General features: G+C 56.8%; 45 protein-coding genes and 2 pseudogenes (1 of these 47 only partly in view). 30 read left to right on the top strand and 17 right to left on the bottom strand.

Features of this window, described 5'->3' with window-relative positions; genetic code table 11:
* Both Q3H59_RS18380 and Q3H59_RS18375 read left to right on the top strand, forming a co-directional pair.
* On the top strand, positions 1–2,711 hold the 3' portion of the coding sequence (locus Q3H59_RS18380; protein WP_309836238.1) for an autotransporter outer membrane beta-barrel domain-containing protein. The gene continues 3,361 nt to the left of window position 1, outside the view; only the last 2,711 of its 6,072 coding nucleotides appear in the window; the start codon falls outside the window, past its left edge; the stop codon is at positions 2,709–2,711.
* A gap of 376 nt (positions 2,712–3,087) precedes the next feature.
* Positions 3,088–4,632, top strand: a complete 1,545-nt coding sequence (locus tag Q3H59_RS18375) for a PAS domain-containing methyl-accepting chemotaxis protein (RefSeq protein ID WP_217550042.1) — start codon at positions 3,088–3,090, stop codon at positions 4,630–4,632.
* On the opposite strand, the gene Q3H59_RS18370 is transcribed toward Q3H59_RS18375, so the two are convergent.
* The gene (locus tag Q3H59_RS18370) at positions 4,629–5,579 is read right to left on the bottom strand and encodes an AraC family transcriptional regulator (RefSeq protein ID WP_309836235.1); all 951 of its coding nucleotides are present in this window, start codon (positions 5,577–5,579) and stop codon (positions 4,629–4,631) included. The two genes, Q3H59_RS18375 and Q3H59_RS18370, sit on opposite strands and share 4 nt — an antisense overlap.
* 104 nt (positions 5,580–5,683) lie before the next feature.
* Between Q3H59_RS18370 and Q3H59_RS18365 the strand changes: the two genes are divergently transcribed.
* The 4 genes from Q3H59_RS18365 to Q3H59_RS18350 all read left to right on the top strand — a co-directional run bounded on the left by Q3H59_RS18365 (position 5,684) and on the right by Q3H59_RS18350 (position 10,423).
* A complete protein-coding gene (locus tag Q3H59_RS18365) occupies positions 5,684–6,871 on the top strand; it encodes an MFS transporter (RefSeq protein ID WP_309836233.1) in 1,188 nt (395 codons plus the stop codon).
* Between the two features lie 312 nt (positions 6,872–7,183).
* Entirely contained in the window at positions 7,184–7,393 is a 210-nt protein-coding gene (locus tag Q3H59_RS18360) for a DUF1471 domain-containing protein (RefSeq protein ID WP_309836231.1), read from the top strand.
* Between the two features lie 214 nt (positions 7,394–7,607).
* A complete protein-coding gene (locus tag Q3H59_RS18355; RefSeq protein WP_309836228.1) occupies positions 7,608–8,660 on the top strand; it encodes a YncE family protein in 1,053 nt (350 codons plus the stop codon).
* 122 nt (positions 8,661–8,782) lie between these two features.
* Positions 8,783–10,423 (top strand): dihydroxyacetone kinase subunit DhaK, encoded by a 1,641-nt coding sequence (locus Q3H59_RS18350; protein WP_309836227.1) that lies wholly within the window; start codon positions 8,783–8,785, stop codon positions 10,421–10,423.
* Between the two features lie 145 nt (positions 10,424–10,568).
* Here the strand turns inward: Q3H59_RS18350 and sbmA are convergent, their stop codons facing one another.
* A complete protein-coding gene (gene sbmA, locus Q3H59_RS18345) occupies positions 10,569–11,804 on the bottom strand; it encodes a peptide antibiotic transporter SbmA (RefSeq protein WP_280172355.1) in 1,236 nt (411 codons plus the stop codon).
* A 296-nt stretch (positions 11,805–12,100) separates the two neighbouring features.
* On the opposite strand from sbmA, the gene Q3H59_RS18340 reads away from it, so the two are divergent.
* From Q3H59_RS18340 to Q3H59_RS18330, 3 genes are read left to right on the top strand one after another with little or no spacing between them, the layout of a single operon-like run.
* Positions 12,101–12,835 (top strand): gluconate 2-dehydrogenase subunit 3 family protein, encoded by a 735-nt coding sequence (locus Q3H59_RS18340; protein WP_101762365.1) that lies wholly within the window; start codon positions 12,101–12,103, stop codon positions 12,833–12,835.
* Between the two features lie 2 nt (positions 12,836–12,837).
* The gene (locus Q3H59_RS18335; RefSeq protein WP_192412642.1) at positions 12,838–14,622 is read left to right on the top strand and encodes a GMC family oxidoreductase; all 1,785 of its coding nucleotides are present in this window, start codon (positions 12,838–12,840) and stop codon (positions 14,620–14,622) included.
* An 11-nt stretch (positions 14,623–14,633) separates the two neighbouring features.
* Complete coding sequence (locus tag Q3H59_RS18330; protein ID WP_101762363.1) at positions 14,634–15,953, top strand: cytochrome c; 1,320 nt, start codon at positions 14,634–14,636, stop codon at positions 15,951–15,953.
* A 189-nt stretch (positions 15,954–16,142) separates the two neighbouring features.
* On the opposite strand, the gene Q3H59_RS18325 is transcribed toward Q3H59_RS18330, so the two are convergent.
* The 4 genes from Q3H59_RS18325 to Q3H59_RS18310 form a co-directional block, all read right to left on the bottom strand.
* A complete protein-coding gene (locus Q3H59_RS18325) occupies positions 16,143–17,570 on the bottom strand; it encodes an MFS transporter (RefSeq protein WP_309836221.1) in 1,428 nt (475 codons plus the stop codon).
* A 190-nt stretch (positions 17,571–17,760) separates the two neighbouring features.
* A complete protein-coding gene (gene abgT, locus Q3H59_RS18320) occupies positions 17,761–19,281 on the bottom strand; it encodes a p-aminobenzoyl-glutamate transporter (protein ID WP_101762360.1) in 1,521 nt (506 codons plus the stop codon).
* Between the two features lie 148 nt (positions 19,282–19,429).
* Entirely contained in the window at positions 19,430–20,875 is a 1,446-nt protein-coding gene (locus Q3H59_RS18315; protein ID WP_309836218.1) for a M20 family metallopeptidase, read from the bottom strand.
* Positions 20,872–22,185, bottom strand: a complete 1,314-nt coding sequence (locus Q3H59_RS18310; RefSeq protein ID WP_309836216.1) for an amidohydrolase — start codon at positions 22,183–22,185, stop codon at positions 20,872–20,874. The genes Q3H59_RS18315 and Q3H59_RS18310 overlap by 4 nt, the downstream gene beginning before the upstream one ends.
* Before the next feature lie 113 nt (positions 22,186–22,298).
* Here Q3H59_RS18310 and Q3H59_RS18305 point away from each other — a divergent pair, with 113 nt between their 5' ends.
* Together Q3H59_RS18305 and yjdN are read left to right on the top strand one after the other, a co-directional pair.
* Complete coding sequence (locus Q3H59_RS18305) at positions 22,299–23,201, top strand: LysR family transcriptional regulator (RefSeq protein WP_101762356.1); 903 nt, start codon at positions 22,299–22,301, stop codon at positions 23,199–23,201.
* A gap of 78 nt (positions 23,202–23,279) precedes the next feature.
* Positions 23,280–23,711 carry a VOC family metalloprotein YjdN gene (gene yjdN, locus Q3H59_RS18300; protein WP_280172360.1) on the top strand — a complete coding sequence of 144 codons (432 nt, stop codon included), beginning with the start codon at positions 23,280–23,282 and terminating at the stop codon, positions 23,709–23,711.
* 122 nt (positions 23,712–23,833) lie between these two features.
* Here the strand turns inward: yjdN and Q3H59_RS18295 are convergent, their stop codons facing one another.
* The 3 genes from Q3H59_RS18295 to Q3H59_RS18285 all read right to left on the bottom strand — a co-directional run bounded on the left by Q3H59_RS18295 (position 23,834) and on the right by Q3H59_RS18285 (position 27,103).
* Positions 23,834–24,700, bottom strand: coding sequence for a nucleoside-specific channel-forming protein Tsx (locus Q3H59_RS18295; RefSeq protein WP_101762354.1), 867 nt, complete (start codon positions 24,698–24,700; stop codon positions 23,834–23,836).
* A gap of 388 nt (positions 24,701–25,088) precedes the next feature.
* Positions 25,089–26,447: a HAMP domain-containing sensor histidine kinase gene (locus Q3H59_RS18290; protein WP_137384992.1), complete on the bottom strand. Its 1,359-nt coding sequence runs from the start codon at positions 26,445–26,447 to the stop codon at positions 25,089–25,091.
* A complete protein-coding gene (locus Q3H59_RS18285; RefSeq protein WP_008105599.1) occupies positions 26,444–27,103 on the bottom strand; it encodes a response regulator transcription factor in 660 nt (219 codons plus the stop codon). Before Q3H59_RS18285 ends, Q3H59_RS18290 begins: the two co-directional genes overlap by 4 nt.
* Positions 27,104–27,268: 165 nt before the next feature.
* Here Q3H59_RS18285 and Q3H59_RS18280 point away from each other — a divergent pair, with 165 nt between their 5' ends.
* The 3 genes from Q3H59_RS18280 to Q3H59_RS18270 all read left to right on the top strand — a co-directional run bounded on the left by Q3H59_RS18280 (position 27,269) and on the right by Q3H59_RS18270 (position 29,974).
* Positions 27,269–27,637, top strand: coding sequence for a helix-turn-helix domain-containing protein (locus Q3H59_RS18280; RefSeq protein ID WP_101762352.1), 369 nt, complete (start codon positions 27,269–27,271; stop codon positions 27,635–27,637).
* A gap of 122 nt (positions 27,638–27,759) precedes the next feature.
* Positions 27,760–28,650, top strand: a complete 891-nt coding sequence (locus Q3H59_RS18275) for a LysR family transcriptional regulator (RefSeq protein ID WP_309836209.1) — start codon at positions 27,760–27,762, stop codon at positions 28,648–28,650.
* A gap of 112 nt (positions 28,651–28,762) precedes the next feature.
* Positions 28,763–29,974, top strand: a complete 1,212-nt coding sequence (locus Q3H59_RS18270; RefSeq protein ID WP_277974416.1) for an MFS transporter — start codon at positions 28,763–28,765, stop codon at positions 29,972–29,974.
* Between the two features lie 81 nt (positions 29,975–30,055).
* Here Q3H59_RS18270 and Q3H59_RS18265 read toward each other — a convergent pair whose 3' ends face one another.
* Positions 30,056–32,446, bottom strand: a complete 2,391-nt coding sequence (locus Q3H59_RS18265; protein ID WP_309836207.1) for a glucose/quinate/shikimate family membrane-bound PQQ-dependent dehydrogenase — start codon at positions 32,444–32,446, stop codon at positions 30,056–30,058.
* Between the two features lie 284 nt (positions 32,447–32,730).
* Positions 32,731–33,330, bottom strand: coding sequence for a hypothetical protein (locus Q3H59_RS18260; RefSeq protein ID WP_309836205.1), 600 nt, complete (start codon positions 33,328–33,330; stop codon positions 32,731–32,733).
* 419 nt (positions 33,331–33,749) lie between these two features.
* Here Q3H59_RS18260 and Q3H59_RS18255 point away from each other — a divergent pair, with 419 nt between their 5' ends.
* On the top strand, positions 33,750–34,988 hold the full coding sequence (locus Q3H59_RS18255) for an MFS transporter (RefSeq protein ID WP_309836203.1): 1,239 nt from the start codon (positions 33,750–33,752) through the stop codon (positions 34,986–34,988).
* 64 nt (positions 34,989–35,052) lie between these two features.
* Here the strand turns inward: Q3H59_RS18255 and Q3H59_RS18250 are convergent, their stop codons facing one another.
* Complete coding sequence (locus Q3H59_RS18250; RefSeq protein WP_280172362.1) at positions 35,053–36,213, bottom strand: Gfo/Idh/MocA family protein; 1,161 nt, start codon at positions 36,211–36,213, stop codon at positions 35,053–35,055.
* 267 nt (positions 36,214–36,480) lie between these two features.
* On the opposite strand from Q3H59_RS18250, the gene Q3H59_RS18245 reads away from it, so the two are divergent.
* Both Q3H59_RS18245 and Q3H59_RS18240 read left to right on the top strand, forming a co-directional pair.
* The gene (locus Q3H59_RS18245) at positions 36,481–37,359 is read left to right on the top strand and encodes a BadF/BadG/BcrA/BcrD ATPase family protein (RefSeq protein ID WP_280172363.1); all 879 of its coding nucleotides are present in this window, start codon (positions 36,481–36,483) and stop codon (positions 37,357–37,359) included.
* Between the two features lie 18 nt (positions 37,360–37,377).
* The gene (locus Q3H59_RS18240) at positions 37,378–38,502 is read left to right on the top strand and encodes an ROK family transcriptional regulator (protein ID WP_280172364.1); all 1,125 of its coding nucleotides are present in this window, start codon (positions 37,378–37,380) and stop codon (positions 38,500–38,502) included.
* Positions 38,503–38,580: 78 nt separating this feature from the next.
* On the opposite strand, the gene Q3H59_RS18235 is transcribed toward Q3H59_RS18240, so the two are convergent.
* Together Q3H59_RS18235 and Q3H59_RS18230 are read right to left on the bottom strand one after the other, a co-directional pair.
* On the bottom strand, positions 38,581–39,672 hold the full coding sequence (locus Q3H59_RS18235; RefSeq protein WP_192412626.1) for an ABC transporter ATP-binding protein: 1,092 nt from the start codon (positions 39,670–39,672) through the stop codon (positions 38,581–38,583).
* Between the two features lie 13 nt (positions 39,673–39,685).
* Positions 39,686–40,285 (bottom strand): GNAT family N-acetyltransferase, encoded by a 600-nt coding sequence (locus Q3H59_RS18230; protein ID WP_192412624.1) that lies wholly within the window; start codon positions 40,283–40,285, stop codon positions 39,686–39,688.
* A gap of 528 nt (positions 40,286–40,813) precedes the next feature.
* Between Q3H59_RS18230 and Q3H59_RS18225 the strand changes: the two are divergent.
* The 4 genes and pseudogenes from Q3H59_RS18225 to Q3H59_RS18210 all read left to right on the top strand — a co-directional run bounded on the left by Q3H59_RS18225 (position 40,814) and on the right by Q3H59_RS18210 (position 45,313).
* Positions 40,814–42,158, top strand: a pseudogene (locus Q3H59_RS18225) (ABC transporter substrate-binding protein).
* Between the two features lie 59 nt (positions 42,159–42,217).
* Positions 42,218–43,090 (top strand): carbohydrate ABC transporter permease, encoded by an 873-nt coding sequence (locus tag Q3H59_RS18220; RefSeq protein ID WP_101762375.1) that lies wholly within the window; start codon positions 42,218–42,220, stop codon positions 43,088–43,090.
* A complete protein-coding gene (locus tag Q3H59_RS18215; protein WP_101762341.1) occupies positions 43,090–43,905 on the top strand; it encodes a carbohydrate ABC transporter permease in 816 nt (271 codons plus the stop codon). The genes Q3H59_RS18220 and Q3H59_RS18215 overlap by 1 nt, the downstream gene beginning before the upstream one ends.
* A gap of 79 nt (positions 43,906–43,984) precedes the next feature.
* Entirely contained in the window at positions 43,985–45,313 is a 1,329-nt protein-coding gene (locus Q3H59_RS18210) for a glycoside hydrolase family 28 protein (protein WP_309836197.1), read from the top strand.
* 14 nt (positions 45,314–45,327) lie between these two features.
* Here the strand turns inward: Q3H59_RS18210 and Q3H59_RS18205 are convergent.
* Positions 45,328–45,543: pseudogene (locus Q3H59_RS18205) on the bottom strand (isocitrate/isopropylmalate family dehydrogenase); the annotation flags it as partial.
* A 269-nt stretch (positions 45,544–45,812) separates the two neighbouring features.
* On the opposite strand from Q3H59_RS18205, the gene Q3H59_RS18200 reads away from it, so the two are divergent.
* Genes Q3H59_RS18200 through Q3H59_RS18190 form a run of 3 tightly spaced genes read left to right on the top strand, consistent with a single transcriptional unit; the run spans position 45,813 to position 49,103 of the window.
* The gene (locus Q3H59_RS18200) at positions 45,813–47,234 is read left to right on the top strand and encodes a sodium:solute symporter family protein (protein ID WP_101762339.1); all 1,422 of its coding nucleotides are present in this window, start codon (positions 45,813–45,815) and stop codon (positions 47,232–47,234) included.
* A gap of 1 nt (position 47,235) precedes the next feature.
* Positions 47,236–48,423 (top strand): exo-alpha-sialidase, encoded by a 1,188-nt coding sequence (locus Q3H59_RS18195; protein ID WP_309836195.1) that lies wholly within the window; start codon positions 47,236–47,238, stop codon positions 48,421–48,423.
* Positions 48,420–49,103: an SDR family NAD(P)-dependent oxidoreductase gene (locus tag Q3H59_RS18190; protein ID WP_192412616.1), complete on the top strand. Its 684-nt coding sequence runs from the start codon at positions 48,420–48,422 to the stop codon at positions 49,101–49,103. Before Q3H59_RS18195 ends, Q3H59_RS18190 begins: the two co-directional genes overlap by 4 nt.
* A 154-nt stretch (positions 49,104–49,257) precedes the next feature.
* Here the strand turns inward: Q3H59_RS18190 and Q3H59_RS18185 are convergent, their stop codons facing one another.
* The gene (locus Q3H59_RS18185) at positions 49,258–51,213 is read right to left on the bottom strand and encodes a sigma 54-interacting transcriptional regulator (RefSeq protein WP_309836192.1); all 1,956 of its coding nucleotides are present in this window, start codon (positions 51,211–51,213) and stop codon (positions 49,258–49,260) included.
* A 197-nt stretch (positions 51,214–51,410) separates the two neighbouring features.
* Between Q3H59_RS18185 and Q3H59_RS18180 the strand changes: the two genes are divergently transcribed.
* The 6 genes from Q3H59_RS18180 to Q3H59_RS18160 all read left to right on the top strand — a co-directional run bounded on the left by Q3H59_RS18180 (position 51,411) and on the right by Q3H59_RS18160 (position 56,624).
* Positions 51,411–52,430 carry a Gfo/Idh/MocA family oxidoreductase gene (locus Q3H59_RS18180; protein ID WP_309836190.1) on the top strand — a complete coding sequence of 340 codons (1,020 nt, stop codon included), beginning with the start codon at positions 51,411–51,413 and terminating at the stop codon, positions 52,428–52,430.
* On the top strand, positions 52,430–53,209 hold the full coding sequence (locus tag Q3H59_RS18175) for a TIM barrel protein (RefSeq protein ID WP_309836188.1): 780 nt from the start codon (positions 52,430–52,432) through the stop codon (positions 53,207–53,209). Before Q3H59_RS18180 ends, Q3H59_RS18175 begins: the two co-directional genes overlap by 1 nt.
* Before the next feature lie 85 nt (positions 53,210–53,294).
* Positions 53,295–54,209 carry a substrate-binding domain-containing protein gene (locus Q3H59_RS18170; protein WP_309836186.1) on the top strand — a complete coding sequence of 305 codons (915 nt, stop codon included), beginning with the start codon at positions 53,295–53,297 and terminating at the stop codon, positions 54,207–54,209.
* A gap of 197 nt (positions 54,210–54,406) precedes the next feature.
* Positions 54,407–55,315, top strand: a complete 909-nt coding sequence (locus tag Q3H59_RS18165) for a glycosyltransferase family 8 protein (RefSeq protein ID WP_309836184.1) — start codon at positions 54,407–54,409, stop codon at positions 55,313–55,315.
* A complete protein-coding gene (locus Q3H59_RS24755) occupies positions 55,293–55,376 on the top strand; it encodes a hypothetical protein (protein WP_405042239.1) in 84 nt (27 codons plus the stop codon). Before Q3H59_RS18165 ends, Q3H59_RS24755 begins: the two co-directional genes overlap by 23 nt.
* Complete coding sequence (locus Q3H59_RS18160; protein ID WP_309836182.1) at positions 55,377–56,624, top strand: O-antigen ligase family protein; 1,248 nt, start codon at positions 55,377–55,379, stop codon at positions 56,622–56,624.
* A gap of 44 nt (positions 56,625–56,668) precedes the next feature.
* Here Q3H59_RS18160 and Q3H59_RS18155 read toward each other — a convergent pair whose 3' ends face one another.
* Positions 56,669–57,595 carry a glycosyltransferase family 2 protein gene (locus Q3H59_RS18155; RefSeq protein ID WP_158527642.1) on the bottom strand — a complete coding sequence of 309 codons (927 nt, stop codon included), beginning with the start codon at positions 57,593–57,595 and terminating at the stop codon, positions 56,669–56,671.
* Positions 57,596–57,671: the final 76 nt, after the last annotated feature.

The raw sequence follows: 57,671 nt of genomic DNA, 5'->3' as shown, positions 1-57,671 counted from the left end.
CGCGCGCCGGCAGCACGCTGACCAACAACGGCGTGGTCAACGTAGCCAACGGCACCGGGCTGGATGTCTCCGGCAGCGGCAGCACGCTGGCGAAAGGCGGCACCATCAATGTCGATAACGGTATCGCGGGCGTGCGCATCAGCGACGGCGCGCAGCTGGCGCTTACCGGCAGCGACACGGTGATTACCACGCGCGGCAACGCGCACGGCATCCTGCTGGACAGCGGTGCGACCGCACTCAGCGCCAGCGACGCCACGGTGAACGTGCTGGGCAGCGGCAACGGCATCGAAAACCGCGCCGAACTGAGCAACGTTGGTCTGAGCAGTCTCACCATTAACGTCGGTGACGGCAACGGGATTCGCACCGCTGTGCCATTTGATCCGGCTTCGACGGTGACCACCAACGTCTCCGGCAGCGGCAGCGGCCTGAATATCGCCAATGCCGATGGTTCCACCACCCGCGGCGATCTGACGTTGGGGTCGGGCTATCAATTTAATGTTACCGGCGCAGGCGGCACCGGTATCCGCGCCAATACCACCGGCAATGTCACCACCGCTGCCAACGTCAATATCGACAATGCGGCGGGCGGATCGGCGCTGGTCTCCAGCACAGCGGGCACCATCGTCAATACCGGCAACTTCACCTCCAACAGCCTGACGGCGCCGGTGGTGGATCTGCGCGGCGGTAAAACCATCTTCGAGAACCTCGGCAACATCATCACCGCCAATCCACAAACCGTGGCGGTAGCGGGCAGCAACGCCGATGACGAAATTCTGCTGACCGAAGGCGCGGTGCAGGGCGATATCAATCCGGGCGGCGGATCGGATCGGTTCCGCTGGACGGGCGGAACACTCAACGGCAGCCTGACCATGGGCAACGACAACAACAACACCGCTGAAGTGAGCAATGTCGATCTCGGCACCACCTACCATCTCACCAGCGGTAATGGCACCGGCAACACCTTGACCTTCAATCAGATCGACGCGCGCGGCGGCAGCTTCAGCGCCGACGATCTCAGCAAAGGCGTTAATCTTGGCAGCGGCTGGAGCACCATCAACTTCGCCAATACCCAATGGACACTAACCGATAATCTGCAGCTGGCGCACAGCACCATCAATGTCGATGCGGATTCCACGCTGTATGCCGGCGATAACGTGCATCCGACGCTATCCGGCGGCACCGCCGATTCGCTGCTGGTGAACAACGCCGGTACGCTGGATCTCACCAACGGCGCGGGTTCACCGGGCAACACGCTGGATATTGCTGGCTCGCTGGCGTCGAGCGGCGGCCAGCTCAATCTGGTCACTAACCTCAACCAGGGTGGTGCGCTAAATAATCAGTTTACCGACCACATTAACGTCACCGGCAATGCCAGCGGTACCACGCTGGTGAATGTGAAACTGGCGGATGCCAGCACCGGCGCACTCACCGATCTCAATCAAAATGGAGGCGTAGAGGGCAACGAAGGGATCTCGCTGGCGCAGGTCGGCGGTAATGCCAGCGCTAACAGCTTCGCGTTGAAGGATGGCTATCTCGGTGCCGGGCCGTGGCAATATCGGCTCTACACCTTTGCACCGGGCAGCAGCGATCCCAGCCAGCGTTTAGTCAGCGGCAGCGGCAATAACTATTGGGATTACCGTCTGGCGAACTACTACGTGTGTGAGGATAGCGCTAACTGTCAGCCGACCTTCGTCACCGATGCCTTTGGCACGCCGCAAAGCTACGATTCGCGTCCGGCGGTGGTGCCGCAGGTGCCATCTTATGTGTCGGCACCGGTTGGCCTGGCCTATTACACCTCGGCGATTATCGACGATCTACATAAACGTCTTGGTGAACTGCGCCACGAGCAGACACGTCCGCAAGGCAACGGCGGCGAGATGTTCCTGCGCTATATCGGCTCAAACCTGAAGTACAAGAGCGATAAAAGTTTCCGCGACTTCGGTTATGACTTTGACCTCGATTACAGTGCAGTGCAGGTGGGCGGCAATCTGCTGCGACTCGATGGCGAGCAGGATAGCCTGCGCGGCGGTTTAGCCTATACGCGCGGTAATACGCGCATTCGTCCGCATGCGGCTGACGGTTACAGCAGCACCACTTTCGACAGCGACAGCCTGGCGTTTTACGGCACCTGGCAGCGTCAGAGCGGCTTCTATCTGGACGGTGTGTTGTCATTTGACTGGCATCGCGGCGAAACCGATATCGCCCGCACGCAAGAAGTAGCGAAGCTGAAAGGCCACGGCTGGACGGCATCGCTGGAGAGCGGCTATCCGTTTGCGTTGGGCGATGGCTACAAGCTTGAGCCGCAGGCGCAGCTAATGTACATGAAGCTGAATATGAATGATTTCACCGATAAAGACGGCAACAACGTGCGTTATGGCGACTATAACCAAACGATTGGTCGTCTCGGCGCGCGCCTCGATCGTACCTGGACCGACGACAGCAATCGTCAATACACCCCTTATCTGCGCGCAAACTACTACAAAGGTTGGCGCGGCAGCGCAGATACCTCGGTGTCATCGGTGGATAATCCGGCGTTTGGCGCCACCTTCAGCAGCGGAAAATTTGGTCAAATGTGGGAACTGGGCGCAGGCGGCACCGCAACCCTGCAGAAGGATGTTTCGTTGTATGCGGAAGCGGATTATCGCAAAGAGATCGCTGGCAATGGTGCTAAAGGGTGGCGGTATAACGTGGGGGTCCGCTGGCAATTCTGATTTCCCTGCGCCCTTTGCGCCGCAGGTGCGTTGGCTGCGCTTGCTCACCCCGGTCACAGAGTTCACTCTGCTCCCGGGGTTGAACGAGCTTGCCGCCTTCCTGCGACACAAATGGCTTTGGGAAATCCCATCTACCTGCGCCCTTTGCGCTGCATGCAGGTCTGCTGACTGGGTTTTTAATTAAAGATTGATTTGGTTTACTGTAAAACCCGGTTAATCGATGAGCTAAGTGAAAAAGTGTGAAAGCCGCTGCAAAGCGGCTTTTTTATTGGCCTGAATTTGAAACTGGTGCTAAAGCTCAAGCCGTACGATGCCGAAAAGATAAAAAAGTATTATCGATTGCTTCTTTTCACCTGCGTATTGCAAGGACACACACATGCGTAACAACCAGCCCGTCACTCAGCGTGAATTCGCTTTTGACGATGACGCCACATTGATGTCGACTACCGATCTCAACAGCTACATCACCTATGCCAACGATGCCTTTATTGAAGTCAGTGGCTTCAGTCCGGAAGAGGTGAATGGCCAGCCACACAACATGGTGCGCCACCCGGATATGCCGCCGGAAGCCTTTGCCGATATGTGGGCGACCCTCAAACAGGGCGAGCCGTGGACGGCGCTGGTGAAAAACCGGCGTAAAAATGGCGATCACTATTGGGTGCGCGCCAACGCCATTCCGGTGGTGCGTGAAGGCAAAGTGCAGGGTTTTATGTCGGTGCGCACCAAGCCGTCGGTGGAGGAGGTTCGCCAGACCGAAGCGCTGTACCGCGACTTCCGCGAAGGGCGCGTCAAAGGACGCCGCTTCCATAAAGGCTTGATGGTCGGCACCGGCTGGCGTCGCCTGGGATCGATCCTGAAAACTCTGCCGCTGCGTTGGCGCATCCGCTCAACCTTATTAACGCTGCTGCCGCTCTCGGTGATTGGCGTCTGGCTGCTGGGCCTTGCACCTCTTGCCGTTGGCTGCTTTGCCGGCGGCATGGCGGGCCTTTTACTGCTGGCGAGTCTGTGGCTGGAGCAGCAAATTTCACGTCCGATGGAGCGCATGTGCCGTCAGGCATTGAGCGTGGCGACCGGCGCCAGCCATAAAGTGGAACAGATTGATCGCGTCGATGAGATTGGCGTGACGCTGCGGGCGATCGGCCAGCTTGGTCTGATGTTCCGCTGGCTGGTGGATGATGTCAGCGGCCAGGCGATCAACGTGCTGAGCGCCAGCGATGCCATTGCGCGCAGCAACGACGAATTGAGCCGTCGCACCGAACAAGCAGCGGCTAACGTGCAGCAAACCGCCGCCACCATGAACGAAATGACCGCCACGGTGAAGAGCAACACCGATACCGCCAAAGAGGTCAATGGGCTGTCGGAAAACACCAGTCATGCGGCGATCAAAGGCGGCGAAGTGATGCAGGAGATGGTGGGCATGATGGCGGAGATCGCCGACAGCTCGAAGCGCATCGCCAACATCACCAGCGTGATTGACGGTATCGCTTTTCAGACCAATATTCTGGCGCTCAACGCCGCAGTGGAAGCCGCGCGCGCCGGTGAGCAGGGCAAAGGCTTTGCGGTGGTGGCCGGTGAAGTGCGCAATCTCGCGCAACGCAGCGCCAAAGCCGCCAGTGAAATCAAACATCTGGTGGAAACCAGCGCCAGCCGCGTGCAATCGGGCAGCGACCACGCCGATGCCGCTGGGCACACCATGCAGGAGATTGTCGATCAGGTGCAGAATGTCACTGCGCTGATCGCGCAAATCAGCGGCGCGACCGCCGAGCAGGCCATCGCCCTAACGCAGGTCAGCACAGCGGTGGAAGATCTCGACGATATCACCCATCGAAACGCCGCGCGCGTGGCGGAAAGCGCCGAAGCGTCCGGTCGCATGAAGCATCAGGCCAATCGTCTGGTGGAAGCGATCAGCGTGTTCCGTTAACGCATGTCGCGTTCGGCGCGCAGTGCGCCGGGTGGCGTGCCAACAATGCGTTTGAAGGCGCGGCTAAACGCCGCCAGCGAACCGTAACCGAGGTGGAAGGCGACGCTTTCCACCGCTTCACCCTCGTTCACGATACGTTCCACCGCCAACCGCATGCGCAGCTCGGTAAGATAGCGCAGCGGCGTCATGCCGGTTGCCGTCTGGAAGCGCGCGGCAAACACCGAGCGTGAACTGCCGGATTCGCGCGCCAGCCGTTCCACCGTCCAGTTTTCGCCGGGTGCGCGATGCATCGCCGCCATCGCCAGGCTGAGACGCGGATCGCGCAGCGCCTGCACCAGCCCGCTGCCTTTGCCGCAGCCGTTCTCCACCCAGCCCCGCACAATTTGCGCCGCCACCACATCCGCCAGCCGCGACAAAATCCCGGCGAAACCGGCTTTGCGCTGCCGCGTTTCGCGCTCCATCGCATCGAGAATCGGCTGAATTTCCGGGTACTGCGCCAGCAGCGTACTCACCAGCATCACATCTGGCATGGTGTGCACCAGCGGCTGCATGCCGCCCAGTTCAAACGCCATGCAGGCGCTGAACAGAATTACATCGCTGTTATCCGGGCAGAGTTCGGTGCTGTCGTTGATGGCACAGACGCTGGCGCAAATCGGGCGGCTATTAAACGTCGAAATGGGTTCGCAAACGGCCTCTTCGCTGGAGATCAGCGCGTGCGGTTTGCCGTGCGGGATCAGCAGCGCATCGCCCGCCTGCAGCGGATAGATCACGCCTGACGCCGAGCGAATCAGTAACGATCCGCGCCCAACAAAATGCAGCTGCGCGCGACCAGGCGCATCGTCATATTGCAGGCCAAAAGGCGCGTGCAGCGCGATACGCTGGTATTTGACGCCGTACAGGCGCATGCCCATCAGCAATTCACTGGTCAGATCTTTATAGCGGCTCATACCAATCCCAGACGAATAATCAAAAAACAAAGTTTCTGCATCATAGATCGTCTGGTGAACAGTCACTATGCTTAACGCTAAATATTTTGTGATGGGGATCACAGATGAGCCTGGATACCGAAATAGTCGAAACACCGTTAGACGTGGATAAACCGGCGTGGGGCGCGGTGTTTGCCATGGCCTTTGGCGTGTTCGGCCTGATTACCGCAGAATTTCTGCCGGTAAGCTTGCTGACGCCGATTGCCGACACGCTACGCATCAGCGAAGGGCAGGCGGGACAAACCGTGACCGTGACTGCGCTGGTGGCGCTGCTCACCAGCCTGGTGATTGGCAACGTGACGCGCCAACTCGATCGTCGCGTGGTGATGCTGGCCTTTACGCTGCTGCTGATTGCCTCCGCGCTATTGGTGGCTTTTGCCGAGAATCTGCCGATGATTCTGCTGGCCCGCGTGCTGCTGGGCGTGGCGATTGGCGGCTTCTGGACGCTCTCGACCGCGATTACCATGCGTCTGGTGCCGAGCGATCAGGTGCCGCGCGCGCTGTCCATCGTGTTCAGCGGTATTTCGCTGGCGACCATTATTGCTGCGCCGCTCGGCAGCTATCTGGGCGGCATTATTGGCTGGCGTAACATTTTCATTCTGACCGCCGCATTGGGCGTGCTGGCGCTGCTGTGGCAGTTCTTCACCTTGCCCGCGATGCCGCCGATTAATAAAGCGCGCAGCGGTGGCGTGCTGGATCTGCTGCGTAAAAGCGTGATGCGCTGGGGCATGCTGGCGGTGATCATGATGTTTACTGGCCACTTCGCCTTCTTTACTTATCTGCGTCCGTTCCTCGAAGGCAGCGCGCAGCTGAACGTCAATCAGCTGTCGCTGGTGCTGCTGGCGTTTGGCGTGGCGAACTTCTTCGGTACTTCGCTGGCAGGATATCTGGTGACGCGCAGCGTATCGCTGACGTTAACCGCGATGGCGCTGGTGATGAGCGTGACCGCGCTGCTGCTGGTGAGCTTCGGCGAGGTGTCGTGGCTGGTCGCGGCGGGCGTGGCGCTGTGGGGCCTGGCGTTTGGTTCGATGCCAACCGGGTGGTCAACGTGGATCTCCCGCGCGGTGCCGGACGATGCGGAATCAGGCGGCGGTTTGCTGGTCGCCACCATTCAGCTGGCGATCACCGCTGGTGCCGCAGCTGGCGGCTGGATGTTTGATCTGCAAGGCGCTGGCGGCGTGTTCCTCGCCAGCGGCGTGCTGATGCTGCTGGCGGCCATCACCATCTTCACCCGCGTTCGTTATCACGGCTGATGCGTCTGCAATCCGTAGCGGCGCAATTTATTGCGCGTCTTTGACCTTATATAAGGCAGAAAGGTGCGCGATTAATCGCGCCGCTACAGAGATGTGCGCTGTGCCTATCGCAGCCATATATCCTGCCTTTTAATTAAATGTCAGATTTTTAACCCTTTGCACAAGGTTAATCCAAACGTGCTTTTTATGTTCAAAATATTCGAATGACAACGGCAAATCTCTCCGCTTTTTACTGATCAATTCTGCGCCTATTATATCTCTCAACAAGGCGATGACGCCTTACTCAATCAAACGTACATTAAGGAATTGACCATGAAAACCATCAAAAATTTTGCTGCTGTTGTTGCTCTGACCGTTCTGCCATTCGCGAGCTTTGCGCAAAGCATCACTGCAACCGCTTCAACGCTGGATGGAGCAGAAGCGCAAATCGCTGCTCAGGCGCATGAAGCTGGTGCTTCCTATAAAGTGACCGAAGCCAACTTCAACAACGGCGTGCACATGACTGCTGAACTGACCAAATAAGTTGCATTAACGTTCTGTGCTGACAGGGTGCCTTCGGGCGCCCTGGCGGCGTTGGTAAGCCGATAAAATCCTGTCACTTTCCCTTCGAAATGATTACTATTCTCAAAAAGTAGCATCCTTCGTCGGCTCGCCTCGGGCTGTCTTTTTAACATTGGTTGTAATGTCGGGCTTTCACTTCACTGCCATCAGGCGGTGTTTTTGCTATGGAGAAGTTATGAAGGCGAATAAAAAATCGTGGGCGCTGCGTCCACTGCTGCTGGCAACAGCGCTGTTCTCAACCTCTGCGGTGATGGCGGCGGAGTCTCAGCCGTTGAACCAGGCGATCTCAAAAGGCGCTTACGAGTTGGCGTTCAGCAACAGCGATAATGCGCTGTTCCTGGCGACCGCGCAGAGCACCACCGACAAAAAAGGCGGCACCGTTTATCGTCTCGATCCGCAGGATCTGGCGGTAAAGCAAACCATCAACACCGATCTGCCGACCTTTGGCGCGGCGATCAACCAGAAAACCAACATTCTCTATTTGGGTAACACCCGCGATGCTGCACTGACTGCAGTGGATGCCACCAGCGGCAAGGTGATCAACACGCTGGTGCTGGATGGTCGTCAGCGCAGTGAAACCGTGCGTCCGCTGCAGCCGCGCCAGTTGGCGGTTGATCCGGCGACCGATCGCGTTTACATCACTGGCCTCGGTGAGCAGAGCGTGGTGTGGGTGGTGGATGGCAAAACCCTGCAACTGATCAGCACCGTGCCGAACACCGGCAAAATGGGCACCGGTTTAGCGATCGATTCTGCGGCGCAAAAACTGTACGTCACTAACTCCGATGGCGAACTGGTGACCATCAATACGCGCCTGAACGCGATTGAAAAGCGTCAGAAAATCGATGGCGACAAAGATCACTTCTTCCTCAATATCTCGCTGGATACCAAAGGCCATCGCGCCTTCCTCAGCGACTCAAAACAACCGCAGGTGCTGGTGCTGGATACCCGCACCCAGCAGGTGATCCACAAGATCGATGTGCCGGAATCGCTGGCGGTATTGTTTAATGCCGATCGTGATGAGCTGTACGTCACGCACCGTAAAGCGGGCGAAATCAGCATCATCGACGCCAGCAGTTACCAGGTAAAACGCACGGTGAAAGCGCCGGGCCTGCCAAACAGCCTGGCGGTTTCCGCCGATGGCAAAACCCTGTTTGTCAGCATCAAGCAGCCGGGTTCACGCAAAGAACCACCAAAAAATCCAGATAGCGTGCTGCGCATCGCTTTATAAGCGGTAATAGTCTGAATTAAAGGGCGGCTTGTGCCGCCCTTTGCATTTCCGCACTTCGCTGCGCCTATTCTTTACGCACATACGCTACCTTGTAGGACGACAACACCAATGGAGAGGATGCAATGAGCCAGTTTTTTATGCATGAGAAAAACGATCTGGTTAACGAAGCCATCGAAGGGGTTTTGCTGAGTACGCCGTGGCACAACCTCAGTCGCCTCGATCTCGGTGATGAGACTCGCGTGGTGGTGCGTTCGGACTGGGATAAAAGCAAAGTGGCGCTGATCTCGGGCGGCGGTTCTGGCCATGAACCGGCGCATGCCGGATTTGTCGGCAAAGGCATGCTGACGGCGGCGGTGTGCGGCGATATCTTCGCCTCGCCGAGCGTCGACGCGGTGTTGAACGCCATTGTTAACGTCACCGGCGATGCCGGTTGCCTGCTGATTGTGAAGAACTATACCGGCGACCGTCTTAACTTCGGACTGGCGGCAGAGAAAGCCAAAAACCTCGGCTACAAAGTTGAGCTGGTGATGGTGCAGGATGATATCGCGCTGCCGGAAAACCCGCAGCCGCGCGGCATCGCCGGTACTGTGCTGGTGCACAAAATTGCTGGCTTTGCGGCGGAGCAGGGACAATCGCTGGATGAGGTCAAAGCGCTGGCGCAGCGCGCGATTGATGCCACATCGTCCATCGGTTTGGCTTTTGCCACTTGTCATGTGCCGGGCGAAAAACGCGATGAGCGCGTCGCGCCCGGGCACAGCGAGCTCGGCATGGGCATTCATGGCGAGCCGGGTGTAATCACGCTGGATACGCAAGACAGCCGCCAAATCACCAGCATCATGACCGATAAACTGGCGCAGGCGCTGCCGGACGGCAAGCAAGCGCTGTTGCTGATCAACAATCTCGGTGGCTTCTCGCAGCTGGAGCTGGCGCTGTTAACGCGTGAAGTGTTGCAGTCGCCGCTGGCGGCACGCATCACGCATCTGCTGGGGCCGGCAACGCTGGTCAGCGCGCTGGATATGAAAGGTTTTTCGCTGACGCTGCTGGCGTTGGAGGAGCCGTTCCTCGAAGCGTTAAACGCGCCGGTTCAGGTACTGGGTTGGGTGCCGGTGTATGACTTTGCGCCGATCAGCCTGCAACGTGCAGAGAAAATCGGCAGCGTGCTGGATTTTGATGCCTCTGAGAATGCGGAGGTGGCGCGCATCGTCGCCAGCGTCACGCAGACGCTGATCGATCTGGAAAGCGAGCTGAACGCGCTGGATGCCAAAGTGGGCGATGGCGATACCGGCTCAACCTTTGCCGCCGGGGCGAAGAAAATTCAGCGCGGCCTGCAGGAAAAACAGCTGCCGCTGGATGAGCTGCCAACCTTGCTGGCGCTGATTGGCGAGCAGCTGGCGACGGTGATGGGGGGATCGAGCGGCGTGTTGATGTCAATTCTGTTCACCAGCGCCGGCCAGCAGCTGGAAGAGGGCAGCGCGCTGCCGCAGGCATTGATGCACGGTCTGGAGCGCATGAAACATTACGGCGGCGCGCAGCCGGGTCATCGTACGTTGGTGGATGCGCTGCAACCGGCGCTGGAAGCGTTAGTGGCGGGCGAGTCGCTGGCTGCGGCGGCAGAAGCGGCGCAGAAAGGCGCCGACGCCACTGCGCAGATGCAGAGCGCCAAAGCGGGGCGTTCCGCGTATCTGAACCAGCAGAGTCTGGATGGCGTGAAAGATCCGGGCGCGTATGCGATTGAGAAGGTGTTTACGGTGTTGGCGGGTTAAACAGAGTGCGCCTGGCCCCTCACCCTAACCCTCTCCCGCAAGCGGGAGAGGGGACTGACCGAGCACATATTTGACATTTGGCAGCGTCTCCCTCTCCGTGGGAGAGGGCCGGGGTGAGGGCACCAGACCGCACCGCACTACCACCTTACTCCGCGGCTTCGCGCATCATCTCTTCGTGTGGAATATCCTGCAAAATCTGCTCGAAACTGCGCAGACGTTTATAGATCGACATCAGCTCAACCAGCGTCGACCAAGAGGTAATGAGATACTGGAATGACGAACGCACCTGATCAAACACGTTAGTAATTTGGTTCATCATGCCCAACGTAATGGATGCGGTCACAATCGACGGTAACAGTAAAAACAGTCCGAACAGATTATCGACCTGCAGATAAAGAATGCGGGTGATATTAAAGTACAGATAGTGGAAATAGAGGCGGAAATAGTTATGGCGTACGCGGCTAAATAACTCTGCCACCGTTGGCGGAGCCGCCCGATCGGCATGATCCTCCCCGTACACCAGCTCTTTACGATAGGCCGCTTCAACCCGTTGATTGCGGAATTCCAGTCCGGGTAGCTTGATACCTACCAGCGCCAGTAAACCCGTACCAAAAATTGACCACAGCAGGGCGGCGATGACCAGCGCGTAAGGAAGATTGCCAAGAATTGGCACCTCTTTAACGTTGGGTGACAGTGCGACCAACACCGGCAGAAATGCCACCAGCGTCATGATCGCCTGAATAAAATTCACTCCCCAATCTTCCAGTGTGCCGGCGAAGCGCATGGTATCTTCCTGGACACGCTGCGCAGCACCTTCCACGTGGCGTAAGCGTTGCCAGTTATGCATGTAGTAGTTGTTCATCGCAGTACGCCAGCGGAATATCCAGTGGCTGATAAAGAAGGAGCTTATTACACCAATCACTACCGCGATCAGCGCGATACCGAGGAAAGCGGTGAGCTGATGGTAAAATTCCTCAATAGTGACGGCATTCGCCTTGCTCAGCGCTTTTTGGATCATATTGCCAAACGGATTGTACCAGGCATTGATCGCCACGCTCACCTGCACGCTAAACCAGGTAATGAAGATGATTAACGCAGCCCCCCAAACCGACCAGCGCTGCCACGGATGGTTATCAATCACGCGCCACGCCAGCGCAAAGAGGCCGGCAACGATCCAGTAATAGGCATAAAACCACAGTTGGCTGATGTGAATAAAACGGCTGGCATTGGTTGGCAAAGGTTCGTGCATCGCCGCCTGGAGTGCAGGCCAGCGCGCGGGGAAATCACTGAAAAAGCCAAACCAGGCAAAAATCGCGACTAAACTCCAAATCGCAGCTGAGCTGAAAAACAGCGTTGGCCGCGGAAAAAAGGACTTAAACATAGGCACTCCGCTGTTGTGTGTACGCTTTTATACCGCTTCAGACCTCTATCTGTCTGTTGTGGGTTGTATCAGACGATGTCAGTTTCGCCGCTGCGATGTAAAACGACAGCGGCAATTGTTAAGTAATTAGTGCGAATTTGTTTCTAGCAACTAAATTATCCACAGCAATGGTGTTACAATATTTGTACTGTTACCGGTAACAGTGCTGCTGTATCCCTTAAGCTATCAATAAAAAAACAATACAACGCAACTACTTAACTTTCATGCCGCATTATATGTGGTACTGAGGCAATGTCATGTCAGAACAAAAAAATGGTCACACTCGCAGGGATTTTCTGCTGAGAACCATCACCCTGGCGCCGGCAATGGCGGTGGGCAGTACGGCGATGGGCGCACTGGTGGCACCAATGGCCGCTGGGGCAGCAGAACAAAACGCATCACCACAACAGGCGCGTAGCTACCAGCCCACCTGGTTCACCGCCGAAGAGTTTGCCTTTATCACTGCGGCCGTGGCGCGCCTGATCCCCAACGACGAACGCGGTCCTGGCGCACTGGAAGCCGGCGTGCCGGAATTTATCGATCGTCAAATGAACACGCCGTATGCCACCGGTAACAACTGGTACATGCAAGGTCCGTTCAATCCCGATCTGCCAAAAGAGTTAGGTTATCAGCTGCCGCTGGTGCCGCAGCAGATCTACCGTCTCGGCCTCGCCGATGCCGATGGCTGGAGCAAAAAACAGCATGGCAAAGTGTTTGCCGAGCTGACGGGCGAACAGCAGGATGCGCTGCTCACCGCGTTTGAAAGCGGCACGGCCGAGTTCCCGCAGCTGCCGGCGAAAACCTTCTTCTCCTTCCTGCTGCAAAACACCCGCGAGGGCTATTTCAGCGATCCGATCCACGGTGGCAATCAAGGCATGGTGGGCTGGAAGCTGATTGGCTTCCCAGGCGCGCGCGCTGACTTTATGGATTGGGTGGAACGCGGCGAACGTTATCCGTTCCCGTCAGTGGATATTCGCGGGGAGAGGACGTAAGCGTGGCAAATGAATTGAAAAAAGTGGATGCGGTCGTCGTCGGTTTCGGCTGGGCGGGTGCCATCATGGCGAAAGAGCTGACCGAAGCGGGCCTGAATGTGGTGGCGCTGGAGCGCGGTCCGCATCGCGATACCTATCCGGATGGATCCTATCCGCAGTCGATTGACGAACTGACCTATAACATCCGCAAAAAGCTGTTCCAGGATTTGTCGAAAAGCACCGTAACGATTCGTCACGATGCCTCGCAAACCGCCGTACCTTATCGCCAACTGGCAGCGTTTCTGCCCGGCACTGGCACCGGCGGCGCGGGTCTGCACTGGTCAGGCGTGCATTTCCGTGTTGACCCGGTAGAACTGAACCTGCGCAGCCATTACGAGCAGCGTTACGGTAAAAACTTCATCCCGGAAGGCATGACGATCCAGGATTTCGGCGTCAACTATGACGAGCTGGAACCCTTCTTCGATCAGGCCGAGAAAGTGTTCGGCACCTCGGGCAGCGCCTGGTCAATCAAAGGCAAACTGCTGGGCAAAGAGAAGGGCGGCAACCCGTACGCGCCAGATCGTTCCAGCGACTTCCCGCTGCCGGCGCAGAAGCGCACCTACTCGGCACAGCTGTTCGCGCAAGCGGCGGAATCAGTGGGTTATCACCCTTATGATATGCCGTCGGCCAACACCTCAGGCCCCTACACCAACACCTACGGCGCACAGATGGGCCCGTGCAACTTCTGCGGTTTCTGCAGCGGTTACGCCTGCTACATGTATTCCAAAGCCTCGCCGAACGTCAACATCCTGCCCGCGTTGCGTCAGGAACCGAAGTTCGAGCTGCGCAACAACGCCTACGTGCTGCGCGTTAATCTGACCGACGATAAAAAGCGCGCCACCGGCGTGACCTATCTCGATGGTCAGGGCCGCGAAGTGGTGCAGCCTGCGGATCTGGTGATCCTGTCGGCGTTCCAGTTCCACAACGTGCATCTGATGCTGCTCTCCGGCATCGGCAAGCCGTATAACCCGATTTCCAACGAAGGTGTGGTGGGGCGTAACTTCGCCTATCAGAACATCTCGACGCTGAAAGCGCTGTTCGACAAAAACACCACCACCAACCCGTTTATCGGTGCCGGTGGCGCAGGTGTGGCGGTGGACGATTTCAACGCCGACAACTTCGATCACGGTCCGCACGGTTTCGTGGGCGGTTCGCCATTCTGGGTGAACCAGGCCGGTACCAAGCCGATCTCGGGTTTGCCGACGCCGAAAGGCACGCCAAACTGGGGCAGCCAGTGGAAATCTGCGGTCGCGGATACCTACAACCATCACATCTCGATGGATGCGCACGGCGCGCACCAGTCGTATCGCGCCAACTATCTCGATCTCGATCCGAACTACAAAGATGCCTACGGCCAGCCGCTGCTGCGTATGACCTTTGACTGGCAGGATAACGACATCAAGATGGCGCAGTTCATGATCGGTAAGATGCGTAAAATCACCGAAGCGATGAACCCGAAAATGATCATCGGCGGCGCGAAAGGGCCGGGCTCGCACTTCGACACCACCGTGTATCAAACCACGCACATGAGCGGCGGCGCGATCATGGGTGAAGATCCGAACACCAGCGCGGTGAACCGTTACCTGCAGAGCTGGGATGTGCCGAACGTGTTTGTGCCAGGTGCGTCGGCTTTCCCGCAGGGACTCGGCTACAACCCAACGGGCATGGTCGCCGCGTTGACCTATTGGTCAGCCAAAGCGATTCGTGAACAGTATCTGAAGAACCCCGGCCCGCTGGTACAGGCATAAGGAACACGGCGATGATTAAAAGCATTTTAGCCCTGTTTCTGGGCACCATGACGTTCGCCGCAGTGGCGGACGAAGCAGGTTCGGACGCGTTGGTGAAGCGCGGTGAGTATCTGGCGCGCGCGGGCGACTGCGTGGCGTGTCACAGCGCGCAGGGCGGCCAGCCGTTTGCCGGTGGACTGCCGATGGCGACGCCGATCGGCACCATTTACTCCACCAACATCACGCCGGATAAAACCACCGGGATTGGTGACTACAGCTACGACGATTTCCAGAAAGCGGTGCGTCACGGCGTAGCGAAAAACGGCGACACGCTTTATCCGGCGATGCCGTATCCGTCTTACGCGGTGGTCAGCGATGACGACATGAAGGCGCTCTACGCCTACTTCATGCACGGCGTGCAGCCGGTGGCGCAGGCCAACAAAGAGAGCGACATTCCGTGGCCGCTGTCGATGCGCTGGCCGTTGTCCATCTGGCGCGGCATCTTTGCGCCGGATGTGAAAGCGTTCCAGCCGGCGGCACAGGAAGATCCGCAGCTGGCACGTGGTCGCTATCTGGTGGAAGGTCTCGGTCACTGTGGCGCTTGCCATACGCCGCGTAGCATCACCATGCAGGAAAAAGCGCTCAACAACGGCGAAGGCAACAACTATCTTGCCGGCAGTAGCGCGCCGATTGATGGCTGGACCGCCAGCAACCTGCGTGGCGATAACCGCGATGGCTTAGGCCGCTGGAGCGAAGAGGATCTCAGGCAGTTCCTGCGCTTTGGCCGCAACGATCACACCGCCGTATTCGGTGGCATGACCGATGTGGTGCAGCACAGCCTGCAGTATCTGAGCGATGACGATATCAGCGCGATTGCTAAGTATCTGAAATCCCTAGGCGCGAAAGATCCGAATCAGGCGGTGTTTAAGCAGGATGATGCGGTGTCTCAGGCGTTGTGGAAAGGTGACGACAGCCAGCCGGGCGCATCGACGTATGTCGATAGCTGTGCGGCGTGCCACAAAACCGACGGCAGCGGCTATCAGCGCTTCTATCCGGCGCTGCGCGGCAATCCGGTGGTGATGGCAGACGATCCGACCTCGCTGATTCACATCGTATTGGTCGGCGGCACTTTGCCGGGCGTGAAAGGCGCACCTACGGCGATCACCATGCCAGCGTTCGGCTGGCGTCTGAACGATCAGCAGGTGGCGGATGTGGTGAACTTTATCCGTGGCAGCTGGGGCAATGGCGTGAAGTCGAGCGTGTCGGCGAAAGATGTGGCCGAGTTGCGTAAAGACGAAACCGTGCAGCCGAAGCAGGGTAATGCGGATATTAAGGTGTTGGAAGGGCAGTAGTTTTTGCTCGCTGTCCCCCATCCCGGCCTTCCCCCACAAGTGGGGGAAGGAGACGTTGCCTCATGCAGCTTCCAAACTCACATTTTGCAGCATCTTCCTCCCCCATTTATGGGGGAGGACCGAGGAGGGGGGCAGCCAGCACGATCTGGGACAGCCAGCACGATCTGGAACAGCCAGCACGCTCAACCCTCAAATATTCTCCAAATCCATCCCACGGGTTTTCGGCCCGTAAATCCCCACCGACAGCATCACAATCAGCATGCTCAGCACGATAAAGGCGATCACGCCCTGGCTGCCGGCATACTGCAAAATAAGGCCAATCAAAATACTGCTGAACACCGTCGACAGGCGGCTAAACGAGTAGCAGAAACCCACCGCGCGGGCGCGAATGTGCGTCGGGAAAATTTCAGTCTGATAAGCGTGATAGCTGAAGGTTAGCCATGCATTGCTGTAAGTGATCAGGAAACCACAGATGATCATCAGCACCGGATTGGTCATAAACGCAAACAGCGTGCCGAACACCACCGTCATCAGCGATGAAAACACGATCTGCCATTTATTCTCGAGCTTATCGGCGTAGCGGCTGCAAATCAGCGAGCCGAGCGGATAGGCCAGCGTAATGAAAAACGCATACAGCAGGCTGTGCGTGACGGTGGCGCCTTTGCCCGACAGCAGCGCCGGCAGCCAGTTGCCGAAGCCAAAAAAGCCGATCGCCTGAAAGAAGTTCATCACCACCAGCATCAGCGTGCGCTGGCGATAGGCCGGTGCCCAAATCTCGCTGAAACGCCCTTGCTTAGGTTGCTCAGGTGCGAACTGTCCCCCATCCCGGCCTTCCCCCACAACTGGGGGAAGGGGAGAAGCGATACCACAGCGCTTTTCCATCGCACTCAGCACCTGATGCGCTTCCTGATGCCGTCCTTGTTGCGCCAGCCAACGCGCCGATTCGGGCAGGTTTTTGCGAATCAGCCAGATCACCAGCGAGCAGAGCGCACCGGCGATCACCACCCAGCGCCAGCCTTCGAGGCTGAGAATGGTTTGCGGCACCAGCCACCACGACATCAGCGCCACCGTCGGTACCGACAGGAACTGGATAAAGAAGGAGAAGGCGAACGCGCGGCTGCGCAGATGCGCCGGCACCCATTCGGAAAGATAGGTATCGATGGTCACCAGCTCGACGCCGAGGCCAATGCCGACCAGGAAGCGGAACAGGATAATCATCTCTGCGCTCTGCTGGAACGCCATCAGCAGCGAAAACGCACCGTACCACGCCAGCGCGCACATAAAGGTCAGGCGGCGACCAAAACGGTCGGCGTAGGGCGCAAGCAAACTCGCGCCGACAAACAAACCGAGGAAGGTGGCCGAGGCAAATGCGGCCTGGTCGGCGATGCCGAACACGCCCGCAGAACCGGTATGAAACACGCCCGCCGCCACCAGGCCGGAGCTGATATAGCCGGTTTCAAAGAGATCGTAGAGCTCAAAGAAGCCGCCCAGCGCCAGCAGCGTGATAAAGCGCCAGAGACCGGCGGACGAGGGCAGCGCATCAATGCGCCCGGCTAAGGTGCGGCGATCCGCGCTCATGTGATCGTTCGCCATCCCTGTCGACGTGATGGTTGTCATTATTATGTATACCTCGGTGTTTGCAGAACCCGCTGACGGCTGAGATGGGTTTTAAAAATAATTAACCGTTAGCAAGCGAAGGAATAGCAGGATAATAAATTCGCTGAGAGTTGCCGAGAGGCAGGACGGTGACATTTTGGCAACATATGTTGCAGTTCACAGAAAAGTGATCGCCATCCGTGGCGCAGGCTTAGTGCAGGCTTGGGTAGACGCCGGGACCGATCGGTAAACCCAGCGCGTACCACGCCAGCAGCAGCACAATCCAGGTGGTGAAGAACACCAGCGGATAGGGGAAGATCAGCACGTAATAGGTGCCCAGTTGCGCATCTTTTTGGTAACGCTGCAGGAAGCCGAGGAACAGCGGCAGGAACGGCGACATCGGTGCCAGCGGCAACACCGCAGAGTCGGCGATGCGGAAAATCATCTGGGCAAACGCCGGATGGAAGCCAAGCAGCATAAACATTGGCACAAATACCGGCGCAAGAATCGACCAGATCGCCGATCCGCTGGCGATAAACATGCACAGGAACGCCGACAGGAACATCAAGCCCATAAACGCCGGTGCACCGCTGATGCCCGCGCTCTCCAGCACATCGGTCAGGCCAATGGCCATGAACTTGCCCATGTTGCTCCAGTTGAAGAAGGCCACGAACTGCGATAGTGGAAACACCATCACAATAAAGCCCGCCATGCTCTTCATCGGATCCACCAGCAGCTGCGGGATATCATCCGCGCGGCGAATCTGCTTGGTTACCGCGCCATAGGCAATCGCCACCACAAAGAAGAACAGGATGATGATCGGCACAATGCCCTGAATAAACGGCGACGGAATAATGCCGCCGGTTTTCGGATTGCGCAGCGGCGCGTGTTCCGGCACCACCAGCAGCGCCATCAGCGCGATAAACACCAATGCGGCGATGCCGGCGGCTTTCAGGCCGCGATTCTCCAGTGCGGTGAGCGGCGGCAGACGATCGCTATTGCCGCCGTTCCACGCGGGCAGGCGCGGCTCGACAAATTTGTCGGTCAGCAGCGCACCGGCGATGGTCAGCACAATCACCGAACTGGCCATAAAGTACCAGTTGTCGATCACGCTAACGTGTACGGTGTCGCTCACCGCTTTGGCGGCTTCGCTACTGATGCCGGACAGCAGCACGTCGGTGGTGACAATCAGCAGGTTGGCGGTAAAACCGGACGCCACGCCCGCAATCGCCGCCATCAATCCCGCCACCGGATGACGCCCCACCGCGAGGAAGATCAGCGCGCCGAGCGGCGGCATTACCACCAGCGCGGCATCGGAGGAGATGTGGCTGAAGAAGGCGATAAACAGCACCATGTAGCTGGCGTAGCGACGGCTCACGCGCGAAGCCATCTTCACCATCAGCGACTGCAGCAGGCCGACTTTTTCCGCCAGGCCGGCACCAATCACCAGCGCCAGAATCGATCCCAACGGCGTGAAGCCGCTGAAGTTTTTGATGATGTTGGGCAGGATCCATTGAATCCCTGCCACGCTCAGCAGGTTATTCACCCGCACCAGCTCGCCGTTGGCCGGGTTTTTCACCGCCACGTCGAGGCTGCTGAGCACGGCGGTGGCCACCATCAGCACCACAATCAAATAGACGAACAGTAAAAACGGGTTCGGCACTTTGTTGCCGACGCGTTCAATCCAGCTAAACAGCTTTCCAGGGCTGCGGTTCTCCGTGGTGGCTTCCATAGATCAATCCTCGTTAGTCGTCTTATTGTGTTTGCATGCCCTTCATACTTCGAGCTGCAGGTGCGTTGGCTGCGTGCAGCTCGAAGTATTTTGGGCTTTAGTTTTTATATTTTTTTTTGCCCGCGTTTATAAACGCGAGAGGTAAATCCTAGGACGTTAACTTCGACGGTGTGACATCCGCTGGAATCGGGCAGACGTAAGGCTGCTCGCGGCGTACGCGCTGGAACTCGTCGCGGCAGCGCGCCAGCGCCGCGTCATCCTGCAGCAAGGTCAGCGCGGTGGCGGCCATCACTTTGGCGGCCAGACACATGCCTTTGTGCGCAATCGACGTGCGGCCCTGCGCCACCAGCTGCCAGGTGTGCAACGGCGTGCCGAAGGCGAAGCAGGGCGCAAAGCATTGCGCGGTGGGCGTCACCCAACTCACATCGCCAACGTCGGTTGAGCCGTAAAGGATCTCGCGCGTCACTGCATAGGGCGCCACTTCATCCATCAAAATCTTGTCGCCCAGCGCCGCTGCCCAGGCAACGCCCGCTTCACCGCCGGTGCGCGCCGCATTGAGACGCGCGTTACGCAGATCGTCTTTGCTCAGCGTGGATCGCATCTGGGCGGCAAACGCCTGTTCCGCTTGACTGTAGTCAGGCAAACCAAACTGATGCAAATAGCGCTCCATCACGCTTTCCAGTGCGCGATTCGGCACGTAATTGGAGCAGGCTTTATCGAAGCGCACCGTCATCTGCGTGTCGGTCATCAGCGCCGCGCCTTTGGCGATGTTGATGACGCGCTGATAGATATCCTGCGCTTGATCGAGCTGCGGCGCGCGAATCAGGTACAGCACTTCGGCATCGGCTTGCACCACATTGGGGGAGACGCCGCCGGCATTGGTCACCGCGTAGTGCAGACGCGCTTCCTGCACGATGTGCTCGCGCAGAAAGTTGGCGCCGGTGTTCATCAGCGTCACCGCATCCAGCGCGCTGCGCCCTAAATGCGGTGAGTTGGCCGCATGCGCCGCCACGCCTTTGAAGCGGAAGGCGGCCTGAATATTGGCCAGCGTGCTGAGGTTGAACATGCCGCTAAAACCTTCGGGATGCCAGGTCACCGCCGCGTCGACATCGTCGAACAAGCCTTCGCGCACCATAAAGGTTTTGCCGGAGCCGCCTTCTTCGCCGGGACAGCCGTAGAAGCGCAGTGTGCCGCGCTGGCCGTGTTCCGCCCACCAGGCTTTGATGGCGAAAGCGGCGGCCAAACCGGCGGTGCCGAGCAGATTGTGTCCGCAGCCGTGGCCGTTGCCGTTTTCCACCAGCGGCTGCGGCGTGGCGCAACCCGATTGCTGGCTCAGACCGGCCAGCGCATCGAACTCGCCGAGAATGGCGATCACCGGTTTGCCGCTGCCAATGCTGGCGATAAACGCGGTATCGATGTTGCCGACGCCGCGCTCCACGCGAAAACCTTCTTGCTCCAGCGCATCGGCCAGCAGTGCGGAGGACTTTGTCTCTTCAAAACGGGTTTCCGGTATGTCCCAGATGGCATCGCTGAGGGCGGCAAAACGCGGCTGATTTTGATTGATGTAGCGATCTATAAATTCGCTGTGGCTCATCGCTGGCCTCCAAACTGTGCGTGATTAAGGGCCAGCGTCGCCAGCGTTTGCACCGCGGTCGCCATGATCGCTTCGTCAAAATCGAACTTCGCGTTGTGATGGCCCGCCGCCAGATCGCAGCCGAAAATCACGTAGGAGGATTGGCCGCCGCGCTGCTGCACGCGTTCCAGCATGTAAGTGGCATCTTCCGAGCCCGCCGCCTGCTGTTTCGTATCGACCACTGAGGTGAAAATGCCCAGCGCCTCGGCCTGCTGGTGGATGAACGCCACCCACGGCGGGCTCGGTGTGCAGCTGCGCGCGCCGCCCATCAGCTTGACCTCATATTCCACGCCGTACATCGCCGCCGCACCGCCAATCACGCGCAGCGCCTGCTGATAGATATCGTCGTTAACCTGGTTGCTGACGCCGCGCGTTTCCACTTTCATCAGCGCGCAGTCGGGCACCACGTTGCGTCCGGTTCCGGCCTGCAATACGCCGACGTTGACGCGCGCCACACCGCCGCTGTGCTGCGGCAGGTTGTGCAGCGCCAGCGTGGCCTGCGCCGCCGCCAGCAGGGCGTTGCGGCCCTCTTCGGGTTTACCGCCAGCATGTGCGCCAACGCCGGTGAAATTGACATCGAGTTTGGTGGTGGCGAGGAAGCTGTCGCTGCCACAAACGATTTCGCCGGCGGGCACGCCGGTGCCGAGATGAATGGCGGTGAACAGATCGACATCATCTACCACGCCGGCCGCCACCATCGCCTTCGCACCGCGCACGCCTTCTTCCGCTGGCTGGAAAATGATTTTGATGGTGCCGCTCAGCTGCGCTTTCATCTCCATCAATACGCCCGCCAGCGCCAGGCCGATGGTGGTGTGGCCGTCGTGACCGCAGGCGTGCATCATGCCGGGATTGCAGGAGGCAAAGCCTTCGCGCGTTGGCAGATGATCGGCGGCGCGACTTTCGTTCTGATCAAGCGCATCCATATCTACGCGGAAACCCATCACCGGGCCGGGACGACCGGTTTCCAGTGTAGCGACCACGCCACAAAATCCGCCGGAGAAGTGTTTAATCCACTGCGGCAGCGCGCCTTGTTCCAGCGCGCGCGCTTCCTGCTGCGCCAGCACTTCATCAGAGGGCAATCCCATGCGCGAGTCGGCATCGATCACCTCGCGGCCCAGCTTGAGTTGATAACCAAGACGATGAAGCTCTTCAGCCACCAACGTGGCGGTGCGGAACTCCAGCCAGCCCGATTCGGCAAAGTGGTGCAGATCGCGTCGCCAGGCCTGCATCTGCGGGATGCGCGCGTTGACGAGGTCAGAAAGGGTTTTCATCGGCATTTCCTTTGTGTTGGTTTTTTATGCATTTATCCGAATCTACACATTGGTTTTGCCGCGCATAAGATGCGAATATCTTGCTACTGATAAACAATGGTTATCACCAAACTATGTCTGCGAACCTCAAACTTCATCAGTTGCGCGCTTTTGTTGCTGTGGCGCGTCAGGGCAGCATCCGCGCCGCCAGCCGCTTGTCCGGGCTTTCACAGCCTGCGCTGACCAAAGCGATTCAGGAACTGGAGCTGGCGCTGGGCGCGCGCCTGTTCGAGCGGCGACAGCAGGGCGTTACGCTGACTGATATCGGTGATAACTTTTTCAAGCATGCCAGCCTGGTGCTGGAAGAGTTGCGGGTGGCGCAGGAAGATATTCAGCAGCGGCTGGGATTGGCCGGCGGGCGCGTCAACATCGGCGTGGGTGGCAGTATTGCGCGCACCGTCATGCCGCAGGTGATCAATCAGTTTCATCGCGAATATCCGCTGGTCAAGGTGCGGATTGTTGAAGGTCAGCTGGTTTCGATGGTGCATGAACTGCGTCAGGGCGAGCTGGATTTCACCATCAATACCTACGATAAAAATCATCTCGATCAGGAGTTAGTTTTTGAACGGCTGATGGAGCGCGATTATCAGGTGGTGATGCGCAAAGGGCATCCGATGGCGCATGCGCGCACGCTGGCCGAGCTGCAACACTGCGACTGGACCATGCCGACACCGCAAGGCAGCTATTATCGGCTGCTGCACGATCTGTTTGGCGAGCGCGGCATGGCGCCGAAAATCGTCGTCACCTGCGAGACCTTTATGGCCTGCACCAGCCTGGTGGCGCAGAGCGATTTCGTCAGCATTATTTCGCGCGACGTGATTGAAGATCCTACACACGGCGGCCAGCTGATTTCTCTCGTTCTCGACGAACCTTTACCGAAAGCCACTTTCTATCTTATTCAGCGCAAAGACACCGCGTTGACGCCGATGAGTGCCTACATGGCGCAGCTGTTCCGGCGCTACTGTCAGCAAAGGTAAGAGTGCGGCCCGGCTCGCAACCGATTAAATAATGCGCACTACACTTGCTGTGGACATTCCCTTTATGGAGAACAGACCATGCAAGTTACCCCGTATGTGTTTTACAGCGGTCGCTGCGAAGAGGCGATTGCCTTCTACCTCGACGCCACCGACGGCGAGCTGCTGTTCAAGATGACCTATGGCGATATGCCGGATGAAACGCCGGTGGAGGATGAAGGTTGTATCTCGGGCGTGAGCTTTTCGCCGGAGCAGATCATGCATGCCCATCTGCGTATCGGGCAGGGTGAATTGATGATGAGTGACGGCGCACCGCAGGCGGCGTATGGCGGTTTTGCCGTGAGTTTATCCACGCCGGATGAGGCGCAGGGCAAGCGTTGGTTTGATGCGTTGTCAGTGGGCGGTGAGGTGACGAAAAGCTGGGCACCGACGTTTTGGGCCAATGGCTTTGGTATGTTGACCGATAAGTTCGGCGTGCCGTGGATGGTGAATGCGTATAAGCCGCAGATTTGAGTAGAGGGTGCGCGCTGGCCCTCACCCTAACCCTCTCCCACAGGTGGGAGAGGGAACAGATCGAGCCTATTTACTCCCTCGCCCGCTTGCGGGAGAGGGCCGGGGTGAGGGAAACCAACAACTTAGAAGTTGTAACCCACCACCAAATAGTAACCCCAACCGGTTGATTTCACTTCAAACGGGCCGTTACCGAAGTTTAGCTCCTGGCCGTCAGCCCACTGGCCGCCGTTGTGGAAATAACGCGCCACGGTAGAAACATGCCAGTGATCGTAGTTCAGCGACAGAATGTGGCTGGACGCAATCGAGTTGCTGGTGCGTGAACGATCGGACTTATCACGCAGATCTGAACCCCAGTCGAAGTTGGTGAAGCCGATATAGCTCAGCTTGCCGCCCCACAGATCGGTAATCGGCACAAAGTATTTCACCTTAAAGCGATAACCATCCCAGCTGTTTTCGTTCGCCGCACCGTAGTTTTCCCACTGGTATTTAGCGTAAACGTTCAGCGACAGGCCGATATCGCTGTGCGTATCGATGTCGGTGCCAAGACCCATGTACCAGGTGTTCTGACGGTTATCGCTGTTGCGACCCATGTCATAGATGTAGTTGTTGGCGAAGTACCACTCTTTAAACGGACCAAAAGAGAGATCGGTGCCGGTCAGCTTATCGATGGAGAAACGTGGCTCAATTTCCATGAACATCGGCGAACCGTGGTCGAACACGCCGTTAGCGTTGCTGTTGCCCACGCCGAAGAAGTTGGTCAGATCGAGGTAGCCATAGAAATCGAACCAATCCTTTTTGGCAAAGGCTTCATATTCCAGGTACACGTCGTTGTTGAACTGGGGTCCAAAACGGGTGTGGTAACTGCCCACCACGTTCACGCTCTGATGCCACCAGTCAGAAACGTACTGCGGATCGCTGTCTGCTGCTTGTGCCGCACCAGTCCAGCTGCTGGCCAATAAGGCCCCTGCTATCAACGCTTTATATTTCATTATTGTTAACCACATGCTTTTGATCGCCGGGCCGTCGCCGCGATCGGGTGAAATTGATCCCAGGGGATGGGCAGTGAGTTGTCGTATCCGGTCTGCATCGCCAGATTTTCAAGCTTGCGTAATGTGCCTGTAACAGAGGCATAGAAAATAGATTTTGGTCACGTTTGTCAAAAAGTGTTGCAGTTTGATTCACTGGAAATGTGATCGCTATCACATTAACCCCGTGTAGCGAACGGAACCCCGCAACCGTTTACGTGTCGCGTTCAGCAGGGAAAGTTATTGATGTAGGGAAAGGATGTAGCGGCGCGATTTATCGCGTTGTTTTGATGTCGCACCGTGCCCACAGCAACTTTGCGCAATACATTGCGCCGCTACGGCACGGTGAAGTTTATGGCAATGTCACGCGTACCTGCAGGCCGGCAATCTGGCCCTGCGGATCGTGGCGGTTCGATAGCGCAACCTGCATCTGATGTTTCTGCGCTACGCTGCGCACAATCGACAAGCCCAGTCCGCTGCCTTGCGCCTGCACATCCGGCGAACGGGTGAAGCGGTCAAAGGCGCGCTCGATAAAGGATTCCGCCATGCCGGGACCGTTATCGACGATATCCACCACGGTGTGATTGCCGACGCGATGCAGCAGCACATCGACCAAACTGCCTTCCGGCGTATGCAGCATCGCATTGCCAATCAGGTTATCGAACAGGCTGCGCAGATCGGAGCGGCTGGCGTGCAGGCGATAGTGTGTGGTGCCGTTGAAGCCGATATCGATGCCGCGCTTATCCGCCACCACCATCAGCTGCTCAATGCTCTCTTTCAGCAGGTCGTCCAGTTCGATGCTTTCCACTGTGGCGACCACCGATTGATCTTCCTGACGCGAGATATTCAGCAGCTGCGTCACCAGATGGCGCGTGCGCGTCACGCCCGCTTCCAGCTGGTCAAACTGGCGGCTGGCTTCACCGGGTTGGATATGTTGCCGCAGATTCTCCAGCTGCAAAGTCACGGCGGTGACCGGCGTGCGCAGCTCATGCGCCGCATCTTCAAGGAACTGGCGCTGTGATGACCAGGCCGCGCGCAGTCTATCCAGCAAGGCGTTGTAAGCTGCCACCAGCGGCAGCACTTCATCCGGTAAACCATCAGGTGAAACGCTATGCGGATGCAGGGTTTCCTGCGCGGCGATATGGCGCGACGCCACGCGTAAATCGCGCGTAATAGCACGCACCACCAGCCATATCACAATCAGTGAGAGCGGCATCATCAGCACCAGCGGAATGATGGCGGAGAGCGCTCGCTTGACCATGATACTTTTCATGTAGCCGATATTGTGTAGTACCTGAATGTTGCCAATTTCACTGCCCAGCTCGCCGGGTCGCGTATAGACACGCCATTCGCAGTCGTCGCCACAGTCTCCGACTTTCAAATCGGTCCAGCCTTTTTTCAGCTGCAATGGCGCATGCAGGCCCGGCCAGGAGCTGGCGCGCAGATGATTGCTTTCGTCCCACAACTGGACGATATAGGTGCTTTTCAGTTTCTCTTCATGCATCACCATCGGCATTAGGGCCGGCATACGTTGGCTGCTGGCCCACGCATCGGCGATCTTGGCGAGCTGGTCGTCTTTCATGGTGCCCATCATGTCGCCGTAGCAGTGATAGAAATACCAGGTGACGCCGCCAATCATCGCCAGATGCAGAATCACCAGCGTGGCGAGCAGCTTGTTACGCAGCGAGCGCATAAAGGTGAAAGGTTTCATATTGCCGGTACCCGCCAGCCAAGTCCGCGTACGTTGCGGATCACTTCGTTATCCAGTTTGCGACGCATACCGTGGATCAGCACATCCACCGCGTTGCTGCTGACCTCTTCGCCCCAGCCGTAAATGCGGTTTTCTAACTGTTCGCGCGAAAGAATGGCGCCCGGCCGCTCCAGCAAGGCGTAGAGCAGGGCATATTCGCGTGCGGTGAGCTGTTCGCGCTGGCCTTTGTACAGCACCTCGCGCGTCATGATGTCGATTTGCACATCACCGCTGCCGAGCAGAGAATCTGCTGCACCGTGGCGACGGCGGGTAATGGCACGCATACGCGCCAGCACTTCTTGCAGATCAAAGGGTTTCAGCAAATAGTCGTCCGCGCCGCTGTCCAATCCCTGAATACGTTGCTGCACGGTATCGCGGGCGGTGAGCACCAGCACCGGCGTCATGTCACCGCGCGTGCGCGCACGGCGCAGCACCTGCAGGCCATCTTCACGCGGTAAGCCCAGATCCAGTAACACGCAGGTATAGCCGCCTTCAGCCCAGGCATTGCTGGCATACACGCCGTCGCGTACCCAATCCACCGACCAACCTGCCGCTTCCAGCGCTTGCTGCAGATTCGCGCCAATCATTTCGTCATCTTCTACCAGCAGCACACGCATGATGCCCTCCAACTTAACTGAACGCAGTGTAGCGACAGATAATTAGGCCAGAATTATACCCGTTTTCCCGCTTGCTAATTCTGCGCTAATTTTCTGCTAATTAAGGGATAAATTTAACGCGCTATTGTGGCGGCACTGGACATATTGCCAACGCAGGAGAATCCCATGAATCAGCGCGAATTTATCCGTAGTTTGCTGGACTGGATAGAGAATAACTTAGGGCACGATCTGCATCTGGATGAAGTCGCACGCCGCTCGGGATACTCCCGCTGGCATCTGCAACGTCTGTTCCGTCAGCACACCGGCTTTTCACTGGCCGAGTACATTCGCCAGCGCCGGTTAACCGAATCTGCGCTGACGCTGATTAACAGCGATGAGGCGATTTTGCAGGTGGCGATGAGTTACGGCTTCGATACGCAGCAGGCTTATACTCGCACCTTCAAAAACTACTTCATGGTGACGCCAGGCCAGCTGCGCCGCCAGCGTCGCGTTGAGCCGGATCGTTTATTGTTCCCATTGGCGATGGCGAGTTGATGTATGCCTATGCGCATTCGTAGCGGCGCAATTCATCGCGCCGCTACGAAATGTACGCTGATGGACTAATGACGCCTTTTGCTTTTAAGCTGCTGTTCTCACTCTCTTAACTGCCAGAGAACATGGATAACAGCGACAATCTCTCCGCCATGATGCTGTTTGCACGCGTCGTGGAACGGCAAAGCTTTAGCGAAGCCGCACGCACCTTAGGCGTCTCCAAATCGCACGTCAGCCGTGAAGTGGCGCGGCTGGAAGTGCGCCTCGGCATCAAGCTGTTGCAGCGCACTACGCGCAAAGTGGTGCTGACGGAGCTCGGCCAGGCCTACTATCCGTTCTGCGTGCGCATGCTGGAAGAGATGCATCGCGCCGACGCCTTTGTGCAGCAGGTACATCAACTGCCCGCAGGCAACGTGCGCTTGCAGGCGCCGATCACCTACGGCTGTCAGTGCGTGGTGCCGACGCTGAATGACTTTATTCGCCGCCATATTCACATCAACGTCGATCTCGACCTCACCACCAGCGATGACCCGCAACCCAGCGCCGACGTGGCGATTGTGATCCGCGCGCGTGCGCCCGACGCGGCCAATTATCGTGAACTCGCCAGCATTGATTGGGGCTTGTACGCCACGCCAGATTATCTGGCGGCGCATGCGCCCATCGATCATCCCGACCGCCTGATGCGTCACGACTTGCTGCTGTTTCACGGCACCGCGCACACCGCCGCGCTGCCGTTTCGCCGTGATAAACAGCGCCTGGCGCTGGATGTGCACAGCCGTTTCCGCGCCAACAACAGTATGGCGCTGCTTAATGCCGCACTGGCGGGCACCGGCATCGCTTATCTGCCCGCTTATATGACGCAAGATGCCTTAGCGCGCGGCGAAATCCAGCAGGTGCTATCAGATTGGCAAATGGACCGCCTGCACAGCTATCTGTTGCTGAAAGAGCAGCCGCAACCCTCTTCGCCGGTCACCTTACTGTGCGATGCGTTAATCAACACCCTTGGCACAGCGTAATTGTTGTTATCTGGCAACAATGCTGCGCCGCCTGGCAATTATCCGCGCTACTCTGTTTTCTGCGCAGCGTCACTGTTAGCCTGCTAAAAAAGCAAAAAACAGGGATATTACCATGCAGCAACCTCCACTCGCGTTAGCGCCCGAACAGCAACACTGGAAGCGAAATTTATGTGTCTGCGTGCTGGGTTCGTTCAGCACCATTGTGGCGATGACGCTGCTGTTGCCGTTTCTGCCGCTCTATGTGCAGCAACTTGGCGTGCAGGAACCGGCGGCGATTGCGCGCTGGTCGGGTGCGGCCTACGGCGCCACCTTCCTCAGCGCCGCCCTGACCGCGCCGTTATGGGGCAAACTGGCCGATCGCTATGGCCGCAAACTGATGCTGATCCGCGCCAGCCTCGGCATGGCGATTGCCATGTCGCTGATTGGTATGGCCACCGCGCCGTGGCAGCTGGTGGCGCTGCGTTTGCTGGCGGGTTTGCTCGGCGGCTACGCTTCGGGATCGACCATTCTGGTGGCGGCGCAAACGCCTAAAGAACAAACCGGCTGGGCGCTCGGCGTGTTGTCATCCGGCATTATGGCCGGCAACGTGGTGGGGCCGCTGCTGGGCGGCGTATTGCCGCCGCTGATTGGCATTCGTCACACCTTCTGGCTGACCGGCGCGGTGATTTTCCTCGCCTTCCTCGCAACCACCTTTTTGCTGAAAGAGGTGCCGCGCTCCTCTGGCAAGAAAACCCCACAGAAGATTGCTGACGATGCGAAGTCACTCAATTTGCCCGTGGTGCGGCTAATGTTGCTGTCGGGCATGCTGCTGATTTTCGCCAATATGTCGATTGAGCCGATCATCACGCTGTATATCGGCCAGTTTGTTAACGGCGATCACGCCATCACCGTCACCGCCGGATTGGTGATGGCCGCCGCCGCGCTCGGCAGCATTATTTCCGCGCCGCGTCTGGGACGGCTGGCCGATCGCGTCGGGCATGGTCGCGTGCTGGTGTATGGGCTGATAGCCTGCGCGCTGCTGCTGATCCCGCAGGCGTTTATCCGCGAAGCGTGGCAATTGGTGGTGCTGCGTTTTCTGATGGGCATGGCGCTGGGTGGATTGATGCCGTGCGTCACCGCGCTGATTCGTCACAGCGTGCCGCAGTCGCAGGTGGGCAAGATGCTGGGTTATTCAACCTCGGCGCAGTATGTCGGCCAGGTTTCAGGTCCGCTGTTCGGCGGCTTTATTGGCGGCGCGTTTGGTATGCGTCCGGTGTTTCTGGCGACCTGCGTGATCATGGCGCTGTGCGCATTGCTGAACGCGCGAGTGCTGCGTAAAACCTAACATGTAGGGCGCCATTCATGGCAACCGTTACATATAAAAAAAAGCGGGCCTAAGCCCGCTTTGTTATCTCAACGCGAAAACTTACTTCGCATCAGGCAGTGCATAAGCAATCACATAATCGCCCAGCTTGGTGCCAAACGAACCGTGACCACCGGCAGCGATAACAACGTACTGCTTGCCATCCACTTCATAGGTCATCGGCGTTGCCTGGCCGCCTGCTGGCAGACGTGCCTGCCACAGCATTTCACCGGTATTGGTGTCGAACGCACGCAGGTAGTTATCTGCGGTGGCACCAATGAAGAACACGTTACCGGCGGTGGTGATTGGGCCGCCCAGCATTGGCATACCCATTTTGAACGGCAGTGGCACTGGCGCGCTATCGCGAACCGTACCAATGCGTTTTTTCCACACGGTTTCGTTGGTCTTCAGATCAACTGCGGAGACATAGCCCCACGCCGGTTGTTTACATGGCAGACCAAACGGTGACAGGAACGGATTCAGCTCCACGCCGTACGGTACGCCGTACTGTGGCTGGATACCGGTTTCGGTGCCTGAACCGCCTTTGTCGTCAGCCGGTGGCTCGATCGGGTTGCCCGGACCGCGCGGAACCAGCTTCGACACAAACGGCAGCGCCATTGGGTTAGCAATCGCAATCTGACGATGTGGGTCAACTGCGATACCGCCCCATTCGAACATGCCAAGGTTGCCTGGGAACACCAGCGTACCTTGCTCAGACGGCGGGGTGAACGGACCTTCATAGCGCAGACGCTTGAAGATCACGCGGCATACCAGCTGGTCGTACATCGTCGCGCCCCACATGTCCTTGTCCGTCAGATTCTGTTTCGGACGGAAGGTCAGTTCGGAGTACGGCTGAGTAGGCGCAACGTGGTCACCTTTAGCGGCACCCTGTGGAACCGGAGTTTCCGGCGCAGGGACAACCGGCTCACCGGTACGACGATCCAGGACAAAGATGTTACCGGTTTTCGCCGGTGCATAAATCACCGGTACGGTTTTGCCATCTTTAGTCGTGATATCGGCCAGCGTCGGCTGCGACGGCAGGTCCATATCCCACAGATCGTGATGCACGGTCTGATACGACCACACCAGTTTACCGGTGGTGGCGTTCAGCGCCAGTACGCTGCTTGCATAACGTTCCTGCTCTGGTGTGCGGTTGCCGCCCCAGATATCTGGCGTTGACACACCCATCGGCAGGTAAACGATATCCAGTTTCGGATCGTACACCGCCGGTGCCCATGAGTTCGGTGAATTCATGGTGAAGCTGTGTTCATCCGCTGGAATCGCGTTTGGATCTTTGGCACCCGGATCGAACACCCACAGCAGTTTACCGGTGTTAACGTCGAAGCCACGGATGGCGCCTGACGGCTCACGGGTAGAGTAGTTATCGGTGACCGCACCCGCTACCACGATGGTGGTGTCGGTGATGACCGGCGGCGACGTCGGCTCATACTGGCCTGGCGTCAATACCGGCTGCTTGTGCTGCAGATCCAGTTCACCGTTGTTGCCAAAGGCAGCACAACGTTCACCGGTTTCCGCATCCAGCGCGAACATGCGGCCATCATTCACCGGCAGGTAAATGCGGCGTGAGCACAGCGCAGGTTGGGTATTGGCCGCATCGGCCGCAGCAGGCACTTCGTGGTAAGAAACGCCACGGCAGGTCACGTGCTGGAAGGTTGGATTCGGCTTCAGGCCCGGATCAAATTTCCACTTCTGCTTACCGGTTTTGGCATCCAGCGCAAACAGAATCTGGTGCGGTGAGCAGAGATACAGGGTGTCACGGATTTTGATTGGCGTGACTTCATCGGTGATTTCGCCCGGATCGTTTGGCGTCTTCAAATCGCCGGTCTGGAACTGCCAGGCAACCTGCAGCTCTTTCACATTACCGGTGTTGATCTGCTTCAGCGGGGAGAAGCGGGTGCCTTGCTGGTCACGCGCATACGCCGGCCAGTCAGCATCAGCGATGTTGCTCAGCGGCTGTGCCTGCGGAGCATTGGCTGCTGCCGCTGGAATTTCACCGTTCAGCTCTTGCGGATCGTGGAATACCGCCCACGCCAGCACCAGCACGCTGGCAAGCAGCGCCACTGACAGCAGCGCCAGAGCGCCTTTGCCGGCATTATTCAGACCGCGATACACAAACGGCAGAATCAGCCAGATGCCGAAGATCACCAGCACATCGGTACGCGGTGCCAGCGCCCAGAAGTCGAAACCGACTTCCCACACGCCCCACACCAGCGTTGCCAACAGCAGCAATGCGTACAGCAGTAATGCTGAGCCGCTACGGCGCCACAGCAGAATAGCGGTGATCAACATGACCACACCGCCAATAACGTAGTACCAGGAACCACCAATGGCGGCTAACCAAACGCCACCAACCAGCATAAACGCGCCCGTCAGCAGTGCAAACAGCACTGTGAGAAAACGGATTACGCCAAAAGATGAGGAAGCTTTCCCCATAATATTGACCTCTTTCTTTGCCATTAAAAACTAAAAAGGAAACAACGCGTTGGGTTGCTTCCCGACATAGAGTACGAAATAACGAAACGGTTCGAGCGACGCTTTCCGTGCGGCGAGATGTTCCCTTTGCGTTAAATTTTATCTTAAAAACGTTAAAGGGTTTGATATTTTTAGTGCTTTGCACTCGTTGAAGGGAAGTACTGCGACATTTTATGAGGGAATAAAGGTGTTATGTCCGGTTAGATCGGGCCACAACACCTAAGAGCAACACATTGTGTAAACGTTTACCCTTCAAACAGCGTGCTGCTTGTGCGTTGTTCCTGCCAGCCGCTCAAATTAAGTTGCGCATAGTGCTCAGCGGGCAACGTTAACTGTGGCGTGCGTAATATTACTTCCACTTCTCTTTCACGACAGGATTCCAGCAGAAAAGGAAAGCTGAACTTGAGATAATTATCGTGAAAAAACTCGTCGGTCAGCGCAATACCGCTAAATGGAAACGCAGCGATATTCTTCCAGCAGGTGCCGGGCGGTGCCAAATCATAGAGCCAAAATGAGAAACGCTCTGCGGCCCTACGTAAAGCACTATCTTGCTGAACTAAATCGGCATAATTGATTGCCAGCTGTACATTCTCATCCTGCAGGCTGGAATAAATTTCCGGATCCTGTAAAAAACGCATAAGGTTATTTCCCGTTAACGGGATGATTATTAATTCGGGTGTATCCGGTAACTGATTATGCAGCGAAATTATGTTGTGTCCATTAAGTATTGCTGTGTTTTCCTGTTCGCAATGCATAAAGGGGGCTGAATAACACACGCCAGCTAGCGCCCCGTCGAAGCGATGGATGCGCTCAGTAACATAAGGATTATAAGAACTGTTTTCCATTTATCTCTGTGAATAAATTAATTAACTGGAGCGTCTTAATTATTATAAGGACGGCGGGATAATGAAATCTAAACACAGTCAATATAGATCGTTTTGTTTATCAAGATCACCTTTTTTTAACTGTCACTGATAGAGAGATATTAGGCGCTGAGCAGGATGAATTAATCGGCTATTGCCATATTGGGAAACTTTTGGATATTTTCATCTCATAACCATCAGCCTGCTAATATTAAGAGCTCCATGCTTAGCTAATTTTTGGATAAGCTTCTGTTTTTAAACAGCACGGCTAGCCATTGCCTGGCTCAGTAAGATGCCGCACTCTGTGGCCTGAAAAAATAAAGCGGAAGCCGCAACGTGGCTTTTCACCAGGTTGGTGCAACGACGCTAACCGATGTAATTGTTTAGGATGGGATAAAACTATGGGTTCTCCAGTCTCCGCAGCAGAGGATTCATTGCTGCGGCACAGGTCGTTTGTCGCCTTTTGGCTGGCGCGCACCTGTTCATCGTTTGGTTTTCAAATGTTTTCGGTCGCGGTCAGCTGGCAAATCTACGCGCTGACCCACAGCGCGATGGCGCTCGGCATGATTGGTCTGATGCAGTTTCTGCCTTCTGTACTGCTGGCACTGCCCGCCGGGCATCTGGCCGATCAGCTTGACCGTCGTCGTATCGTATTGCTCGGACAATTTATTGAGTGGCTGGCGCTGCTGGGGCTGGTTGCGCTCACGCTGATGAACTGGGCGGGCAAGATCGAGATTTGGGGATTGGTGTTTCTGATCTCCGTCGCCAAGGCGCTTGAGTGGCCAGCGATTACCTCGATGCTGCCGGCGCTGGTGCCGCCGCCGATTCTGGCGCGCGCCATGGCCGCCAGTTCGGTGGGCGGACAGGCGGCGGTGATTATCGGCCCAACGCTCGGTGGCTTCCTTTATGTCGCCGGTCCGGAAGTGGTGTATGGCGTCTCGGCGCTGTTCTATCTGTTCTCCATCGTGCTGGTGAGCCGACTGCGCTATGAGCGGCCGCCGCAGGCGCGCTTGCCGATGAATCTGCCGAACCTGTTTGCCGGCGTGCGCTTTATCCGCGATCGCAAAGATGTGCTCGGCGTGATTTCACTCGATCTGTTTGCCGTGCTGCTGGGCGGGGCCACCGCGCTGCTGCCGATCTTCGCGCAAGATATCCTGCATACCGGGCCGTGGGGCTTGGGCATCCTGCGCGGCGCGCCGTCGGTCGGTGCGCTGCTGGTTGGCGTGTGGCTGAGTCGTCACAAGCTGGAAAAGAACGTCGGCATGATCATGTTCGGCTCGGTGGCCGGTTTTGGCGTGGCGACGCTGGTGTTCGCGCTCTCCACGCAGCTGTGGCTGTCGGTGATCGCGCTGGCGGCGTTGGGCGGCTTCGATATGGTCAGCATGGTGATTCGCGGCGCGCTGGTGCAACTCGATACGCCGGATGACATGCGTGGCCGCGTGAATGCGGTCAACGCCATCTTCATTAATACCTCGAATCAGCTCGGCGAGTTTGAGTCAGGTTTACTGGCGGCATGGATGGGCGCAGTGCCCGCGGCGGCGATTGGCGGCATCGGCACGCTGATCGTGGTGGGCGTGTGGATGGCGATTTTCCCGCATCTGCGTAAGCGGCAGAAGCTGGAAAACGAAACCGTTACCTAACTTCAACATCGCGCGATGAATCGCGCCGCTACGGATTGTAGCGGCGCAATTTATTGCGCGTGTCTTACGCGGTTGCTGCTTTCCCCAGGTTGGCGTCAAATTTTTTCCAACTCTCCGTCATATCCACCACGGTTTTCGATTTTCGCGCTTCATCGATTTTGATCGCAGTGAGGCCCGCTTCCAGTGCGTCCACCACTGAAACCTTCAGCGGCGTTCCCTGTGTAATGTGTTTCACAATCTCTTCAGCCATCAGCGCATCTGCGCCGTAATGGCCGTCATAGGCGTTGCCGTCATACTCAGTATCCGCTTCGCGCGCACCGGTGCGCGCGTTGTGCACGCGGAAGTAGTTACGCACGAAGTCACCTTCGGCCATGCCATCGGTGCCCATCACGCAGAAGCGGCGGAACTCATCCGGTACGTTAAGGTTGGCATGGAAGGCGAGGGTCGCGCCACCGGCATACTCAATCAGCGCGGTTTGGTAATCGACGATGTCGGCATCGCCGTCAAACACCGCATCGGTACTCGACCAGCCGCTCGGTTTAACGTGATACACCTCTGACTGCGCTGTTACCGCACCTTTAGGCGCGTGCTGCGGGGTGAAGTTTTTGCGTCCGCCAAAGCTGGCAACACGAACCGGACGCTCGCCGACCAGACCCTGATAAAGATCGATATCGTGGCAGCATTTTTCCAGAATATACGGGCCGGCGTACTTCTCCAGACGGCGCCAGTCGCGCTGGAAGAACGCACCGTGATACGGCTTGATGTGTTCAGTGGCTTCAATTGAGGTGATTTCGCCGAGGCGATTTTCATCACGCGCGGTGAGCAGGTCGCGATAGAGCGGCGAGTAACGCAATACCAAGCCGACCAGAATGCGCTCGTGACCATATTGCTGCACCAGCTGCGCCATCGCCATGGTTTGCTCTTCGTTGATCACCACCGGCTTCTCGGTGAACACCGTGTAGCCCGCCGCTAAGCCCTGACGAATGTGTTCAAGGTGCATAAAGTTCGGCGAACCCACCAGCAGCAGATCAAAGCCGCCGTGTTGCAGCAGCGCATCCACGCTAGCAAACGCGGTGCCCGCGTCGATGCCAAAGCTGTGCAGATTCGGTAATCCCGCCGGAGCCGGATCGACATAACCCACCACGGAAAACGCTGTGTCGGCTTTGTTGAACTCTTTCACCACATGGGAAAGCCGAAAGCCCAGACCAATAATGCCCACTTTCATGTTGTACCCCTGAAGCCCGTTGCCTTTGAGCCGCCCGACCTGTCAGGCTGCTGATAATCTGACCGTTAACTTATTACGACAGAAAAACTAATGTCAATCCGTGTGGCGGATCTCAATTGGTGAAAAATTGTTATTTATATGATTTATATCTATTTTAATTAACTATACGGATTGCCTATTTATTTATTATTGCGATTTAAGTTTTTTTCCCCTATCTTTCGCACATCTATAAGCGTCATACCGTTTCGGGCTGGCAGGAGGAAGCGCGTGCAATCACTAATGCTGGGTATTGATGGCGGTGGTACGCACTGTCGTGGACGCCTGACCGACAGCGCCGGACGCCTGCTGGCGGAAGCCAAAGGCGGTCCCGCTAACGTCTGGTCGCAGTTTGATGCCGCCATCGTGGCCATTGATCAGGTCATTGACGATCTGTTTACGCAGGCGAATTTACCTGTTGAAGCGCGCGACCGCACGGTGATCGTCGCCGGTTTGGCGGGTGCGAACGTCGCCTCGGTGCAAAGCCGTCTCGCCAGCTGGCAGCCACGCTGTCAGGCGCGCTATCTGTTTACCGATGTCGAAATCGCCTGTGCCGGTGCGCACGCCGGTGCGCCAGGCGCGGTGTTTATTATTGGCACCGGCAGCCAGGGCGCGGCCTGGGATGGCACGCACTTCACGCTGCTCGGCGGCTGGGGTTTTGCCCTGTCAGATGCCGGTTCGGGTGCGATTCTCGGCCAACGCGCGCTACGGCTGGCGCTGCTGGCGCACGAAGAGATTGTGCCCGCCTCGGCGTTAACGCAGCGCATCATGGCAAGCTATCAAAACAGCCCGGAACAGCTGCTGATGTGGTCGAAACAGGCGACACCCGCTGATTGGGGCCGCGTGGTGCCTGAGGTGTTCGCTGCCGCGCAGCAGGGCGATGTGCACGGCACAGCGCTGGTGCAGCAATCCGCCGCGGATATCGTGCAGATGGTGCAGCCGCTGCTGGCGCGCAGCCACGGCAAGCTGGCCTTGATGGGCGGACTAGCCGCGCCCATTCAGGCGTGGCTACCGGCGGATATCGCCGCGCTGCTGGTGCCGCCGCAGGGCGATGCCCTAAGCGGTGCGCTTCGCCTGGCCATGCAGTTCAGCCTGAAACTTCCCGCTTAACTTCAGATAAAGAGGCTCATGAGCGCTCCCAACGTAACCGCGCGCATTCTGCGGCTGATTGTCGAAAATGCGCCTATTAGTCAATCCGATCTCAAAGTGCGCAGCGGCCTGAGCATGTCGACGGTGTCGCAAGCCACCAATCGTCTGCTGACCGGCGGCATCGTGCAGGAGCTGGGGCTACGTCGCGTCTCAATGGGGCGGCCCAAAACGCTGCTCGGCCTCAATCCGGATCACGCCAGCGTGGTGGGGATTCAGCTTAATGCCGAACGCAACCTGATGGTGCTGACCGATCTCAGCGGCAACATCATCGGCGAGCAGCAAATTCCTTCCGGCGCGATGACGCCCAAACAGCTCGGCGATGCGCTGGCGAAGTTTTTGCGTGGCGTTGAGGGCAAAAAGGTTGGGGCGATTGGTCTGGCGCTGTCGGGTTTGGTCGATGCCAGCAATGGCGTTTGCGTGCTGTCACGCGCGCTGGGCTGGGATAACGTGCCGATTGCCCGTCTGCTGGAAGAGCGCTTCTCGCTGCCGGTATTTATTGAAAATGATGCCAACGCGCTGGCGATGGCGGCGCTGGTGTTTGGTCAGCTCGGTCATGCGCAGTCGGCGGTGATAGCTACGTTCGGCAAAGGCATCGGCGCGGGGATTCTGCTCGATCGCCAGCTTTATCGTGGTCGTCACGGCAAAGCTGGGGAGATTGGCGTGTCGCTGCTGGGCGATGGTTCTGAGCGTCTGCTGGAGGATGTGGCGTCGTCGCAGGCGATTCTGCAGCGCGTGGCGGCCACCACCAAAGAAGAGGTGCCGCATACGCTGCGCGATCTCGATGTGCGTCCAACGCCGGAGGTGCTGAGCGCGCTGGCCGAGGCCGGGCAGCATCTGGGGATGTCGCTGGCGAATCTGTCGGTGGCCTACGATCCGGACGTAGTATATCTGGCGATGGAGCCGCAAATGGCTTCGCGCATTCTGCTCGACCACGTTACGCAGAGTTTTCAGACCTACCGTTTGAAGCTGACGCCGCACATGACGCCGCTGCAGTTCCTTACGGAATCCAACCGCATGTGGGCGCAGGGCGCGGCCGGGTTTGCGGTGAATAAGCTGCTGGATTTGTTGGCCGCACAGGCCGATGAAGAGATCGCACCGCAATAATGAATCACGCGATAAATCCCCGCCCATTCTGTCGCGGCGCGATTTATCGCGCCGCGACGAAAAGATGCGGCTTTTACCTTATCTGAGTCGCAAACCCTGCTCATCAAACAATAAACAGTGCTCGGCACGCAGCTGATAACTCAGCCGCTCGCCAATCGCGTGTTCCGCCACGTTACGCTCCTCAATCACCAGCAGCTTCTCTTCGCCGATATCGAGATAGAGATAATTGGTGTGTCCCAGCATCTCGCTAAACGACAATTCGCCGCTAAAACTCAGGACATCATCGTTGCTGCTCACTGGCTGGAAATGCTCTGGACGTACGCCCAGCGTGATTTTCTGCCCTTCGCGGCACGACGCGGCGATCGGCAGCGTAAGCTGATTAATGCCCAGCGCCGGCACCCGCAGTTGCACCGCGCCCGGCGCGATCGCGGACACTTCGGCAGTGAGGAAATTCATCTTCGGCGAGCCAATAAACCCGGCGACAAACAGGTTGTCGGGATCGCGATACAGCGCCATCGGCGCGCCGACCTGCTCAATGCGGCCCTGACGCAGCACCACGATGCGATCCGCCAGCGTCATCGCCTCTAGCTGATCGTGCGTCACGTAGATCATGGTGTTGCCCAGCGAAGCGTGCAGGCGAGCAATCTCAATGCGCATCTGCAAACGCAGCTCGGCATCGAGGTTCGACAGCGGCTCATCAAACAGAAAAATGCGCGGGTGGCGGATTATCGCGCGGCCAATCGCCACACGTTGCCGCTGTCCGCCGGACAGCGCGCGCGGTAAGCGGTCAAGAAATTCTGTCAGATGCAGGCGCGCCGCAGTCTGTTTGATCGCCTGCTCAATTTCCGCTTTCGGGCGCTTCATCACTTCCAGCGGATAGGCCAGATTGCCGCGCACCGTCATGTTCGGGTAGAGCGCATAGGACTGAAACACCATGGCGATGCCGCGCTCGGTGGCGTGCTGATCGGTCATATCGGCGCCTTCAATCAGCAACTTACCGTCGGTGATCTCCTCCAGCCCGGCAATCATGCGCAGCAGCGTAGATTTCCCGCAGCCGGAAGGGCCGACAAACACCACGAATTCGCCGCTGTTAATGGTGAGATCGATGCCATGAATCACGTTTACATTTTCGTAGGACTTTTTAACGTTTTGCAGATGCAGGCTGGTCATGCGATGCCTCGAATCAGAGAAGTTGGCCCATATAAATGGCGTTGCTGCGCATAATCGGCGTGAAGCCAAGGCGCTGATAAAAGCCGCACACCTGCTCGTTTTGCAGGCTGACGCCGAGATAAACGCCCGGCACGCCCGCGGCACGCAGATCGTGTAGCAGCTGTTCAATCAGCTTGCGCCCCCAGCCACCTTGCTGCGCGGCGGGTAACAGATTGATGTGCAGATGCGCAGGCCATTGCGTCACCAGCTGATCCGCTGCCGCATCGGGCTGATGAATCGCTTCCAGCACTTTGCTGTCGAGCGGCGCCTGCGGCGCGTAATCGCGATACTGCTGTTGCAGCTGTGGCCACCAATCAGTATTCAACTTTGCTTCGAAGGCGCGCGTATCGGGCGCGGCGACCGCGTAGCCGACTACCTCGCCGTGCTGTTCCAGCACATAAGCAAATTCGGGCGCAAAGCGCGCGTAGGGAATGACAAAGCGCAGGCCGGGCAGCGCGGGATCGGAGTAGAGCGCGCTGGCATCGGTGCCGGCATTGGCGGTCTCTAAGCAGATGCGCGACAAGGCGGGGAAATCTGCCTCGCTGGCGCGACGAATAACACCTTCAGCCGTCATGGTGGAGCCTCTGTGGTCAGGAGATGAACAGATTTTACGGTAAAGAAAGCCGACTTAGTTTTCAAGGTGTAATAATTGCGCTGGCGCATAAAGCTGATGCGAACTATAACCACAAAGCATGACTGGGCGGCTGACAAACTCACGCGCAACGCCGGTATGAGCGCTGATTGAAAGCACATTGCCTTTCGCTCACCTATCGCAGTGATGATAACTATAGGATTTTCATATGCTCTATCAGTATGTTAAAGCAGCTTGCCTGGCTGAGTGATTTATACTGATGCTCAGGCTTTACTGCGCAACGCTGTCCGGTTTGCGCGCTGAATCGCAGCATCCTCTGCTGTTCTGGCGGCTTTTCTTCTTACTCTTTGCACTGTATCACAGAGCAAAAATTCCGCAGTGGTGATGTTTGACTTTCTTTTGTGCATAAAGTAAGTATGAATTATGTGCGTTGTCGCTGCTGAATCAACCTGCCGGGAATCGCAGGTGTCGAGATGAAGGGATGCCAGTCATCTGTTGGAGAAACCGAGCATGATGTGTGATTCAACCAATCGTCCTTCCCGTTTGCAAAGTTCACTGCGCACGGTGTCGCGTCTGGTCTCCGCCGGGATTCTGCTCGGTGCGACCATGGCAGCCGCGCAGGCCGTTACCCTGAATGAGTGGGACATTTACAACTATCCGCAGCAGACCGAAGCGGTGGATGAAGCGGTAAAAGCGTTCCAGCAAAAGAATCCGGACATTGTGATTCAGCGTTCGGTGCACTCCTTCGAAGACACGCGCATTCCGCTTAAGCTGGCGCTAACCGCCGGTGACGGCCCGCAAATCGCCCAAGTGAATCAGGGCGGCGGCGATATGGGCTCGCTGGTGAAAGACAAGCTGCTGTGGCCGCTGGATGATTACGCCAAAACTTACGGCTGGACCACGCGCTTCCCGGATTCAATCCTGAAACGTAACCGCTGGTCAGATAAACAAGATTTCGGCAGCGGCAAAACTCTACGGCGTGGCGAGCCTCGGCGAGATGGTGGGTTTGTACTACAACAAAGCGCTGCTGGATAAAGCCGGTGTCGCGGTGCCTAAAACCCTGCCAGAACTCGAACAGGCGATGGAGAAACTCAAAGCCGCCGGTACACCGCCGATGATGCTCGGCCTGCTCGACGGCAACATGGGCCAGCAGCTGCTCAGCACCTTGTGGGAAGCGCAGATTGAGAGCAGCGACCGGAAAAAACTCGACGATCTGATTTACGACGTGGGCGGCACGTTCAAAGACGACAAGCTGGTGAAAGCCGCCAACCTGATGAAGGGCTGGAACGACAAAGGCTATCTGTTCCCCGGCTTCCAGGGCATTGGGCACGACGATGCCGCGACCCTGTTCCAGAATGGTCAGGCAGCGTTCCTGGTGAGCGGAACCTGGTATCTCGGCCAGTTTAAAGACAACAAAGATCTGCACTTCGCCGCGATGCCAGCGGGCGAGGGCGTGCAGCATCCACTGATGGTGGGCGGCACCGATCTGGCGTTCTCCATCACCAGCACCGCCAAAGACAAAGCGCAGCAGGATTCCGCAGCGAAGTTCATCGATTACATCGTCTCAGATGAGATGGCGAACCGCTGGCTGAAAGTGGGCTTCCTGCCGGCCGGCACCAGCAAAAATGCGCAGATTCCGGCGGATAACCCGCTGCTGGCGGAAGCGTATCAGGTGTGGGTGACGCTAAATGACAACGATGGTCTCGGCCATTATCTCGACTGGGCCACGCCAACCATGAACGCTGAGCTGAATCAGAATGTGCAGCTGCTGCTGGCGGGACGTCAAACCGCCGACCAGATGGTGATCAACTTCGATAACAACTATCAACGTTACCTGAAAACCCTCAAGCACTGATGACGTACGGCCCGGCGTAAGTGGCCGGGCCGCGAACAGGCCCGCAAGCGAGTACGGTTATGCTGAATAAATCTGCCTGGCGCAATGCGCTCTATCTTCTGCCCGCGGTGCTGGTGTATGCGGTGTTTCTGCTGATGCCGCTGTTGGCCTCATTAGGGATCAGCTTCACCGAATGGGACGGCACCTCGTGGCCGATTTTCATCGGCATGGGTAACTATCTGCGCATGTTCCAGGATCCGGTGTTCTGGGTGGCGCTCGGCAATAATGCCTTGCTGATGCTGTTCTACACGCTGTTTCCGATTGGCGTTGGACTGCTGCTGTGCAGCTTCCTGTATGAGACGCGCAATAACAAAGAGCGCAGCGTGCTGCGTATCCTCTTCTTCCTGCCGTACATCATGCCGATGGCGGTGCTCGGCGTGGTGTGGCGCTGGCTGTATAACCCGGCGTTTGGCCCTATCGATCAGTTCCTGCGCGCCGTGGGTTTGCCGCAGCTGGCGAAGTCGTGGCTGGGTGATTTTACCTGGGCGCTACCCGCGGTCGGCTTTGTCGCCACCTGGTACTTCTTCGGTTTCTGCCTGGTGCTGTTTATGGCGGGCTTGCAACGCATGGATCCGTCGCTGCTGGAAGCGGCCGATCTCGATGGTTCATCACGCCGGCAGAAATTTATGCGCATTACGCTGCCGTCGCTGCGTCCGGAACTGCGTATCGCGCTGCTGCTGACGGTGATCGCCAGCTTGAAAGCCTTCGATCTGGTTTACGTGATGACGCAAGGCGGGCCGGGCACGTCCACTATGGTGACCAACATCTTTATGTATAAGCAGGGCTTTGACCTGCACTACTTCGGCTATGCCTCCGCCGTGGCGGTGTTCAGTATGCTGATTGTGTTAATGATCAACGGCTTAATTCATCTATGTCTACGGGAGCGTCACTGATGCGCGGCACGCCAACTGTCTCACGCGCGCTGATCTGGATTGTCGCGTTGATGACCATCCTGCCGTTTTTAATGGCGCTGATGACCTCGTTCAAAACCCAGATGGAGCTATTTCAGGGCGTGTTTACCTTGCCCTCGTCGCTCAATTTCAAAAACTACATCACCGCGTGGCAGCAGGGACATTTCAACGTCTACTTCATGAACTCGGTGCTGGTGGTGATTCCGGTGGTGATCTGCAGCATCCTGCTCGGCATTCTGGCGGGATTCGGTTTTGCCTGGCTGAAGATCCCCGGCAAAACGGTGGTTGCCGCGCTGCTGGGCCTTGGCATGGTGCTACCGAGTGAAGCCTTTATTATTCCGCTCTATCACGAGCTACGCTGGATGGGCCTTACCAATACCTATCTGGCGCTGATTCTGCCGCAAATTGCCTTGTCGCTGCCGTTTACCACGCTGATGATTGCCACCGCGTTGCAGCAGGTGCCGCGCGAGCTGGTGGAAGCGGCAGTGATGGATGGTGCCTCACGCCGCAAAATTCTCTGGGGCCTGCTGGTGCCGGCGATTTGGCCGACGCTGTCCACGCTGGCGCTGCTGCTGTTTATCTGGACGTGGAACGAGTTCCTTATCCCGCTAATTCTGGTGAATAAAGATGAGCTGCGCACCTTGCCGATCGGCATGATGTTTTTCCAGAACAAAAACACCATCGATATTCCGGTGCTGATGGCGGGCGCGATGATTGTCATCCTGCCGCTGGTGGCGGTGTTCCTGGTGTTCCAGCGCAAATTTATCAGCGGCGTCACCGAAGGCGCGGTGAAATAACCATCTTGTCCACCAGCAAAAGGTTTTGGTCATGCGGCGCGTGCTGCAATAGCGCATCGCCGCTATTCAGGAGAACCGCATGCACGTTTCATTGGCTGATTTCTACCCCATCGCCGATGGCGAAACGCTGGATACACACTGCTTCCAGCGCGCACTCAATCATCTGGCAACGCGCGGCGGCGGCACCTTATCAGTGCCGCCTGGCCGCTATCATCTCGGCACGCTAACGCTGGGTTCCAACATTAATCTGCATCTCGAAGCGGGCGCCACGTTGCTCGCCAGCTCACGCGTTGAGGATTATCAGCAGCAGCTGGCACAGAGCCAGGCTGAACTGTCGCAGCATGTGCTGCTGTACGCCGTCGGGCAGCGCAATATCAGCATCAGTGGCAAAGGGGTGATCGACGGTAACGGCGATGCGTGGTTTGCTGCGGAAAAGGACGAGCAGGGTTATCGCCTGCCGCGTGCGCAGCGCCCGCGCATCGTGGTGTTTGAGGATTGCGAGCAGGTGACGCTGCAAGATTTCACCATCATCCAGGCGCCGATGTGGACGGTACATCTGGTGAGTTGCCGCCATGTACATGTCGACCATCTCACCATCAATAACAGCATGAGCATGCCGAACACCGATGCGCTGGATATCGACAGCTGTGAAGCGGTGTTTGTCAGCAACAGCTACCTGAGCGCGGCCGATGATGCCATCTGCATCAAAACCAGCCAAAAACCCGCGCATTTGCGACGTGCCGCGCGACAAATCATGATCAGCAACTGCCTGCTGCGCTCCTACAGCTGCGCGTTCAAAATTGGCACCGAAACCTTCGATGACGTGGAAGATGTCACCGTCTCCGGCTGCAACCTCTTTGATTCCAACCGCGCGATTGGCTTGCTGTCGCGTGATGGCGGCCAGTTCCGCCGTTTGCTGTTCAGCAATATCACGCTGGCCTGCCGCCACGCGCCGCCGTGCCATTGGGGTAAAGCCGATGCGCTGTTTGTTTCAGTGCGCGCGCGCGATCCGGCGATAGCGCCGGGCAGCATTGAGCAACTGCAATTCAGCAACGTCAGCGGTGTGATGGAAGGAGCAATTAACCTGCATGCGGAACAACCGGGACAGATTCGTGATGTGATGCTGGCGAATGTGCAGCTGCGGCAAGTGGTAGCAGCAGGTGCGGATCAGGGACATTACGATGTGCGCCCGCCGTGTAATCCCGAATCGCCGACCGGCATGGGCCTCGACAATGCGTACAAACTGGATAGCACATCGGGCTTAGCATACGGCGTCGCTGCTTATCCGGATGGCTTGCCGGGCGTGTTTGCGCGCGGCGTGGAGAATCTACAGTTGCATAACGTGGTGATTACGCGCCCGCAGCCGTTGCCCCACGGCTGGCATGCGGAAACAGTGCAGATTCTTTAGGGCACGCCTGGAGGTTACAACGCAGCAGCGATAGCCGCGCCCAGTTCCTCGGTTGACGCGCGGCCGTCGAGCTCGCGCGTCAGGCTGTTGCCCGCCGCCAGCGTAAGCTCGATGGCATCCAACACCGCTGCGCCCGCTTCGGCGTAATCGAGGTGCTCCAGCATCATCGCGCCACTCCAAATCTGACCAATCAGGTTGTTCACGCCTTTACCGGCGATGTCAGGTGCCGATTCAAAGGTGCTGTAATTAATGCGTTGATTTTGATTATTTGTAATCATATTTGATGCTTTGTGAGCAACCTCAAACAAATTAAGCCCTGTTTAGCCTATAAAACGCCTCTAATATGCGTAAATTCATTCTTATTTGAGCGAAATGAATCATAAGCATAAGTGGGGTGGCGAAGTGCGTAGACACGGTGAATAACAACATCGGCCACCTCATCAACGGGACGCGTGAAGCCCAGCGCGTTCCACGACCCTACGTTATCGATGAGGCTGAAATGAAACAATTCTCTACAGAAGGGATGGTGATTATTGTCGGGATTGTCATTGCGTACATCCTGTTCACCACCTGGCTCACCTGGCGTCTGCGCAGTAAAAACAGCGGCGACTTTATGGCTGGCTCCAATGTGATGCCGGCATTTGTGGTGGGCGTGATGCTGATGTCGGAATACATCGGCGCCAAATCCACCATCGGTACGGCTCAGGCAGCTTTCGAAGATGGCTTTGCCGCTTCATGGTCGGTGATTGGTGCCGCTATCGGTTTCCCGCTGTTTGGTTTTTTGCTGGTAAAGCGCATCTACAATACCGGCAAAATCACCATCTCTGCGGCGATCGCTGAACGTTATGGCAACTCCACCAAAAACATCATCTCGCTAATCATGATCTATGCGCTATTGCTGGTTAACGTCGGTAACTACGTTAGCGGTGCGGCGGCGATCTCAACGGTGCTCAACCTCGATCTCACTACCGCTGCGGTGATCACCGCGATCGTCAGTACGTTCTATTTTATGTTCGGTGGCATGAAAGGCATCGCCTGGGTCACGCTGCTGCACAGCGGACTGAAATATATCGGTATTCTGATCATTCTCGGCGTGGCCCTGCACATGACCGGCGGCGTCAGCCCAATGATCAAAGAGATGCCGCATTTCTACTGGACGTGGGACGGCAACGTTGGCGGCAGCACTATTTTCGCCTGGATGATTGGTACTATCGGCTCGATCTTCTGTACTCAGTTTGTGATTCAGGCGATTGCCTCGACCAAAAGTGCCGAGTCCGCCAAACGTGCAACCTGGGTGGCGTTCTTCTTCTGCATGCCGATTGCCATTGCTATCGCGCTGATTGGCGTGGCGGCGAAATACCTGCATCCCGATATTAAAAGTCTCTATGCGCTGCCGGTGTTCCTGCAGGACATGAGTCCCTGGCTGGCGGGGATTGTCACCACCTCACTCGTGGCGTCGATCTTTGTCAGCGTCAGCACCGTAGCGCTGGCGATTGCCTCGCTGGTGGTAAAAGATTTCTACGTGCCCTATCGCAATCCGACACCGGAGCGCGAGTTCCGCATGACGCGCTGGCTGTCGCTGCTGATCGGTTTCCTGCCGCTGATTTTCGTGCTGTTCGTGCCGGAAGTGTTGAAGCTCTCCTTCTTCACCCGCGCTATTCGGCTGTCGATTTCAGTGGTGGCAATCATTGCCTTTTATCTGCCGTTCTTTAAAAGCACGCGCGGCGCCAATGCAGGCCTGATTGGTGCGTGCGTCATGACGTCAGTGTGGTATCTGCTCGGCGATCCATTAGGTATCAACAACATGTACGTGGCGTTGATCACGCCGGCGGTCATCATGGTGATTGACCGCCTGATCCCTTCAAGCCAAACCCATGTGAAAAAAGCCCCGAAATCTTCAATGCAAAACAGTGGAGCCTGAAATGAGTGATTTAACCCTTACCGTTGAACGCAGCGGTAACCTCCATCCGCACGCGCAGGATGCGCAACAGCTCACGGCGATGCTGCCTTCGGTCTGCCCGCAGAACCATGCGGCGAATCTGCTGCCGCTACCCAATGGCGACTTGCTGTGTGTGTGGTTTGGCGGCACGCAGGAAGGGATCGCCGATATTTCTGTGTGGTGCTCGCGGCTGAAAAGCGGCAGCACACAGTGGAGCGAGGCGGAAAAACTCTCTGACGATCCCACGCGATCGGAGCAAAATCCGCTGCTGTTCCTCGATCCCGAACAGGTGCTTTGGCTGCTGTGGACGGCGCAAAAATCCGGCAATCAGGACACCGCGATTGTGCGCTATCGTCAGTCACGCGATTTTGGCCGCAGCTGGGGGGCAATCGACACTTTGCTCGATCAGCCCGGCACCTTTATTCGCCAGCCGATTGTGGTGCTGCCAAACGGTAACTGGCTGCTGCCGGTGTTTTATTGCCGAACGCAGCCTGGCGTGAAATGGGTGGGTAACAACGATATCAGCGCGGTGAAAATCTCCAGTGATAAAGGCCAAAGCTGGCGCGATGTGGCGGTGCCAGACAGCCTGGGCTGCGTGCATATGAACATCACGTTGCTGCAGGATGGCAGCTTACTGGCGCTGTATCGCAGCCGCTGGGCCGATTTCATCTATCAAAGTCGTTCGATCGACGGCGGCGAAAGCTGGAGTGCGCCGCTGGCGACTGACTTGCCAAACAACAACTCGTCGATTCAGGTCACGACATTGCACAACGGCCATCTGGCGCTGGTGTTTAATGCCATGAGCGCCAGAGATGCCAGCGAGCGCCGCTTATCGCTATATGACGAAATTGAAGATGAAGAGGATGACAGCGATGTGGCGGTGGCGGCAGAGCCGCTGGTGCACAGCGGACGCAGCGCGTTTTGGGGCGCACCCCGCGCGCCAATGACGCTGGCGATTTCCGCCGATGGCGGCAAAAGCTGGCCATGGCAGCGTAATCTCGACGAGGGCGACGGCTACTGCATGACCAATAATTCGCAGCAAAAGCTTAACCGCGAGTTCTCCTATCCGAGCATCAAACAAAGTGACGATGGCGCGCTGCATGTGGCTTACACCTATTTTCGTCAGGCGATTAAATATGTGCGCGTCGATGAAAGCTGGGTGAAAGGATGAGCAGGCAGCGACACGCGCTGGTGACGGGCGTCAGCTCTGGCATAGGCGCCGCCATCGCCGATCATCTGTTGCAACAAGGTTGGCAGGTGACCGGTTTTAGCCGCACGTCGGTGCAGAACGATCATCCAGCGTTCACCTCGGTCAGCGTGGATCTGTTGGATGCCAATCTGCTGAAGCAGGCGCTATTGGCGCTGCCGAAGGTGGATGCGCTGGTGCATGCCGCAGGCATGATGGCGGCTGCGCCGCTCGGTGAGCTGGATGAGGAGCAGAGCGCGCGTTTGTGGTACCTGCACGTGCAGGTGGCGGAGATAATGGCAAATGTCTTGCAGCCGCAGATGGCGCAGGGCGATCGTATCTTGCTGGTTGGCAGCCGCACGTCACGCGGCGCGGCGAATCGCAGCCAGTACGTGAGCACCAAGGCGGCCATGGTGGGCATGGCACGCAGCTGGGCGGCGGAACTGGCACCCAAAGGCATCACGGTGAATGTGATTGCGCCGGGGGCGACGGAGACGCCCATGCTGCTGCAGCCCGGCCGCGCCAGTTCACCCCCAAAGCTGCCGCCGATGGGGCGCTATATCAAGCCACAGGAAGTGGCGGCGCTGGCAGGGTTTGTGCTGTCGCCTGCCGCCGATGCGATTACCGGGCAGGAGTTGGTGATCTGTGGTGGGGCGTCGTTGTAGTTTTTTCACTCACCCTAACCCTCTCCCACAGGGAGAGGGAATTGAATAGTGCACCGACTAACTCCCTCTCCCAGTGGGAGAAGGAATGGAATAGTGCACCGACTAGCTCCCTCTCCCAGTGGGAGAGGGTTGGGGTGAGGGCAACAAGTCGCACCTACCCGCGCCGCAATCCCGCCACATCCACCTGCCACTGATGCAGCTTGTTATACAGCGCGGTGCGTGAAATCCCCAGCAGCTGCGCGGACTGGCGCAGGTTGCCTTTCTGCTCGCGCACCACCTGCATCACATGCTGGCGTTCATTCTTCTGCAGCGAGCTCAATTCGCTGGCGACAGGCGCGTTACGCTGCACCATCTCTTCCGGCAGATCGTGACGATCTATCTCCAGCCCTTCACACAAATTCACCATGCGCTCGACCAGATTCTCCAGCTCGCGCACGTTGCCGGGCCAGTGCCACGCCTGCAAACAGCACATTGCCTGGGCGGAGAGCTGCGGCGCGATGCGCTTCAGCCGGGTGCAGAGCGCCTGAATGAAGGTATTCACCAGGCCGGGAATATCCTCCTGACGCTCGCGCAGCGGCGGGATCTCCAGCGAAATCACATTCAGGCGATAGTAGAGGTCGCGGCGGAACGCGCCTTTTTCCACCGCATCCAGCAGATTGCAGTGGGTAGCGGCGATGATGCGCACGTTGACCTTGATAGGATGGGCTGCGCCGATTCGCACCACTTCGCCCTCCTGCAGCACGCGCAGCAGGCTGGTTTGCGCCTCGAGCGGCATCTCGCCAATCTCATCAAGGAACAAGGTGCCGCCATCAGCCAGCTCAAATTTGCCCGCCGAGCCGCCGCGTCGCGATCCAGTAAAAGCGCCGTCGACATAGCCAAATAGTTCGCTCTGCACTAAATCACGTGGCAATGCGCCGCAGTTCAGCGCGATAAAGGCTTCCTGCTGGCGCGGGCTGGCGTTGTGAATCGCCTGTGCGAACAGCTCTTTACCGGTGCCGCTTTCGCCGGTTAATAATACCGTGCTGTCGCTGCGGCTGCTGGCGCGCGCTTTCTGAATCGCTTGCAGCACGCGCGGCGCGTGCCCGCGAATCATCTCAAAGGTGTAGCTGGCGCCGACGCCCATCACGCGGCGCGTAATGGCGCGGATACGTTGATTCTCGCGCAGCGACAGCACGCGGCCACCGTCTGGCGCGGGCATCAGCGAAATAAGGCAGGAAAGGGGATGCACGCCATCCGGCATAAATTGCAGCTCGCGGTCATTGCAGAACGGCATGGTGAGCAGCGATCCGCCTTGCGGTTGCAGCAGCACGTCGATCGGTCCGGCGCTGGGATCGAGGCCGCTAAAGATCTGGCGCGCATAGCGATTCAGCGTTTTGATGCGACCGTGACGATCGCAGACGATTACGCCTTCGTTCAGGGTTTCGAGGATCGACTGCTGCTCGGCCAGCAAACGGCGCAGCATCAGCTGCTGACCAACCGCTTCCGCTGCCGCCTGCACCGTGCCGAGCGTATGCGCATTAAAGTTGTCAGGCGTGGCGGTCAGCGTGAGCACGCCAAGCAGCTGGCCGCTGGCATCGCGCACCGGTGCGGCAGCACATTGGCGATGGCGTTTGCGCAGATCCAGCTTCCAGTTTTCGCCACTCAACACGTACACCAGCCGCTGCTCAATCAGGCAGCGCGCGGTGCAGTTGGTGCCGAGCACCTCTTCGCGCAGGATGCTGCCGACCGGCGTCAGATCCGCGCCGCAGAAGTGCAGCGTCACGCCTTGCGCATCGGTCAGATTGATGTGGCCATCCGGGTTATACGCCAGCAGGTTTTCCATGATGCTGCGCGCCGCGAGGATCAACTCGGCATTGTGCTCAAGGATCGCCGTCAGTTCCGCAGCGGGTGGCGAAACATAGGCAAAGGTGGCGGGATCGATCGCGCGCTGCTGCGATCGCTGCCACGACTGCAAAATGCTGTGCCGCATCCAGCCGGGCTGTTCACCGCGTTCAAAGCTGTGCCAGCCCTGCCACAACAACGTATCCCATTCGCCCACCTCCGCGCTGTCCGGCAAGCTGAAGATTGGATCGCTCTCATCTTTAAACGGCAAACGCTCACTGGCACGCATGTGACACTCCTTAACAAGATGGAATGTACATTTTATTGACATGTGAAGTTGACATGTAAGTTTTGTTGCCAAATTGTGAGCAATATCTGTGTCATGCCTCACATAAAGCGGCGAATTGCAGTTGGCATCGCCTTTGCACTACCGATTGCACATCCCTGCGCTCGAATGAGCATATCCAAAACAATAAGGAATAGGTCATGACATTTCATCTTAAGCCAGTACGCGTCGGCCTGATTGGCGCCGGACGCATGGGCAGCTTCCACGCGGAAAACCTGGCCTGGCGCGTGCCGGGTGCGATCCTCGCAGCGGTGGCCGATCCGCAACCGGGCGCGGCCGACGCGCTGACCAATAAGCTCGGCGTCGCTAAAGCCTATAGCGATCTGCATGCGCTGCTGCAGGATCCCGAAATTGAGGCGGTGGCGATTGCCGCACCAGCGCGCACGCACGCCGAATGGGTGATCGCTGCCGCTGAGGCGGGCAAACATGTGTTCTGTGAGAAGCCGATGGCGGTGACGCTGGAAGAGGCGGATCGCGCGATTGCTGCCGCGAAAGCGGCCGGCGTCGTGTTGCAGGTCGGTTTTAACCGCCGCTTTGATTCCGGCTTTGCTGCAGCGATCGCGGCGGTGAAAGCGGGTGAAAATGGCACCACGCAGCTGAGCCGATCGCTGACGCGCGATCCGGGCCTGCACGATCCTTCGCGCATCCCGCAGTGGACGATCTTCCTTGAAACGCTGATCCACGATTTCGACACGCTGCTGCACTTTAACCCTGGCGCGAAGCCGGTGGAAGTCTATGCGCTGGCCGATGCGCTGGTGCGTCCGGATTTCAAAGACAAAGGCTTGCTCGACACATCGGTGGTTACCATCCGCTTTGATAACGGCGCGATCGCCACCGCTGAAGCCAACTTCCAGGCGGTATACGGCTACGATGTGCGCGGCGAAGTGTTCGGCAGCAAAGGCATGCTGCAGGCGGGCCACATCAACGTTAACAACTGTGTGCGCTATCACCAGGATGGCATCGCGATTGAAACCTCACGCATGGATTCAGACCTGCTGCGCGAAGCCTATGTGGCGGAGATGGCCGAGTTTGCCCGCTGCATTCGCAGTGGCGAAACGCCGCGCGCTACCGGTGAAGATGCACGAAACGCGCTGGAGATTGCGCTGGCCTGTATCGACTCGGTGCAGCAGCAGCAACCCATCAAATTGGGAGGTCGCTAATGGCCAGTTATCAGCTGTCGGTGTGTGCCGAAATGGTGTTTCTCGATCTGCCTTTTGTCGAGCGCGTGAAACGCATTCATGAACTGGGCTTTGGCGTCGAAATCTGGGGCTGGGCCAACAAAGATATCGATGCGCTGGCGGCGACCGGCGCGCGTTTCACCTCGATGACCGGCTACCTCAGCGGCAACCTGACCGATGATGATGAGATTCAGCAACTGCTGCAAAGTGCTGAAGCGTCGCTGGCGGTGGCCGAGCGGCTCAACTGTCCGGCGTTGAACCTGCACGGTACCGGACTGGATGACAAAGGTTTGCCGGTTAGACCGGTTGAGGTGGTGACCGGCGCGATGTGGCTGAAAGCGGCCGACACGCTGCGCAAAGTGGCGCAGCTGGGCGAGCGCGCCGGACGCGTCTTCACGCTGGAGAACCTTAACTTGCCGGTTGATCATCCCGGTACACCGTTCGCGCTGGCGGCCGACACGCTGGCGCTGGTGGAAGCGGTTAACAGCCCGGCGCTGAAGATGAACCTCGACCTGTATCACGCGCAGATTGGCGAAGGCAATTTGATCGAACTGATTCGCCGCTGTGGTTCGGCGATAGGTGAGATTCAGGTGGCCGATGTGCCGGGGCGTCAGCAGCCGGGCACCGGCGAGATTAGCTATCGCACCATCGCCCGTGCGCTACACGATGTTGGCTATCAGGGCACCGTGGCGCTGGAAGGCTGGGCCAGCGGCGAAAGTGGCGCCGCGCTGCAGCAGTTCCGCGATCATTTCACGCTTTGACGATTTCACCGCCGGGTATTTGCCTGTTATCCGGCATTAACTCGATGAAATATATAACAATATCTCAACCCTACAGGACTAACCCATGAACATCAGAAATGTGATGCTGTGCCTCTGCGCGCTGCTGCTCAGCCTGAGCGTGAGCGCTAAAACCTTCACCGTCGGCGTCGCGATGGCGAACTTCGATCTCAACTTCGTCTCGATTCTGCGCACCCAGATGCAGGCAGAGCTGAAAGCTAACCAGCTCAATAGCCAGTTTGTGGATGCCAAAGGCGATGTCGCGCTGCAAGTGCAGCAGGTGGATGATTTTGTTAATCAGGGTGTCGATGCCATCATCCTCAATCCGGTGGACACTCAAGGCGTATTGCCAATGATTACCGCGGCGAAAAATGCCGGCATTCCGCTGATCTTCGTCAATCGTAAGCCAGAAGTGAAACTGCCAACCGACATGGCGTATGTTGGTTCAGACTCGGCGTTGGGCGGAGAAATGCAGATGGAAGCGCTGGCGAAGAAGATGAATTACAAAGGTAACGTGGCGATTTTGATGGGCGCGCTGTCGAATGAGGAAGCGCGTGAACGCACCCGCGCGGTGGAAGCCGTGATTGCCAAATACAAAGATATGAAGGTGATTGAAAAGCAGAGCGCCAAATGGCAGCGCAACGAAGCGGTGGATGTGGTATCGAGCTGGCTGCTGAATCAGCGCCCGATTGACGCTATCGCGGCGAATAATGATGAAATGGCGATTGGTGCCATCATGGCGCTCAACCAGGCGAAAAATGAGAAGATTTTGGTCGCCGGTATCGACGGCACGCCGGATGGTCAGCAGTTCGTGAAGAACGGCAAAATGACGCTGACCATTTTCCAGGACGCGAAAGGGCAGGCGACCGGCGCGGTGCAGGTGACTAAAGCGCTGCTGGAGAAGCAGAAAGTGCAGGAGTTCAACTGGATTCCGTATCAAACCATCACGCCTGAGAACTATGCGCAGTTCGCGGCGAAATAACATTTTTATTTACCAAAACTCTCCTGCTCGCAGGAGAGTTTTACGCTGGAAACCCGATTTATTCCTCCTCCACTTCGCTTTATTTGCCTAACTCTGACTGATAAACTCCGGCTGCAACCAGAATTGTCTCTGGTTAATGATTGCTCAGGCATGATGCATTAACAGAACGCATGCTTTCGACCGGAGAGAAGTGCAGGATGGATAAAGAGATTCTCAACACCATAAATTCTCAGCACCTTTTTCCCTCGCACAGCGACCGGCATATTTTTTTTGGTGTTGATGGTAAATTCATTGGCCACTCGCTGATTACCATCATGTCGATAATCAAGCATGCCAATGATGTTCGTTATCACTTTCATCTTATCTCTTCGGAAATATCTGCAGTTGATACTGCGCGTCTGGAAAAAATATTCGCTGGATCGTCACATGGGTTAACGCTGCATCATATTCAGGATAGTTTGTTTAGCGCGTTCCCTACCACAGAGTTGTTCACTCGCGCGACCTATTATCGTTTTCTCGCTCCGCTTATCTTGCCGCATGCCGCTAAATTGCTTTATCTCGATGCCGATATGGTGTGTCTGAATCCTCTTGATGAATTATGGCAGATTGCCATGCCAGCTGACGTTATTGCCTTGGTGGTTGGCGAGATTCAGGCATTGCAACCGCAGTTGGCTGAAAAGGTGGGCTTGCGTGGAAAGCGCTATTTTAATGCCGGCATGATGCTGATTGATGTTCAAAAGTGGAACCGCGAGCAGATCAGTGAACGCGCTTTTAATTTGCTTAACGAAAAGGGAAAACAATTCCAGTATCTTGATCAGGATGCGTTGAATACGTTGCTTGAGGACCGTGTGATATTTACGGAAACGCGCTTTAATACCATCAATATGCTCTCACACGATGATAGCGGTTATACACAGGATGTGCCGAAAAATACCTGCTTATTGCATTATGCGGGTGCCGATAAACCCTGGCAGCGGTGGAATCAACAGCACGTTGGCCATTACTATCGCGATCTTTATCAGATTTCACCATTAGCCGACGTCTCTTTTGAAACACCGAAAAACCGCGCAACAAGCAAAGAGAATGTACAAATTTTTGTTCCGTAGTCATCAATGGATGCCGGCACTCTATTGGCGCATTAAGTATTTTAAAATGAGGTATTTTTGAGTGCAGACTTTACGTTTAAAGCCGCTGTTAACCGAAAGCAATATTTATCAGCTGTGCTTTCTGCTGTTAACCCTGGCATTTGCGACCTCGTTAGTTATCCCCGCATATCCTAAGAAAACATTCTATCTGGTGGGTTATTTAACGCTATTCTTTCTGCTGGCCAAGGGAATAAAAAGAAAATTCATTATCGATAAGAGTGCTTTCATCGTCGCCGTTCCCATTCTATTATTGGGCATAGTCAGGGTAATATGGTCGCGTATTTATGCCGATGCCTATTTTAGCGATGTAGTGGATAACTATTTTCAGGGCGGTAAACTTTTCATTATCTCCGCTTTTGTCAGCTATTTTTTCATTGCGTGGCGTCACTGTTTGTCAGCGAAAGTCCTGCGCATTAGCGTGTGCTTGTTAATTTTTGGCTTGCTGCTGACGCTGGGCGCCGGCTGGTACGAACATGCTCAGACGCAGCAACGCATCAAATTACTCACAGATTCAGCCGGTACCGTTTCATACCTGATGACGGCGTTAGCATTAACTGCCCTGTTTATTGTGAATAAGGTGATAGTTCGCCGCCTTAATCAAATTCTGCTGTTCACCGCTATCTTTGTGGTGAATATGCTGCTGATGTTCCTCACTGAGTCACGTGCGGCGGTGTTGGTGCTGCCCGTTTTATACTTGCTCTGTTTTTATCTGGTTCATCGCTGGGCAGGAAAATATTCGCTGGTGATTTTAGTTCTTTGCATTGCGGGGGGGCTGTTCTTCATGCCCAGCTCCATTATGCATCGGTTGGACAACATCCAGAACGAAATAGACAGCTATCAGAAAAATAATGATACCTCAATTGGTGCGCGCTTCTCGATCTGGAAAAGTGGCTATCACAGCGTTTCCTGGTCGCTGCTGGGGCAAAGTCCGGATGACAGAACGGATAAAGCGCGCGTTTATATTAAAACCTATGAACGCGCTAATCCTGAGGCTTATAAAAATGTGATGTATCACTTGCACGATGATTTTTTAGAAACGCTTTCGCTGCAAGGTATCGCGGGTGCTGTCACCCTGATTCTTTTTTATGTGGGTTTAATTGTGGCGGCAATACGTCGTCGGGTATTGGATGTTGCGCTGCTTCCTGTTTCCATTTTTATATTCGGTTTGACTGATACCGTATGGATTCAAAGCAGTTCAGTATTTATTCTGATGGCATCGATTATTATAAGCTATGCGCTGATGCAGCATAAGCCCCGAACGCATATCTAATATTTGTAAGGTCGCCATTGAAGGCGACCGATTTTCTCAACGCTTCAGTTCATTCTCCGCAATTTCATTCTCAGATATTTTTTCTTCAAACTAAATCTGACTTTACTGTCCAGCAAAAATGAAACGAAAGAGACGTTTTCAATCGCCTGCTTCACCACCTGTTTCTCATGTTCATCGTTAATCAGCGGATAAAACTTATGCGCCAGATTGATCCAGTGACAAGCGAGCAGGTTGCGGTAGCTTTCACCGAGCACATTATCCATCTGTTGCGTGGCTTTGATCAGCATCGATATTTTATCGGCATCCAGCGCGCTGGAGAGACTTTTTTCTCGTTTGAAATAGAGATACGGGCTCTGCTTCGCTAAAAATATCGTCTGACTGGCTTTCAGAATCGAGGGGAATAAATACGCATCTTCGTAGCAACTGAAGTCAGGGAAATGGTTATCTTCCAACAGCGAGCGTTTAATAAACTGACCGATAAAATGCGCCTGAATATCACGATGGATGAGGAATTTTTCAATCACCTGATGTTGCGACAAGGCGTTGACCTGCAAACCTTTCCACTGCTGTAGTTTGGTCTTCTTTTCATAAATTTCATTCAGCGGCGCCAGCAGAATATCGGGTTGTTGCGCCTGCAAAAACTGCACGATGTCAGCAAAAGAGTTCGGCAAAAGCTGATCGTCACCATCCAGCATCGTGACAAAATGGCCGCTGCATTTGCTGACGCCGAAATTTCTCACTTTGCCGATGTTACGGAACATCACGTCAAAGATTTTCACCTGGCTGAATGAAGCGGCAAAGCTGTGCAGCAACGCGCTGGTGTTATCTGTGGATGCGTCATTCACCAACACAACCTCGACCGCATCCTCAACGCCAGAGCAGGCCTTTTTGAGGCTGTTTAACGTCTCAACAATGTATTTTTCGCAATTGTGAGCCGTGACCAGGACGCTGAGAGTGCAAGGTGAATCCATAGTTAGCATCTATCCGTTAATGTTCTGAGAGCATTCATTGCTAACAAGTCTATCGCTTTCTACGCTGAAGGGAATG

Source organism: Pantoea sp. SORGH_AS_0659 (genome assembly GCF_031453915.1).
In the GTDB taxonomy this organism is placed as follows: Bacteria; Pseudomonadota; Gammaproteobacteria; order Enterobacterales; family Enterobacteriaceae; genus Pantoea; species Pantoea leporis.
Note: the sequence above shows the minus strand (reverse complement) of the source record. Positions and strands in the feature narration are given on the sequence as shown.

Excerpts from the sequence above, each read along its gene's own strand:
- Q3H59_RS18375 (WP_217550042.1), top strand. The coding sequence starts at position 3,088 with ATGCGTAACAACCAGCCCGTCACTCAGCGTGAATTCGCTTTTGACGAT.
- Q3H59_RS18370 (WP_309836235.1), bottom strand. The coding sequence starts at position 5,579 with ATGAGCCGCTATAAAGATCTGACCAGTGAATTGCTGATGGGCATGCGC.
- Q3H59_RS18365 (WP_309836233.1), top strand. The coding sequence starts at position 5,684 with ATGAGCCTGGATACCGAAATAGTCGAAACACCGTTAGACGTGGATAAA.
- Q3H59_RS18360 (WP_309836231.1), top strand. The coding sequence starts at position 7,184 with ATGAAAACCATCAAAAATTTTGCTGCTGTTGTTGCTCTGACCGTTCTG.
- Q3H59_RS18355 (WP_309836228.1), top strand. The coding sequence starts at position 7,608 with ATGAAGGCGAATAAAAAATCGTGGGCGCTGCGTCCACTGCTGCTGGCA.
- Q3H59_RS18350 (WP_309836227.1), top strand. The coding sequence starts at position 8,783 with ATGAGCCAGTTTTTTATGCATGAGAAAAACGATCTGGTTAACGAAGCC.
- sbmA (WP_280172355.1), bottom strand. The coding sequence starts at position 11,804 with ATGTTTAAGTCCTTTTTTCCGCGGCCAACGCTGTTTTTCAGCTCAGCT.
- Q3H59_RS18340 (WP_101762365.1), top strand. The coding sequence starts at position 12,101 with ATGTCAGAACAAAAAAATGGTCACACTCGCAGGGATTTTCTGCTGAGA.
- Q3H59_RS18330 (WP_101762363.1), top strand. The coding sequence starts at position 14,634 with ATGATTAAAAGCATTTTAGCCCTGTTTCTGGGCACCATGACGTTCGCC.
- Q3H59_RS18325 (WP_309836221.1), bottom strand. The coding sequence starts at position 17,570 with ATGACAACCATCACGTCGACAGGGATGGCGAACGATCACATGAGCGCG.
- abgT (WP_101762360.1), bottom strand. The coding sequence starts at position 19,281 with ATGGAAGCCACCACGGAGAACCGCAGCCCTGGAAAGCTGTTTAGCTGG.
- Q3H59_RS18315 (WP_309836218.1), bottom strand. The coding sequence starts at position 20,875 with ATGAGCCACAGCGAATTTATAGATCGCTACATCAATCAAAATCAGCCG.
- Q3H59_RS18310 (WP_309836216.1), bottom strand. The coding sequence starts at position 22,185 with ATGAAAACCCTTTCTGACCTCGTCAACGCGCGCATCCCGCAGATGCAG.
- Q3H59_RS18305 (WP_101762356.1), top strand. The coding sequence starts at position 22,299 with ATGTCTGCGAACCTCAAACTTCATCAGTTGCGCGCTTTTGTTGCTGTG.
- yjdN (WP_280172360.1), top strand. The coding sequence starts at position 23,280 with ATGCAAGTTACCCCGTATGTGTTTTACAGCGGTCGCTGCGAAGAGGCG.
- Q3H59_RS18295 (WP_101762354.1), bottom strand. The coding sequence starts at position 24,700 with ATGAAATATAAAGCGTTGATAGCAGGGGCCTTATTGGCCAGCAGCTGG.
- Q3H59_RS18290 (WP_137384992.1), bottom strand. The coding sequence starts at position 26,447 with ATGAAACCTTTCACCTTTATGCGCTCGCTGCGTAACAAGCTGCTCGCC.
- Q3H59_RS18285 (WP_008105599.1), bottom strand. The coding sequence starts at position 27,103 with ATGCGTGTGCTGCTGGTAGAAGATGACGAAATGATTGGCGCGAATCTG.
- Q3H59_RS18280 (WP_101762352.1), top strand. The coding sequence starts at position 27,269 with ATGAATCAGCGCGAATTTATCCGTAGTTTGCTGGACTGGATAGAGAAT.
- Q3H59_RS18275 (WP_309836209.1), top strand. The coding sequence starts at position 27,760 with ATGGATAACAGCGACAATCTCTCCGCCATGATGCTGTTTGCACGCGTC.
- Q3H59_RS18270 (WP_277974416.1), top strand. The coding sequence starts at position 28,763 with ATGCAGCAACCTCCACTCGCGTTAGCGCCCGAACAGCAACACTGGAAG.
- Q3H59_RS18265 (WP_309836207.1), bottom strand. The coding sequence starts at position 32,446 with ATGGGGAAAGCTTCCTCATCTTTTGGCGTAATCCGTTTTCTCACAGTG.
- Q3H59_RS18260 (WP_309836205.1), bottom strand. The coding sequence starts at position 33,330 with ATGGAAAACAGTTCTTATAATCCTTATGTTACTGAGCGCATCCATCGC.
- Q3H59_RS18255 (WP_309836203.1), top strand. The coding sequence starts at position 33,750 with ATGGGTTCTCCAGTCTCCGCAGCAGAGGATTCATTGCTGCGGCACAGG.
- Q3H59_RS18250 (WP_280172362.1), bottom strand. The coding sequence starts at position 36,213 with ATGAAAGTGGGCATTATTGGTCTGGGCTTTCGGCTTTCCCATGTGGTG.
- Q3H59_RS18240 (WP_280172364.1), top strand. The coding sequence starts at position 37,378 with ATGAGCGCTCCCAACGTAACCGCGCGCATTCTGCGGCTGATTGTCGAA.
- Q3H59_RS18235 (WP_192412626.1), bottom strand. The coding sequence starts at position 39,672 with ATGACCAGCCTGCATCTGCAAAACGTTAAAAAGTCCTACGAAAATGTA.
- Q3H59_RS18230 (WP_192412624.1), bottom strand. The coding sequence starts at position 40,285 with ATGACGGCTGAAGGTGTTATTCGTCGCGCCAGCGAGGCAGATTTCCCC.
- Q3H59_RS18220 (WP_101762375.1), top strand. The coding sequence starts at position 42,218 with ATGCTGAATAAATCTGCCTGGCGCAATGCGCTCTATCTTCTGCCCGCG.
- Q3H59_RS18215 (WP_101762341.1), top strand. The coding sequence starts at position 43,090 with ATGCGCGGCACGCCAACTGTCTCACGCGCGCTGATCTGGATTGTCGCG.
- Q3H59_RS18210 (WP_309836197.1), top strand. The coding sequence starts at position 43,985 with ATGCACGTTTCATTGGCTGATTTCTACCCCATCGCCGATGGCGAAACG.
- Q3H59_RS18200 (WP_101762339.1), top strand. The coding sequence starts at position 45,813 with ATGAAACAATTCTCTACAGAAGGGATGGTGATTATTGTCGGGATTGTC.
- Q3H59_RS18195 (WP_309836195.1), top strand. The coding sequence starts at position 47,236 with ATGAGTGATTTAACCCTTACCGTTGAACGCAGCGGTAACCTCCATCCG.
- Q3H59_RS18190 (WP_192412616.1), top strand. The coding sequence starts at position 48,420 with ATGAGCAGGCAGCGACACGCGCTGGTGACGGGCGTCAGCTCTGGCATA.
- Q3H59_RS18185 (WP_309836192.1), bottom strand. The coding sequence starts at position 51,213 with ATGCGTGCCAGTGAGCGTTTGCCGTTTAAAGATGAGAGCGATCCAATC.
- Q3H59_RS18180 (WP_309836190.1), top strand. The coding sequence starts at position 51,411 with ATGACATTTCATCTTAAGCCAGTACGCGTCGGCCTGATTGGCGCCGGA.
- Q3H59_RS18175 (WP_309836188.1), top strand. The coding sequence starts at position 52,430 with ATGGCCAGTTATCAGCTGTCGGTGTGTGCCGAAATGGTGTTTCTCGAT.
- Q3H59_RS18170 (WP_309836186.1), top strand. The coding sequence starts at position 53,295 with ATGAACATCAGAAATGTGATGCTGTGCCTCTGCGCGCTGCTGCTCAGC.
- Q3H59_RS18165 (WP_309836184.1), top strand. The coding sequence starts at position 54,407 with ATGGATAAAGAGATTCTCAACACCATAAATTCTCAGCACCTTTTTCCC.
- Q3H59_RS24755 (WP_405042239.1), top strand. The coding sequence starts at position 55,293 with ATGTACAAATTTTTGTTCCGTAGTCATCAATGGATGCCGGCACTCTAT.
- Q3H59_RS18155 (WP_158527642.1), bottom strand. The coding sequence starts at position 57,595 with ATGGATTCACCTTGCACTCTCAGCGTCCTGGTCACGGCTCACAATTGC.